General features: G+C 45.8%; 61 protein-coding genes (2 of these 61 only partly in view). All 61 read left to right on the forward strand.

Features of this window, described 5'->3' with window-relative positions:
- Positions 1-264, forward strand: partial view of a signal recognition particle-docking protein FtsY gene (gene ftsY / locus AC5W2J_RS10600; protein WP_496059426.1) — the 3' portion only. Its footprint begins 714 nt before the window's first position; only the last 264 of its 978 coding nucleotides appear in the window; the start codon falls outside the window, past its left edge; the stop codon is at positions 262-264.
- 109 nt (positions 265-373) lie between these two features.
- Positions 374-718 (forward strand): putative DNA-binding protein, encoded by a 345-nt coding sequence (locus AC5W2J_RS10605; RefSeq protein ID WP_496059427.1) that lies wholly within the window; start codon positions 374-376, stop codon positions 716-718.
- A complete protein-coding gene (gene ffh / locus AC5W2J_RS10610; RefSeq protein ID WP_496059428.1) occupies positions 700-2,049 on the forward strand; it encodes a signal recognition particle protein in 1,350 nt (449 codons plus the stop codon). Before AC5W2J_RS10605 ends, ffh begins: the two co-directional genes overlap by 19 nt.
- 83 nt (positions 2,050-2,132) lie before the next feature.
- The gene (gene rpsP, locus AC5W2J_RS10615) at positions 2,133-2,417 is read left to right on the forward strand and encodes a 30S ribosomal protein S16 (RefSeq protein WP_120192278.1); all 285 of its coding nucleotides are present in this window, start codon (positions 2,133-2,135) and stop codon (positions 2,415-2,417) included.
- A 28-nt stretch (positions 2,418-2,445) separates the two neighbouring features.
- A complete protein-coding gene (locus tag AC5W2J_RS10620) occupies positions 2,446-2,676 on the forward strand; it encodes a KH domain-containing protein (RefSeq protein WP_496059429.1) in 231 nt (76 codons plus the stop codon).
- Between the two features lie 103 nt (positions 2,677-2,779).
- Positions 2,780-3,196: a YlqD family protein gene (locus AC5W2J_RS10625; RefSeq protein WP_496059430.1), complete on the forward strand. Its 417-nt coding sequence runs from the start codon at positions 2,780-2,782 to the stop codon at positions 3,194-3,196.
- The gene (gene rimM / locus AC5W2J_RS10630) at positions 3,183-3,683 is read left to right on the forward strand and encodes a ribosome maturation factor RimM (RefSeq protein ID WP_496059431.1); all 501 of its coding nucleotides are present in this window, start codon (positions 3,183-3,185) and stop codon (positions 3,681-3,683) included. Before AC5W2J_RS10625 ends, rimM begins: the two co-directional genes overlap by 14 nt.
- Positions 3,683-4,393 carry a tRNA (guanosine(37)-N1)-methyltransferase TrmD gene (gene trmD, locus AC5W2J_RS10635; protein WP_496059432.1) on the forward strand — a complete coding sequence of 237 codons (711 nt, stop codon included), beginning with the start codon at positions 3,683-3,685 and terminating at the stop codon, positions 4,391-4,393. Before rimM ends, trmD begins: the two co-directional genes overlap by 1 nt.
- Positions 4,394-4,508: 115 nt before the next feature.
- Positions 4,509-4,853: a 50S ribosomal protein L19 gene (rplS, locus tag AC5W2J_RS10640; RefSeq protein ID WP_120192273.1), complete on the forward strand. Its 345-nt coding sequence runs from the start codon at positions 4,509-4,511 to the stop codon at positions 4,851-4,853.
- 104 nt (positions 4,854-4,957) lie between these two features.
- Entirely contained in the window at positions 4,958-5,821 is an 864-nt protein-coding gene (gene ylqF / locus AC5W2J_RS10645) for a ribosome biogenesis GTPase YlqF (protein WP_496059433.1), read from the forward strand.
- A 46-nt stretch (positions 5,822-5,867) separates the two neighbouring features.
- Positions 5,868-6,632 (forward strand): ribonuclease HII, encoded by a 765-nt coding sequence (rnhB, locus tag AC5W2J_RS10650; protein WP_496059434.1) that lies wholly within the window; start codon positions 5,868-5,870, stop codon positions 6,630-6,632.
- A gap of 21 nt (positions 6,633-6,653) precedes the next feature.
- Positions 6,654-8,360, forward strand: a complete 1,707-nt coding sequence (locus AC5W2J_RS10655) for a hypothetical protein (RefSeq protein ID WP_496059435.1) — start codon at positions 6,654-6,656, stop codon at positions 8,358-8,360.
- On the forward strand, positions 8,357-8,644 hold the full coding sequence (locus tag AC5W2J_RS10660) for an EscU/YscU/HrcU family type III secretion system export apparatus switch protein (protein WP_496059436.1): 288 nt from the start codon (positions 8,357-8,359) through the stop codon (positions 8,642-8,644). The genes AC5W2J_RS10655 and AC5W2J_RS10660 overlap by 4 nt, the downstream gene beginning before the upstream one ends.
- A 187-nt stretch (positions 8,645-8,831) precedes the next feature.
- Positions 8,832-9,992: an ADP-forming succinate--CoA ligase subunit beta gene (sucC, locus tag AC5W2J_RS10665; RefSeq protein ID WP_496059437.1), complete on the forward strand. Its 1,161-nt coding sequence runs from the start codon at positions 8,832-8,834 to the stop codon at positions 9,990-9,992.
- Between the two features lie 18 nt (positions 9,993-10,010).
- Complete coding sequence (gene sucD / locus AC5W2J_RS10670) at positions 10,011-10,928, forward strand: succinate--CoA ligase subunit alpha (RefSeq protein ID WP_496059438.1); 918 nt, start codon at positions 10,011-10,013, stop codon at positions 10,926-10,928.
- An 87-nt stretch (positions 10,929-11,015) separates the two neighbouring features.
- Entirely contained in the window at positions 11,016-11,894 is an 879-nt protein-coding gene (gene dprA / locus AC5W2J_RS10675) for a DNA-processing protein DprA (RefSeq protein ID WP_496059439.1), read from the forward strand.
- Between the two features lie 186 nt (positions 11,895-12,080).
- Positions 12,081-14,159: a type I DNA topoisomerase gene (gene topA, locus AC5W2J_RS10680; protein ID WP_496059440.1), complete on the forward strand. Its 2,079-nt coding sequence runs from the start codon at positions 12,081-12,083 to the stop codon at positions 14,157-14,159.
- Between the two features lie 124 nt (positions 14,160-14,283).
- A complete protein-coding gene (gene trmFO / locus AC5W2J_RS10685) occupies positions 14,284-15,591 on the forward strand; it encodes an FADH(2)-oxidizing methylenetetrahydrofolate--tRNA-(uracil(54)-C(5))-methyltransferase TrmFO (RefSeq protein ID WP_496059441.1) in 1,308 nt (435 codons plus the stop codon).
- 69 nt (positions 15,592-15,660) lie between these two features.
- Positions 15,661-16,584, forward strand: coding sequence for a tyrosine recombinase XerC (xerC, locus tag AC5W2J_RS10690; protein ID WP_496059442.1), 924 nt, complete (start codon positions 15,661-15,663; stop codon positions 16,582-16,584).
- 3 nt (positions 16,585-16,587) lie between these two features.
- The gene (gene hslV, locus AC5W2J_RS10695) at positions 16,588-17,145 is read left to right on the forward strand and encodes an ATP-dependent protease subunit HslV (protein WP_496059443.1); all 558 of its coding nucleotides are present in this window, start codon (positions 16,588-16,590) and stop codon (positions 17,143-17,145) included.
- A gap of 32 nt (positions 17,146-17,177) precedes the next feature.
- Positions 17,178-18,575 carry an ATP-dependent protease ATPase subunit HslU gene (hslU, locus tag AC5W2J_RS10700; RefSeq protein ID WP_496059444.1) on the forward strand — a complete coding sequence of 466 codons (1,398 nt, stop codon included), beginning with the start codon at positions 17,178-17,180 and terminating at the stop codon, positions 18,573-18,575.
- A 20-nt stretch (positions 18,576-18,595) separates the two neighbouring features.
- The gene (gene codY, locus AC5W2J_RS10705) at positions 18,596-19,378 is read left to right on the forward strand and encodes a GTP-sensing pleiotropic transcriptional regulator CodY (RefSeq protein WP_496059445.1); all 783 of its coding nucleotides are present in this window, start codon (positions 18,596-18,598) and stop codon (positions 19,376-19,378) included.
- Positions 19,379-19,655: 277 nt separating this feature from the next.
- Positions 19,656-20,054: a flagellar basal body rod protein FlgB gene (flgB, locus tag AC5W2J_RS10710; protein ID WP_496059446.1), complete on the forward strand. Its 399-nt coding sequence runs from the start codon at positions 19,656-19,658 to the stop codon at positions 20,052-20,054.
- 3 nt (positions 20,055-20,057) lie between these two features.
- Entirely contained in the window at positions 20,058-20,510 is a 453-nt protein-coding gene (gene flgC / locus AC5W2J_RS10715) for a flagellar basal body rod protein FlgC (RefSeq protein WP_496059447.1), read from the forward strand.
- An 18-nt stretch (positions 20,511-20,528) separates the two neighbouring features.
- Positions 20,529-20,831 carry a flagellar hook-basal body complex protein FliE gene (gene fliE, locus AC5W2J_RS10720; RefSeq protein ID WP_252313813.1) on the forward strand — a complete coding sequence of 101 codons (303 nt, stop codon included), beginning with the start codon at positions 20,529-20,531 and terminating at the stop codon, positions 20,829-20,831.
- Positions 20,832-20,858: 27 nt separating this feature from the next.
- Positions 20,859-22,448 (forward strand): flagellar basal-body MS-ring/collar protein FliF, encoded by a 1,590-nt coding sequence (gene fliF, locus AC5W2J_RS10725; protein WP_496059448.1) that lies wholly within the window; start codon positions 20,859-20,861, stop codon positions 22,446-22,448.
- An 18-nt stretch (positions 22,449-22,466) separates the two neighbouring features.
- Positions 22,467-23,480 (forward strand): flagellar motor switch protein FliG, encoded by a 1,014-nt coding sequence (gene fliG, locus AC5W2J_RS10730; RefSeq protein ID WP_496059449.1) that lies wholly within the window; start codon positions 22,467-22,469, stop codon positions 23,478-23,480.
- Between the two features lies 1 nt (position 23,481).
- A complete protein-coding gene (gene fliH, locus AC5W2J_RS10735) occupies positions 23,482-24,261 on the forward strand; it encodes a flagellar assembly protein FliH (protein ID WP_496059663.1) in 780 nt (259 codons plus the stop codon).
- Positions 24,236-25,555: a flagellar protein export ATPase FliI gene (gene fliI, locus AC5W2J_RS10740; protein WP_496059450.1), complete on the forward strand. Its 1,320-nt coding sequence runs from the start codon at positions 24,236-24,238 to the stop codon at positions 25,553-25,555. Before fliH ends, fliI begins: the two co-directional genes overlap by 26 nt.
- Complete coding sequence (gene fliJ / locus AC5W2J_RS10745) at positions 25,552-25,998, forward strand: flagellar export protein FliJ (RefSeq protein WP_496059451.1); 447 nt, start codon at positions 25,552-25,554, stop codon at positions 25,996-25,998. Before fliI ends, fliJ begins: the two co-directional genes overlap by 4 nt.
- A gap of 3 nt (positions 25,999-26,001) precedes the next feature.
- Complete coding sequence (locus tag AC5W2J_RS10750; protein WP_496059452.1) at positions 26,002-26,604, forward strand: MotE family protein; 603 nt, start codon at positions 26,002-26,004, stop codon at positions 26,602-26,604.
- 33 nt (positions 26,605-26,637) lie between these two features.
- Complete coding sequence (locus AC5W2J_RS10755) at positions 26,638-28,380, forward strand: flagellar hook-length control protein FliK (protein ID WP_496059453.1); 1,743 nt, start codon at positions 26,638-26,640, stop codon at positions 28,378-28,380.
- Positions 28,381-28,387: 7 nt separating this feature from the next.
- The gene (flgD, locus tag AC5W2J_RS10760) at positions 28,388-28,867 is read left to right on the forward strand and encodes a flagellar hook assembly protein FlgD (protein ID WP_496059454.1); all 480 of its coding nucleotides are present in this window, start codon (positions 28,388-28,390) and stop codon (positions 28,865-28,867) included.
- A gap of 15 nt (positions 28,868-28,882) precedes the next feature.
- Positions 28,883-29,272 carry a TIGR02530 family flagellar biosynthesis protein gene (locus AC5W2J_RS10765; RefSeq protein WP_496059455.1) on the forward strand — a complete coding sequence of 130 codons (390 nt, stop codon included), beginning with the start codon at positions 28,883-28,885 and terminating at the stop codon, positions 29,270-29,272.
- Between the two features lie 79 nt (positions 29,273-29,351).
- Positions 29,352-30,143: a flagellar basal body rod protein FlgG gene (flgG, locus tag AC5W2J_RS10770; protein WP_496059456.1), complete on the forward strand. Its 792-nt coding sequence runs from the start codon at positions 29,352-29,354 to the stop codon at positions 30,141-30,143.
- 57 nt (positions 30,144-30,200) lie between these two features.
- Positions 30,201-30,416, forward strand: a complete 216-nt coding sequence (locus tag AC5W2J_RS10775; RefSeq protein WP_496059457.1) for a flagellar FlbD family protein — start codon at positions 30,201-30,203, stop codon at positions 30,414-30,416.
- Entirely contained in the window at positions 30,417-30,860 is a 444-nt protein-coding gene (gene fliL / locus AC5W2J_RS10780) for a flagellar basal body-associated protein FliL (protein ID WP_496059458.1), read from the forward strand.
- Between the two features lie 20 nt (positions 30,861-30,880).
- Entirely contained in the window at positions 30,881-31,870 is a 990-nt protein-coding gene (gene fliM, locus AC5W2J_RS10785; RefSeq protein WP_496059459.1) for a flagellar motor switch protein FliM, read from the forward strand.
- Complete coding sequence (gene fliY / locus AC5W2J_RS10790; RefSeq protein ID WP_496059460.1) at positions 31,863-32,978, forward strand: flagellar motor switch phosphatase FliY; 1,116 nt, start codon at positions 31,863-31,865, stop codon at positions 32,976-32,978. Before fliM ends, fliY begins: the two co-directional genes overlap by 8 nt.
- Positions 32,979-33,486: 508 nt before the next feature.
- Complete coding sequence (gene fliO / locus AC5W2J_RS10795) at positions 33,487-34,077, forward strand: flagellar biosynthetic protein FliO (RefSeq protein ID WP_496059461.1); 591 nt, start codon at positions 33,487-33,489, stop codon at positions 34,075-34,077.
- On the forward strand, positions 34,074-34,754 hold the full coding sequence (fliP, locus tag AC5W2J_RS10800; RefSeq protein ID WP_496059462.1) for a flagellar type III secretion system pore protein FliP: 681 nt from the start codon (positions 34,074-34,076) through the stop codon (positions 34,752-34,754). The genes fliO and fliP overlap by 4 nt, the downstream gene beginning before the upstream one ends.
- Before the next feature lie 13 nt (positions 34,755-34,767).
- Positions 34,768-35,037: a flagellar biosynthesis protein FliQ gene (gene fliQ, locus AC5W2J_RS10805; RefSeq protein ID WP_120192242.1), complete on the forward strand. Its 270-nt coding sequence runs from the start codon at positions 34,768-34,770 to the stop codon at positions 35,035-35,037.
- Positions 35,038-35,047: 10 nt separating this feature from the next.
- Positions 35,048-35,821, forward strand: coding sequence for a flagellar biosynthetic protein FliR (fliR, locus tag AC5W2J_RS10810; protein ID WP_496059463.1), 774 nt, complete (start codon positions 35,048-35,050; stop codon positions 35,819-35,821).
- A 1-nt stretch (position 35,822) separates the two neighbouring features.
- Complete coding sequence (gene flhB / locus AC5W2J_RS10815) at positions 35,823-36,902, forward strand: flagellar biosynthesis protein FlhB (protein WP_496059464.1); 1,080 nt, start codon at positions 35,823-35,825, stop codon at positions 36,900-36,902.
- An 18-nt stretch (positions 36,903-36,920) separates the two neighbouring features.
- Positions 36,921-38,963 (forward strand): flagellar biosynthesis protein FlhA, encoded by a 2,043-nt coding sequence (gene flhA / locus AC5W2J_RS10820; protein ID WP_496059465.1) that lies wholly within the window; start codon positions 36,921-36,923, stop codon positions 38,961-38,963.
- 28 nt (positions 38,964-38,991) lie between these two features.
- On the forward strand, positions 38,992-40,035 hold the full coding sequence (locus AC5W2J_RS10825) for a protein-glutamate methylesterase/protein-glutamine glutaminase (RefSeq protein WP_496059664.1): 1,044 nt from the start codon (positions 38,992-38,994) through the stop codon (positions 40,033-40,035).
- Positions 40,036-40,061: 26 nt separating this feature from the next.
- Positions 40,062-40,691 (forward strand): chemotaxis protein CheC, encoded by a 630-nt coding sequence (locus tag AC5W2J_RS10830; RefSeq protein WP_496059466.1) that lies wholly within the window; start codon positions 40,062-40,064, stop codon positions 40,689-40,691.
- Positions 40,684-41,190: a chemotaxis protein CheD gene (locus tag AC5W2J_RS10835; protein WP_496059467.1), complete on the forward strand. Its 507-nt coding sequence runs from the start codon at positions 40,684-40,686 to the stop codon at positions 41,188-41,190. Before AC5W2J_RS10830 ends, AC5W2J_RS10835 begins: the two co-directional genes overlap by 8 nt.
- 24 nt (positions 41,191-41,214) lie before the next feature.
- On the forward strand, positions 41,215-41,994 hold the full coding sequence (locus AC5W2J_RS10840; RefSeq protein ID WP_496059468.1) for a FliA/WhiG family RNA polymerase sigma factor: 780 nt from the start codon (positions 41,215-41,217) through the stop codon (positions 41,992-41,994).
- 203 nt (positions 41,995-42,197) lie between these two features.
- Positions 42,198-42,947 (forward strand): 30S ribosomal protein S2, encoded by a 750-nt coding sequence (rpsB, locus tag AC5W2J_RS10845; protein WP_496059469.1) that lies wholly within the window; start codon positions 42,198-42,200, stop codon positions 42,945-42,947.
- Positions 42,948-43,063: 116 nt separating this feature from the next.
- Positions 43,064-43,945 (forward strand): translation elongation factor Ts, encoded by an 882-nt coding sequence (gene tsf / locus AC5W2J_RS10850; RefSeq protein WP_496059470.1) that lies wholly within the window; start codon positions 43,064-43,066, stop codon positions 43,943-43,945.
- Between the two features lie 102 nt (positions 43,946-44,047).
- On the forward strand, positions 44,048-44,764 hold the full coding sequence (gene pyrH, locus AC5W2J_RS10855) for a UMP kinase (RefSeq protein ID WP_496059471.1): 717 nt from the start codon (positions 44,048-44,050) through the stop codon (positions 44,762-44,764).
- Between the two features lie 2 nt (positions 44,765-44,766).
- Positions 44,767-45,324 (forward strand): ribosome recycling factor, encoded by a 558-nt coding sequence (gene frr / locus AC5W2J_RS10860; protein ID WP_496059472.1) that lies wholly within the window; start codon positions 44,767-44,769, stop codon positions 45,322-45,324.
- 236 nt (positions 45,325-45,560) lie between these two features.
- A complete protein-coding gene (gene uppS, locus AC5W2J_RS10865; RefSeq protein ID WP_496059473.1) occupies positions 45,561-46,325 on the forward strand; it encodes an undecaprenyl pyrophosphate synthase in 765 nt (254 codons plus the stop codon).
- Positions 46,326-46,339: 14 nt separating this feature from the next.
- On the forward strand, positions 46,340-47,140 hold the full coding sequence (locus tag AC5W2J_RS10870; protein WP_496059474.1) for a phosphatidate cytidylyltransferase: 801 nt from the start codon (positions 46,340-46,342) through the stop codon (positions 47,138-47,140).
- Between the two features lie 43 nt (positions 47,141-47,183).
- Complete coding sequence (locus AC5W2J_RS10875; RefSeq protein ID WP_496059475.1) at positions 47,184-48,329, forward strand: 1-deoxy-D-xylulose-5-phosphate reductoisomerase; 1,146 nt, start codon at positions 47,184-47,186, stop codon at positions 48,327-48,329.
- A 13-nt stretch (positions 48,330-48,342) separates the two neighbouring features.
- On the forward strand, positions 48,343-49,608 hold the full coding sequence (rseP, locus tag AC5W2J_RS10880; RefSeq protein ID WP_496059476.1) for an RIP metalloprotease RseP: 1,266 nt from the start codon (positions 48,343-48,345) through the stop codon (positions 49,606-49,608).
- Positions 49,609-49,772: 164 nt separating this feature from the next.
- Entirely contained in the window at positions 49,773-51,473 is a 1,701-nt protein-coding gene (locus AC5W2J_RS10885) for a proline--tRNA ligase (RefSeq protein WP_496059477.1), read from the forward strand.
- Between the two features lie 111 nt (positions 51,474-51,584).
- The gene (locus tag AC5W2J_RS10890) at positions 51,585-55,883 is read left to right on the forward strand and encodes a PolC-type DNA polymerase III (RefSeq protein ID WP_496059478.1); all 4,299 of its coding nucleotides are present in this window, start codon (positions 51,585-51,587) and stop codon (positions 55,881-55,883) included.
- 260 nt (positions 55,884-56,143) lie between these two features.
- Positions 56,144-56,614, forward strand: coding sequence for a ribosome maturation factor RimP (gene rimP / locus AC5W2J_RS10895; protein WP_496059479.1), 471 nt, complete (start codon positions 56,144-56,146; stop codon positions 56,612-56,614).
- A 31-nt stretch (positions 56,615-56,645) separates the two neighbouring features.
- Positions 56,646-57,671, forward strand: partial view of a transcription termination factor NusA gene (gene nusA, locus AC5W2J_RS10900; protein WP_496059480.1) — the 5' portion only. 78 nt of this gene lie beyond the right edge of the window; only the first 1,026 of its 1,104 coding nucleotides appear in the window; it begins with the start codon at positions 56,646-56,648; the stop codon falls past the right edge of the window.

Genomic DNA, 57,671 nt, shown 5'->3' on the forward strand with positions numbered 1-57,671 from the left:
CACGAAGTGCTGCTCGTGCTGGATGCAACGACAGGCCAGAACGCGCTGAGCCAGGTGAAAACATTCAAGCAGGCAACAAATATCAGCGGTATTGTGCTGACGAAACTGGACGGAACGGCAAAAGGCGGTATTGTCCTGGCTATTCGAAACGAGCTCGATGTGCCGGTGAAACTAATCGGCCTGGGAGAAAAAGTGGAGGACCTGCAGCCATTTGATGCCGAGCAGTTTGTATACGGGCTTTTCAAGGAGCTCGTTGAAGCATAGACTGTTAAGTTTTTAACTTGACGGAATATATTTGATGCGTTAAAATAAAATCGTCCTTTCCATCCAAAAGCTTAAAGTAATAGATATTTTGCAGAAGAAGGTGGAGACCATGTTAGAAAAAACGGTCCGAATTAATGCCCTGTTTGATTTTTACCAGCTTCTTTTAACCGACAAACAACAAAAATATGTAGAACTTTACTTTTTAGATGACTACTCACTAGGTGAAATTGCAGAGTGGTTCAAAGTGAGCCGCCAGGCTGTTTTTGATAATATCAAGCGCACAGAGGCAATGCTTGAAGAATACGAACAGAAGCTTGGTTTATACAGTAAGTATATAGCAAGGTCTGAACTGTATGAAAAGATCAAAACAGACAGCGCCCGCGTACTGCAGTATGTAGAACAGCTGGAAACAATGGAAGAGGGGGGAATAAGCGAATGGCATTTGAAGGATTAGCTGAACGACTCCAGGGAACCTTTGACAAAATAAAAAGCCGCGGCGTCGTCACGGAAGCAGATGTAAAAGAAATGATGCGCGAAGTAAGGCTTGCGCTGCTTGAAGCCGACGTTAACTTTAAAGTTGTTAAAAAGTTTGTCAACGACGTTAAAGAGCGGGCAACGGGCCAGGAAGTAATGAAAAGCCTGACACCCGGCCAGCAGGTTATTAAAGTAGTTAACGAAGAGCTGACCAACCTGATGGGAAAAGAACAGAGCAAAATTGCAGTTTCCTCCAAGTCACCGACCGTTGTTATGATGGTCGGCCTGCAGGGTGCAGGTAAGACAACGACGACGGCAAAGCTTGCTCAGTTTCTCCGCAAAAAAAATAATCGTAATCCGCTTATGGCAGCAGCCGACGTATATCGTCCGGCCGCCATTAAACAGCTGGAAACGCTAGGCACCCAGCTGAGCATGCCTGTGTTTTCCATGGGAGACCAGATAAGCCCGGTGGAAATTGCGAAACGATCTGTAGAACAGGCAAAAGAAGATCATCAGGATTATGTGCTGATTGATACAGCCGGCCGCCTGCATTTGGATGAAACGCTGATGGATGAGCTGGTTAATATTAAAGAAGCAGTAAATCCCGATGAAATTCTGCTCGTAGTTGACGCGATGACGGGTCAGGATGCAGTCAATGTGGCAGAAAGTTTCAATGAGCAGCTCGGTATTACGGGAGTGGTGCTGACAAAACTGGATGGCGATACACGTGGAGGCGCGGCGATATCGGTTAAGGCTGTTACAGATAAACCGATCAAGTTCGCCGGTACCGGTGAGAAAATCGATGCGCTTGAAGCGTTTCATCCGGAACGGATGGCTTCGCGGATTCTAGGAATGGGAGACGTGTTGTCACTTATTGAAAAAGCGGAGTTCTCGGTGGACGAGGAAAAAGCCAAGGAAATGGAACGAAAGATGCGCACGGCTGATCTGACGTTCGATGATTTCCTGGAACAGCTCGAACAGGTTAGAGGCATGGGGCCGCTCGATGAATTGTTAAACATGATTCCCGGCGCCGGAAAAATGAAAGGCCTTAAAAACGCCCAGGTCGATGAGAGCCAGATCGGCCGTGTGGAAGCCATTGTGCGTTCGATGACCAAAAAAGAAAAATCAGAGCCTTCCATAATCAACGCAAGCCGGAAACGGCGTATTGCAAAAGGCAGCGGTACGACAATTCAGGATGTGAACCGCCTGCTTAAACAGTTCGAAGATATGAAGAAAATGATGAAGCAGATGAGCACAATGAACAAAGGAAAGAAAAAAGGAAAAGGCAATATGTCCTTCCCATTTATGTAGTGAAAAGGAAAACCCCTTTACAGCGTTACAATTTTTTATTATAATAAGCAAATGTGCGAAAATAATCTAGGAGGTGCCTATATATGGCAGTTAAAATCAGACTTAAAAGAATGGGTTCAAAAAAGAGACCTTTTTACCGTGTAGTAGTGGCGGATTCCCGCGCTCCTCGTGATGGACGTTTTATTGAAGAAATCGGAACGTACAATCCTTTGGAGAAGCCGGCAGCTGTAAAGCTTGACGAAGACAAAGCTCTTGCATGGATGCAGGATGGTGCAAAACCTTCTGACACAGTAAGAAACTTGTTCTCCCGTGAAGGCCTTATGCAAAAGCTTCATGAAGCAAAAAGCGAAGCAAAAAAAGCGAAATAGTTTATGAAGGCAGAAAGGCGGTAACAGGATGAAAGAACTTGTGGAAACAATTGCGCGAGCTTTAGTTGACCACCCTGAACATGTAACTGTGAGCGAAGAGCAGCAGCGCCAGACCAGAGTGATTACCCTGTCTGTACACAAAGAAGATATGGGGAAAGTAATCGGAAAGCAAGGCAAAGTAGCTACCGCGATCAGGTCTGTCGTGTATGCTGCAGCGTCGCAGCAGCATCAGCATGTCCGTCTCGAAATCGCGGATTAAACAAAACGACTGGAAAAGGGCGGGGGAGACTCCGCTCTTTTTTTGTATTTACATAGAAACAAAAGGAAAAAACCTATATAATTTTAATAGAAGAGGTGAGCTAATGAATATAATAAAAAAAGTAACAGTCAAACACGTTTTAACAGAATCTCTGCGGGAAAAAATGCTTGCGGATTTTGGAAAGCAGAAAAAAAAGCTTCAGACAGAAATTGAACAGCTGCGTTTTCAGCTGCAGAAATATAAAAAATCAAACGGCCAGGCCAACCAGCAGGCGGTAGGACGCCTCGGCCAGGAAGCGAAAAAGCGGGAAGACAAAAATGATAAACTCGATAAACAGATCACAAGGCTTAAAGATCTGGCAATTGGTACAGAGATATCTTTCGGCCAGGTGGACCAGGTGAAGGATGTTCAGGTTGGAGATGCATGGATCGGCGGAAGCCGGGAGGAAATCATTGTAAAAGACCAGCGTGTGATCGAGATTAGAGCAGTGGAGGCAGAAGATACGAATGGAATGGTTTAATGTAGGCAGAATTGTTAATACACATGGCGTAAGAGGCGAAGTACGGGTAATCCCGGTAACTGATTTTGAAGAAGAGCGGTTTCGTACCGGCAATGTGCTTTACGTCGGCGACCGCCCCCTTACTATTAAAGCAGTGCGGCCCCATAAACAGTTTCAGCTGTTAACGTTTGAAGAAATCACTTCCCTGGACCAGGCCCGGGAAATAAAAGACACCGTGCTCAAAATTCCGGAAACCGAACGCGGAGAGCTGGAAGATGGAGAGTTTTACTACAGCGATATTATTGGATGCGGCGTCTGGAGTGATGAGGGGGATTATTTAGGAAAAATTAAAGAAATTCTCTCTCCAGGTGCAAATGACGTCTGGGTCATATCTGCCGGCCAGAATAAGAAGGACATTCTGCTTCCGTATATTGACGATGTAGTCAAAAAAATAGACATCGAATCGAAACGAATTGATGTTCATGTGATAGAGGGGCTGCTTTCCTGATGCGGATCGATTTTCTTACATTATTTCCGGAAATGTTCGAAGGCGTGCTGCATTCTTCCATGCTTAAAAAAGCACAGGAAAAAAACGCCGTTCAGTATGTTCTTCATAATTTCCGGGAGTACACAGAGAATAAACACAATCGCGTAGATGACTATCCATATGGAGGAGGAGCGGGAATGGTACTTGCCGCCCAGCCTGTCTACGATGCTCTGGAGGCTGTTAAAGAGGCGGCCGGGGACACAAAGCCGCGGATTGTTCTCTTATGTCCGCAGGGAGCCCGCTACACCCAGGAAAAAGCAAGAGAGCTTGCCGGGGAGCAGCACTTGATTCTCGTATGCGGACATTATGAAGGCTATGACGAGCGTATTCGGGAACATATGGTGACCGACGAAATCTCGATCGGAGATTTCGTCCTGACGGGAGGAGAACTGGGAGCGATGGTCATTGCAGACAGCGTAACCCGCCTGCTTCCTGAAGTATTAGGCAACGAGGAATCGGCACAAAAAGATTCGTTTGAAGAAAACAGGCTGGAACATCCCCACTATACGAGACCGGCGGAATTCAGGGGCTGGAAGGTCCCGGATGTACTGTTGTCCGGCCATCATAAAAATATTGAAGCGTGGCGCCGGGAAGAATCATTAAAGCGCACGCAGGAGCGGCGCCCGGATTTACTGGACGGTAAAATGGACTGCGAAAATAATAAAAAATAGCATTGAAGTGAAGCTTTCGCTGTGCTATGATGTAATTTGTGGCGAAAGCCGATTGAATACGATGTTCCGCTGCCGTTGAACGGGCAAGAGCATGGGGAAAAGGAGGCGAATACAAATGCAAGAACTTATTCGCGAAATTACAAAAGACCAAATTAAAACGGATTTACCAGAATTTCGTGCGGGTGATACGGTTGTCGTACACGTGAAAGTAGTTGAGGGAACGCGTGAGCGTATCCAGCTGTTTGAAGGTGTCGTTATCAAAAGACGCGGCGGCGGAATCAGCGAAACATTTACAGTTCGTAAGATTTCTTACGGCACTGGTGTAGAGCGTACATTCCCAGTCCATTCACCACGTATTGATAAGATTGAGCGTAAACGCCGTGGTAAGGTTCGTCAAGCGAAACTATTCTACTTGCGCAAACTACGCGGAAAAGCAGCCCGTATTAAAGAAATTCGTTAATAGGATGCATGTAAAGACTGCAGCGGTATACCGCTGCAGTCTTTTTTCCAATAGGCACATATACATAGAAAACCAAATGTAAGTTAAAGAGAGTAGGAATAGAGATGCATATTCAATGGTATCCCGGCCATATGGCGAAAGCGAAACGAGAAGTAACCGAACAACTGAAAAAAGTAGATATTATTATAGAACTGGCTGATGCGAGAATCCCATTTTCATCAAGAAACCCGATGCTGGATTCGATCACGCAGCATAAACCACGGCTTATTATTTTAACGAAAAGCGATAAGGCAGATCCCGTATTGACATCAAAATGGACGGATCTGTGGAAAAATGACCATACCGAAGTGCTGTCGATGAATGCGCTGGAACAGCGGGGAGTAAAAGAATTAACCAATGCCGCTCAGCGTCTGGCGGCGCCTATGTTTGAAAAAATGAGAAAAAAGGGAATCCGTCCCCGTGCAATCCGGGCAATGATTATCGGCATCCCTAATGTCGGGAAGTCAACGTTAATTAACAGGCTCGTGGGAAGAAAAACGGCGAAAACAGGCGACCGCCCTGGTGTTACGAAAGCACAGCAGTGGCTCAAAGTAGGCAGTGACCTGGAACTGCTTGATACCCCCGGTATCCTCTGGCCTAAATTTGATGACCAACGTGTCGGGTATCATTTGGCTGCGACAGGCGCCATTAAAGATGAACTGCTGGATTTTCAAGATATTGCCCTATTTATTATTAAAGAATTAAGAACAAAGTACCCGGATGCCCTTCAGAGACGCTACAACCTTACAGAAGAGCTTCCTGAGGAAAATACGGAGCTGTTTGAAATGATTGGCCGAAAGCGCGGCTGTCTGCTTCAGGGAGGCTTTGTAGACTATGATAAGGCTGCAGAGCTGATTATTAACGACCTGCGCAAAGACAAACTGGGCGCGATTACGCTGGAGCATCCGGAAGACCTTCCCGAGGCGTAAATAAAAGTTAAAGTTATAAAGCCGGAGCCGATATAAGGAGTAGAAGATGACAGAATCCACGATAGCCCAGATAAAAACATTACTGAAAACAAACAATGCGACAAGCGAACAGCTGGAGACCTGGAAGCACGATAAACGAGCGGGTGTCCAGCATGCATTGAAAAGCTATGAAAAAAAGCAGCAGCTCATGGAAAAAGAGCGGCAGATGTATACAGATATGAGTCAATTCGAAAAAGAATACTATCAGCAGGGCATCCGATTTATTGCCGGCGTGGATGAAGTTGGCAGAGGGCCGCTGGCCGGACCGGTTACGGCAGCCGCAGTAATCCTTCCGGAAACATTAGTTATTCCGGGTCTTACGGATTCTAAAAAATTGTCAGAGGCTAAACGAAATTATTATAGTGAGATAATAAAAGAGGCAGCGATTGCTTACTGTATCCGGAACGTGGGAGCTGCGGATATTGATAAATATAATATATATCAGGCTTCCAAAATGGCGATGACGTGGGCGGTCGAAGGACTCGATGTCAAAGCGGAAGCACTGCTCGTTGATGCGATGGAGCTGCCGGTTTCACTGCCGCAGAGGTCTTTAATCAAAGGGGACTCGAGAAGCGTATCGATTGCGGCGGCTTCCGTTATTGCCAAAGTAGAACGGGACGGGGCCATGAAAAAAATGGCAGAAGCCTATCCGGGCTATTTTTTTGAAGACCATAAGGGATACGGGACAAAGGCTCATTTAGAAGCATTAAAAGCACATGGACTGACAAGGCACCACAGAAAAAGTTTTAAACCGGTCAGCGATTTATTATAAAAAGGGGAGGGCAGGAATGGCATGGTTGTACAACATATTACAGGCAGCAGTTTCCAAAGCCGGCCTGCCGCCACAGGTCTCCCCTCTCTGCAGAAAGGGGACTTGTTTCAAGCGAAAGCGGCAAAGCTTCTTCCCAATCAGCAGGTGATTCTTCAAATTGGAAAAAATAGTATATCGGGAAAGTTATCCGCGCCTTTGAATGTGAATGTAAATTACTTGTTTCGTGTAGAAAATAATCAAGAAACACTGCATTTGAAAGTGATCGGTCCCCTGCCTGCCGAAGGCCGCGGGAAAACCCCGGAGGTAATGACGCCGCTTCTTCAGAAAGCAGGCATGACCGGTCCAAAAACAACGCAGATGCTCGTGCAGTCCCTTTTGCAAAAAAATATCCCCTTTTCCCAGGCGTTTGTCGAACAAAGCACCCGGCTTTTAAAAGAAACCGGTGGAGCAGCTGCGGACAAAAGCGTAGAAGCGTTGACCGCCATGGCCGCTAAAAAAATTATGCCGGACAGGTCGCTTCTGGCTGCCGCACTCAGCCCGAAGAATACGGCGTCCGTTTTCCGTGATACACAGCAGGCCATGCAGAACATACAAAACCAGGCGGCTCCAGACAGTCGGCCTGCCGGGGCTCTTCAGCAGCAGCTTAAAGAGGTCGAAGCCCTGCTTCAGGTAAATAAAAACCAGACCCCTGTTTCTCCCGGACTTCTCGATGCAGCAAAAGCGGTCCTTTCGAAAGAATCCGACGCAGCCCTTAAAGCAGGCGCTTTTTCTCTGCTTGTGAAAGCAGGAGCCGCTGCTCCGGGACAGACACCAGCAGGATGGACGGCTGCTTTATATCGGGCAGCGGTGCCCGAATCTTCCGCTCCGGCCCAGTCTCCCGCCATGCAGCAGCAGTTTTTACATACATTTTTAAAATCGCTCGAATCCCTGTCCGCGGAAGCGCAGGCGGCACGGGCCGGAAGGTTGTTTTCGGCTGTTACGTCCAGTGAAGCCAGGCCCCTGCAGACCCTTATTCAACCGGGAAGTCCTGCCCTGCAGCCGGTAGAACAAGAAGCAATGGCGCGGCTGTTTCATGCAAAAGCGTCAGCGGATACGTTTTGGAATCCGTCGTTTGATTCGCTTTCCAAACAGTGGCTGCAGCTGCAGCAGAAGCTGGGATTATTTCACGAATCTGTACTAACCCATACTTCTGCCCAATCCCGGGAAGGGGCTGCAGAAGGGGAAGCAAAGCAGTGGCTGCTGCAGGCCCAGGCCGAGCTGAGTTCTTCAGGCAGACAGCAGCTGGATCCTCTGCTTGGACGGATTACTTCCCAGCAGCTTCAGGCATTGGAACAACCCGGCATTCTTCAGCAGCTGCAGACACAGATTCCTTTATTTCTCGGAACTTTTGCAGCTGATTTAACTATTGACTGGGAAGCCAAAAAAACACCGGAAGGCAAACTCGATCCCGATCACTGCCGGATGCTGTTACACGTAACCTTAGAAAGACTCGGGGAAACGGCGGCGGATATTACGATTCAAAACCGAAAACTGCAGCTGACGATTTTTAACGGGCAGGCGAAGCCGGAAGGTCTGTTTGAGATGCTTAAACCTTTTCTGGAAACACAGCTTGATAATATGGACTATGAGCTGTATGCGATAAACTGGAAGCAGACTGAAGAAATAAAAAAACAAATCCAGCCTTCTGTTATGCGGCTTGATAATAAAGGGGTGGATGTTAGAGTATGAACAGCAGAAAACCGGAAGCAAAGAAAATGGCAGCCGCTTTAAAATATGATCCGGCTCTTTGGCAGTCCCCTGTTATAAAAGCAAAAGGAAAGGGGCAGACCGCGGAAGAAATTCTGGCGCTTGCCCATGCTAATGGCATTCCGATCCAAAAAGATCCGATGCTCGTTGAAATGCTGGCGCAGCTGGAGATCAATCAGACCATCCCGGGAGAGCTGTATGAAGTGGTTGCTGAGGTGTTTTCTTTTCTATACCGCCTGGACCGGCAGTCCTATACAAAAAAATGAATAAACATTCATAAAAAGAAAATAAATAAAGTTTTGACGAATTGTTGAATTTATTGCGTTTTTTTTATACGATAATACATGTGTGCGAGATATTGTTTGTATAATTCAATGTTTCCGCCCAGTCCTTGCCCACAGGATAAATGAATGTGGTACTTCGTACAGAATCGTTAAGGAGGATGGAGAATACATGAATATTCATGAGTATCAGGGAAAAGATCTCCTCAGAAAATACGGCGTCGCTGTACCTAACGGAAAAGTGGCTTTCTCAGTGGAAGAAGCTGTAGAAGCTGCAAAAGAATTAGGAACAGAAGTCAGCGTAGTGAAAGCCCAGATTCATGCGGGCGGCAGAGGAAAAGCTGGTGGAGTAAAAGTAGCAAAAAACCTGGATGAGGTTCGTGAATACGCGAATGAAATTCTTGGTAAAACACTTGTTACGCATCAGACGGGACCAGAAGGCAAAGAAGTAAAGCGCTTACTTATTGAAGAAGGCTGCGATATTAAAAAAGAATACTATGTAGGCCTTGTGCTTGACCGTGAAACGTCTAAAGTTGTCATGATGGCTTCTGAAGAAGGCGGAACGGAAATTGAAGAGGTGGCAGAAAAAACACCTGAGAAAATTTTCAAGGAATATATTGATCCTGCTGTCGGCATGCAGGCTTTTCAGGCACGCCGTTTAGCTTTTAATATTAACATTCCTAAAGAGCAGCTTGGACAGGCAGTTAAATTCATGCTCGGCCTGTATCAGGTATTTGTTGAAAAAGACTGCTCGATTGCTGAAATCAACCCTCTTGTTACCACAGGAGACGGCGGCGTCATGGCACTTGATGCAAAGCTGAACTTTGATTCCAATGCGTTATACCGTCAAAAGGATATCGTAGAATACAGAGACCTTGATGAAGAGGATTTAAAAGAAATCGAAGCATCCAAGCACGATTTAAGCTACATTGCGCTTGATGGAAACATCGGATGCATGGTAAACGGAGCCGGTCTTGCTATGGCTACAATGGATATCATCAAGCACTATCACGGTGATCCCGCCAACTTCCTTGACGTTGGGGGCGGTGCGACTGCTGAAAAAGTAACAGAAGCCTTTAAAATCATCCTTTCCGATGAGCAGGTAAAAGGTATTTATGTAAACATTTTCGGCGGCATCATGAAGTGTGACATCATTGCAGATGGTGTTGTGGAAGCAACTAAACAGATTGGACTTGAAATCCCGCTCGTTGTCCGCCTTGAAGGTACAAACGTAGAACGTGGAAAAGAAATTCTTAAAGAATCAGGTCTTAATATTACCGCGGCTGACTCCATGGCTGATGGCGCACAAAAAATTGTATCTCTAGTAAAATAGAAAGGCGGGTCAATAATCATGAGTATTTTTATCAATAAAGATACAAAGGTAATTGTTCAGGGTATTACAGGCGCAACCGGCTTGTTTCATACCAAACAGGCTGTTGAATATGGCACGCAGATCGTAGGCGGTGTAACCCCTAAAAAAGGCGGTACAGAAGTAGAAGGCATCCCTGTTTTTGATACAGTGACAGATGCTGTTAATGCTACAGGTGCTACTGCATCCGTAATATATGTTCCACCAGCTTTCGCAGCAGACGCCATTATGGAAGCTGTCGATGCAGAGCTTGATCTGGCTATCTGCATCACAGAAGGCATTCCTGTATTGGATATGACGAAAGTGAGACGTTACATGGAAGGCAAAAAAACCCGTCTCGTCGGTCCTAACTGCCCGGGTGTTATCACACCTGATGAATGTAAGATTGGTATTATGCCGGGCTACATTCATAAAAAAGGCCATGTAGGTGTTGTTTCCAGATCCGGCACCTTGACGTATGAAGCGGTTCATCAGCTTTCTACAGCAGGTGTAGGACAGTCAACTGCCGTAGGAATCGGCGGCGACCCTGTTAACGGTACGGACTTCATTGATGTTCTTAATGCGTTTAACCAAGATGATGATACAGAGGCTGTCATCATGATCGGCGAGATCGGCGGAACTGCAGAAGAAGAAGCTGCAGAGTGGATCAAAGCGAACATGAAAAAGCCTGTTGTTGGATTTATCGGCGGTGCAACAGCCCCTCCAGGCAAAAGAATGGGCCACGCAGGCGCTATTATTTCCGGAGGAAAAGGAACAGCTGAAGAAAAAATCAAAACACTTGAAGCATGCGGTGTCAGTGTAGCGGCAACGCCGTCTGATATGGGCGATACGCTTCTAAAAGCACTTAAAGAAAACAATTTGTATGATAAGTGTCTGACTCATGAACCTACAGCAAAATAAATAAAAAAAGCGGCGCTGTTTCGACAGCGCCGCCTTATTCATTATTATTCCCCGCTCGGCCACTCCCCGATAAGAAAGGAACAACCCATGACATTAACTCCTTCCGAACGACTGCTTCATTTGCATGCGGCTCCATTTATGACGTGGCACAGGCTGCGTACTTTATATTACATAGATTCATCGTTTTCGTCGGTTTATACATTCAGTCCCACCCGTCTGCAGGAAACGCTCAAGCTCTCCAGCGCACAGGCCGCGGGTCTTTTTAAGTATTTTCAGGACACAGAGCCTCACCAAATGGCAGCCTATTACGAGTCATGTAACATTCAAACTATAACCTGTCTCGATCCAACCTATCCAGAACGCCTGCTATCAATATACGATCCTCCCTGGGTGCTGTACTTTTTAGGGGACAAAGAGCTGTTTTATTCGCCTAAAATGCTGGCAATTGTTGGGTCGCGAACCCCGACGGCTTATGGGAAAGAAGTTATTTCAACGTTTATGCCCGAATTGACCAGAGACAACATCACCGTTATCAGCGGTCTCGCAGCAGGAGTCGACGGTGCTGCTCATAAAGCGTGCATCGCAAACGGCGGCCGGACAATAGCCGTTCTCGGTTCCGGATTTGAGCACATTTATCCTAAACAGCACGTTGAGCTTGCCAGGCTGATAAAAAACAGGCATTTACTTGTGAGCGAATATCCTCCGGCGGTTTCTCCGCAGAAATGGCAGTTTCCGATGAGAAACCGGATTATCAGCGCATTATCGGATGCAGTGTTTGTGGTGGAAGCAAAAGAAAGAAGCGGATCCCTAATCACTGCTTATCAGGGTCTTGAACAGGGAAAGGATATTAAAGCACTTCCTGGTTCGATTTTGTCAAAAGAAAGTGCAGGCACGAATCAGCTGATCGCAGAGGGCGCGGAACCGGTCCTGAAATATGAGGATTTAACAGCTTCCGGCTGGAAGTAATCCCAGCTGTAAATGTAAATAGCTAGACAGCTTTTAATAACTGTGCAAAAATGATGATACTTTGTAATCCTTCACTATATTAAATAGAAGAAAAACGATTTTTTTAAAAGATGTTTGACAAAGATATCTAAAGTGTTTGATAATGGTGAAGATTTTAAAAGGGAAAAGGGGGAGGAAACTCCAACTATGGCAGATTATCTAGTAATCGTTGAATCTCCCGCTAAAGCGAAAACAATCGGGAAATATCTTGGCAAAAAATATACGGTGAAAGCTTCGATGGGGCACATTCGGGATCTTCCGAAAAGTCAAATGGGAGTAGATACAGAAAACCGCTATGAGCCCAAGTATATAACGATACGCGGGAAAGGGCCTGTGTTAAAAGAATTAAAAACAGCCGCAAAGAAGGTTAAAAAAGTGTATCTCGCAGCTGACCCCGACAGAGAAGGGGAAGCGATCGCGTGGCATTTAGCGCACAGCTTGAACATTGATGAAACCTCACCTTGCCGGGTTGTTTTTAACGAAATAACAAAAACGGCCATTAAAGATGCATTTAAAGACCCAAAACCAATTAACATGGATTTAGTGGATGCGCAGCAGGCAAGACGAATTCTTGATCGACTGGTCGGGTACAATATTAGTCCCCTGTTATGGAAAAAAGTAAAAAAAGGACTCAGTGCCGGACGTGTGCAGTCCATTGCCGTCAAAATGATTATTGATAGAGAAAAAGAAATTCAGGCGTTCATTCCGGAAGAATACTGGAGTATAGAAGGAACATTCAGCACAGGAGAAGAATCTTTTGATGCCAAGTTCCATCAGCTGGATGGTAATAAAGCAACCCTTCAGACGCAGGAAGACGTTAATGAAGTAACCGGCCGGATGAAGGGCGATAATTTTACGATCCAGAAAGTAACCAAAAAGGAAAGAAAACGAAATCCCGTTCAGCCTTTTACGACTTCTTCCCTGCAGCAGGAAGCCGCAAGAAAACTTAACTTCCGTGCAAAGAAGACCATGATGATTGCCCAGCAGCTCTATGAGGGAATCGACTTGGGGAAAAAAGAAGGAACGGTTGGTTTAATTACCTATATGAGAACGGATTCAACAAGAGTTTCCGACACTGCCAAAACAGAAGTGAAGTCGTTTATTGAAGAAAAATACGGCGAGGAATACACCCGGAAAGATACGCCGCAGCCGGCGAAAAAGAAAAACAACACACAGGACGCCCATGAGGCCGTCCGTCCAACTTCTGTCACGTACGAACCTAAAAATGTAAAACCAAACTTATCAAGAGACCAGTACCGCTTGTATAAACTAATCTGGGAGCGTCTTGTAGCAAGTGAGATGGCCCCCGCTGTGATGGATACCATGAGTGTGGATCTGGAAAACAACGGCGTAATGTTTAGAGCGACTGGTTCCAAAATTAAGTTTGCCGGTTTTATGAAGGTGTATGTTGAAGGCAGAGACGATGGCAAAAAAGAAGAAGACCGGCTGCTTCCGGACTTAAAAGAAGGCCAGGAAGTACAAAAAGTCGAAATAGAAGAAAATCAGCATTTTACGCAGCCGCCTCCACGCTATACGGAAGCAAGGCTCGTAAAAACAATGGAAGAATTGGGGATAGGCCGTCCGTCCACCTATGCGCCGACCCTGGATACGATCCAGCGCAGAAATTACGTTTCCCTGCAGGACAAGCGTTTCGTTCCTACAGAACTGGGAGAAATTGTCCTGGAGCTCGTAGTGGAGTTTTTCCCAGAAATTCTGGACGTTGCTTTTACTGCCAAAATGGAAAGTGACCTGGATTTTGTGGAAGAGGGCAGTGAAAATTGGATCGAAATTATTGATGCCTTTTACCAGGGATTCGATAAGCGCTTAAAAGTAGCTGAGGAAGAAATGCGTGAAGTAGAGATAAAAGACGAACCGGCAGGTGAAGACTGCGAACTCTGCGGAAACGCGATGGTATACAAAATGGGCCGCTACGGAAAATTTATGGCCTGTTCCAATTTCCCGGACTGCCGTAATACGAAAGCAATCGTTAAAGACATCGGCGTAAAATGCCCTACGTGTAAAACAGGAAATGTGGTTGAAAGAAAAAGTAAAAAACAGCGTACATTTTATGGGTGCGACCGCTACCCTGAATGTGAATTTGTATCGTGGGACAAGCCGATTTCAAGAGAGTGCCCGAAAGGCGATCATCTGCTTGTTGAAAAGAAAACGAAAAAAGGGGTACATGTTGAATGTACCGTATGTGATTATAAAGAAGAGCCGAACTAAATCATGAAGCAGAACCACACAAGAGCAGACACCCCTTTGAAAAAAGGGGTTTTGCTATGCAGTATGTACAATGGAAGAAACACGTCGATAGTAAAAAAATGAAACGAAGAAAGGAATGGGGCGTATGAATAAAGAGCATACAGTTACGGTAATAGGGGCAGGCCTGGCAGGAAGTGAAGCAGCCTGGCAGCTGGCTAATAGAGGCATAAACGTGAAATTATATGAAATGAGACCGGTTAAACAGACGCCGGCTCACCATACAGACAAATTTGCCGAACTGGTCTGCAGCAACTCCCTGCGCGGAAACAGCCTGGCCAACGCGGTAGGCGTACTGAAAGAAGAAATGAGACAGCTTGATTCGGTTATTATTAAAGCAGCGGACTACTGCGCCGTTCCGGCAGGAGGAGCCCTTGCGGTTGACCGCCATGAATTTGCAGCTAAAGTTACGGAACTTGTCAAAGAGCACGAGCTCGTTGAAGTCCACCATGAAGAAATTACGGAAATTCCCGATGGACCTGTCATTATTGCCACAGGACCGCTCACTACCGAGAAACTGTCAAAGCAGATTCAGGAGTTAAGCGGACAGGAGCATTTGTATTTTTATGATGCAGCCGCTCCTATTATTGAAACAGACAGTATCGACATGAACAAAGCGTATTTGAAATCCCGCTACGATAAAGGGGAAGCGGCCTACATTAACTGTCCGATGACAGAAGAAGAATTCGAACGGTTTCACAAGGCACTCACCGAAGCAGAAACCGTTCCTTTAAAAGAGTTTGAAAAAGAAATTTTCTTTGAAGGATGCATGCCGGTGGAAGTGATGGCAAACCGCGGCAAAAAAACGCTTTTGTTTGGCCCGATGAAACCGGTAGGGCTTGAGCATCCGGAGACAGGGAAACGTCCGTATGCGGTTGTGCAGCTGCGCCAGGACAATCAGTCGGGTACACTTTATAACATTGTAGGCTTTCAAACCCATTTAAAGTGGGGGCCGCAAAAAGAAGTCCTGCGCCTTATACCGGGTCTTGAAAATGCAGAAGTAGTGCGCTATGGCGTAATGCACCGTAATACGTTTATTAATTCACCAAATCTAATGGAACCGACGTACCAGACGAAAGCAAGAAAAGACTTGTTTTTTGCCGGTCAGATTACAGGCGTAGAAGGATATGTGGAATCTGCAGCGGCAGGACTGGTGGCCGGTAGAAACGCAGCTCATTTAGTCAAAGGCGAAGAACCGGAAGTTCTTCCTCATGAAACGGTCATTGGCGCACTGGCTCATTATATTACGACCGCAGATCCGAAGAATTTCCAGCCGATGAATGCCAACTTTGGCCTGTTATCCCCGCTGGAGCCAAGAATCCGTAAAAAACAGGAACGAAATGAAAAGCTGGCTGATCGGGCATTGGAATCCATTCAGAATTTTATGAAAAAATAATATATTGGGTTGCGGTTACATTCTCTCCTGTGATAAGATTTAATAGCTTTTGTCAATGAGGTGACGTGAATGCAGGAATCAGCATTACACCAAGAGGTTCAATCATTTATTCGCTATTTGCAAATAGAAAAAAATGCTTCTTCTTTGACGATCAAAGCGTATAAAGAAGATATTGCGGCTTTTTTTGCATTTTTGCAGCAGGAAGGCCTTCATTATGGCGACCAGATAGATACAGCTGTTGTGAGGCAGTATTATACGCATTTGTTTTCCAAAAATTATGAAAGAGCAACGCTCGCCCGCAAAATTTCCGCTCTCCGGACATTTTATAAATATTTAAAACGTGAAGAAAAAGTAGCGGTTAACCCTTTTCAGGCAGCAGTGCTGCCAAAAAAACAGCAGAAACTGCCGCGGTTTTTGTACACAAAAGAACTGGAAAAGCTGTTTCAGTCTTTTGATACATCCAAACCTGCCGGACAAAGGGATCTGGCCTTGTTTGAACTGCTTTATTCGACGGGAATGCGTATCAGCGAGTGCACATCACTAACGGAAGCGGATGTGGATAATGCGACGCAGATGATCCTGGTGGAAGGAAAAGGCCAGAAGCAGCGCTATATACCTGTCGGCTCTTTTGCTCTTGAGGCAGTTACCAGTTACCGGGAGCAGGGCAGAAAACTGCTCGCCGCTAAAAACAACGGGGAAGATCAGGCTTTGTTCTTAAATAATAGAGGAAAAGCTTTAACAGATAGAGGCTGTCGTTACATTGTGGAGAAAAGGGTAAAAGACGTCTCAAATACTTTAAAGCTCTCTCCCCATGACCTCAGACATACATTTGCCACCCATATGCTTGATAATGGAGCAGACTTGAGAAGTGTACAGGATCTGCTTGGTCACGAACATTTATCCACCACGCAGATATATACACATGTGACGAAAGACCGTTTAAAACAGGTGTATGACAAAGCTCATCCCAGAGCGGAGAAAAGAGAGGACTGACTTATGGATCAATCTTTTCATGCAACAACTATTTTTGCAGTCAGGCATAACGGCCGCAGTGCGATGGCCGGTGACGGCCAGGTAACGTTCGGACAGGCAGTGGTCATGAAACATACGGCTAAAAAAGTAAGAAAAATTTATAACGGCCAGGTACTGGCAGGTTTTGCAGGCTCCGTTGCAGATGCATTTACTTTGTTTGATATGTTCGAAGGAAAACTCGAACAGTGGAAAGGCAACCTGCAGCGTGCAGCGGTGGAAGTTGCAAAAGAGTGGCGCAGCGATAAGGCGCTTAGAAGACTGGAAGCCATGCTGATTGTAATGGATAAAGATACGCTGCTTCTTGTAGCCGGCACCGGCGAAGTCATTGAACCGGATGACGATATGATTGCTATCGGCTCGGGCGGAAATTACGCCCTTGCAGCCGGGCGCGCCCTAAAAAATTATGCTCCGAATATGGAAGCAAAGGCTATTGCAGAGGCGGCTCTCCGGACAGCTGGAGAAATCTGCGTCTTCACAAATGACCAGCTGACAATGGAAGAAATTCACGAAGCATCTGAATAATAATGAGTTAAGGCTGGAAGGGAGAACAGAGCATGAGCATATCGCTTACCCCCAAAGAAATAGTTGAAAAACTGGATCAATATATCGTAGGACAGCACTCTGCCAAACGCTCCGTAGCGGTAGCGCTTCGTAACCGTTATCGCAGAAGCAGGCTGACTGAATCCGTCCAGGAGGAAATCACTCCAAAAAACATTCTTATGATCGGCCCCACCGGCGTTGGTAAAACCGAAATTGCCCGCAGGCTTGCTAAATTGGCCGGAGCACCGTTTGCAAAGGTGGAAGCAACAAAATTTACAGAAGTAGGCTATGTCGGCCGTGATGTGGAATCAATGATCCGTGATCTGGTGGAAACATCAGTAAGGCTTGTAAAAGAAGAAAAGATGACGAGTGTTCAGGGAGAAGCAGAGCGCGAGGCAAACAAAAGGCTCGTTAAGCTGCTCGTGCCCGAGAAAAAGAAAAACAACTCCTCTGTAAAAAACCCATTTGAAATGTTCTTTCAGCAGCAGAATGGAGAGGAGGAGGAAGAACCGGAGCAGGAAGATCAGACAATTGCGCAGCAGAGACGACAGACAGAGCATAAGCTGCGCATGGGAGAACTTGAAGACCATATCGTTGCAGTGGAAGTAGAGCAGCAGTCTTCTTCCATGGCAGATATGTTCCAGGGTGCCGGTATGGATCAAATGGGAATGAACATGCAGGAAATGATGAGCAGCATGCTTCCGAAGAAAAAGACCTCACGCAAGCTGACTGTAAGAGATGCGAGAAAAGTAATAACGGAGCAGGAAGCCCAAAAGCTTGTAGATATGGATGAAATAGGCCAGGATGCTGTATTTAAAGCAGAACAGCTCGGCATTATTTTTATAGATGAAATAGATAAAGTAGCAGGCAAGCAGCAGAGCAGCAGTGCAGATGTATCACGGGAAGGCGTGCAGCGTGATATTCTTCCCATTGTAGAAGGATCAACCGTCACGACGAAATACGGCCCTGTAAAGACCGACCACATTCTATTTATTGCAGCCGGAGCCTTTCATATGTCGAAGCCTTCCGACTTAATTCCGGAGCTCCAGGGGCGCTTTCCTATCCGTGTGGAGCTGGACAGCTTAAATATAGAAGACTTTATTAAAATTTTAAAAGAACCCGATCACGCGTTGTTGAAACAGTACCAGGCACTGCTTGCAACAGAAGGCATCAATGTGGAGTTCACCGATGCGGCCATCAGAAAGATCGCAGAGCTTGCCCTGGAAGTAAACCAGCAGACTGAAGATATAGGCGCAAGAAGGCTTCATACGCTTCTGGAGCGGCTTCTGGAGGACCTTTCCTTTGAAGCCTCGAGTATTACAATGGACAAAATAACAATAACCCCGGAATATGTAGAAGAAAAATTGGACTCAATAGCTAAAGATAGAGATATGAGCCGATATATTTTATAGGGGACAAGGAGGATGCATCAATGGATTTACTAACGAAAACCAGAAAAATTAATGAGATGCTTCAAAAAACAACAGGAGACCATGTGAATTTTAAGGATATGGCAGAGACGCTTCAGGAAGTTATCGGGGCCAACGTATTTGTAGTCAGCCGCCGCGGAAAGCTGCTCGGTTTTTCTATTAAGCAGGAAATTGAAAACGAAAGAATGAAAAAAATGCTTGAAGAAAGACAATTTCCGGAAGAATACACCACCGGCCTTTTCAAACTCGAAGAAACGTCCCCGAACCTTGATGTAGACAGTGAATACACGGCTTTTCCAGTTGAAAACAAGGAATTATTTAAATCGGGACTTACCACTGTCGTGCCAATCAGCGGCGGCGGCCAGCGTCTTGGCACACTTGTACTGGCAAGACTGAATGAGTCATTTAATGATGATGACCTGATTCTGGCTGAATACGGCGCAACCGTTGTAGGCATGGAAATTCTTCATGAAAAAACACAGGAAATCGAAGAAGAGGCAAGAAGCAAAGCGGTCGTACAAATGGCTATCAGCTCTTTGTCTTACAGTGAATTAGAAGCTGTTGAGCATATCTTTGAAGAATTGGACGGCAAAGAAGGACTGCTTGTTGCAAGTAAAATTGCAGACCGCGTCGGTATTACAAGATCGGTTATCGTTAACGCACTAAGAAAGCTGGAAAGTGCGGGAGTTATTGAATCAAGGTCGCTTGGCATGAAAGGTACGTATATTAAAGTGCTTAATGATAAATTTCTAATAGAATTAGACAAAATTAAATCCAGTAACTAAACGTTACCCCCTCCTCAACCAGGCGGGGCTTTTTTTTATGCCAAAATAGCAGTGCTTCTAAAAAACGTAGTACTAAAGGGTGGTAAATAGGACTATATATTTAAACTGGGTATTTATTAGCGACTTTATAAATAACTAAAACTCTATTAGACAAACGTCCTATTTTTTTATACAATTTGAATAGTTATCCTAGTTAAATGTAATTATTTGGAATAAATACTGTCAAAATGTCTTGATATAAAAGTTTGTTAATAACAATAAAAAAGGAGGAATGAGTATGGGATTGTTTGATTCCACCACAATTCAACAGCTGGAAAGAGGATTATCAGGAGCTGCCAATGAGCAGAAAGCTATTTCGCAAAACATAGCAAATGCTGATACACCGGGATATAAAGAGAGAAGAGCCTCATTTAAACAAAGCCTGGAACAAGCTTCCGCCGGGCAGGGTCTTCAGGCTCATAAAACAAATGCCAAACATATAAACTTTAGTAATGGGGATAAAGATTCATACATAAACGAAAAGACCCAGGAAATGTATCATGCTAATGGGAATGGTGTGGATATTGATAAAGAAATGTCCGAGCTTGCTAAAAATCAGCTTTACTTTAATGCTGTGACAGATCGTCTCAGCGGAAAATACAGCAGTTTGAAAACAGCTGTACGGGGAGGATCCTGATAAATGGGATTATTTGATGGTATTAATGCATCAGCAAGTGCATTGACGGCTCAGCGGCTGCGCATGGATGTTACTTCTGCCAACGTAGCAAACGCGGATTCCACGCGGGGCAGGCTGGTGGACGGAGAGTGGGAACCTTATAGAAGAAAAATGGTTGCTTTTGAGCCGCAGGAAAATTTTTCTTCCCACCTGTCACAGGCGATGAAAGAGGGCGGCACGGATCAGGGCGGTGTCAACGTGCGAACGATTCAGGATGACACGACGCCTTTCCGTGAAGTGTATCAGCCTGAGCATCCTGAGGCTGACGAAGAAGGATATGTGCAGCTGCCAAACGTTGACCCATTAAAAGAGATGGTAAACATGATGGGGGCCACAAGATCATATGAAGCCAACGTTACAGCAATGAATGCGACAAAAAATATGATGCTCAAAGCACTTGAGATTGGAAGAAACTAATAGAAACGAGGCAGAAAAATGAATATAGAATCCGTTATGCCTAATAGTGCCTCTGGTGCGCTGCAGCAAAAGCCGGCTGAAAATACTCCGGCGGAAGCGATGAATTCATTTAAAGACGTATTAAACGACGCCGTATCAAATGTAAATAAAGCGTCCCTGCATTCAGATGAAATGACAACAAAACTTGCAACAGGAGAAACAGACAATCTGCACGAGGTCATGGTGGCCGCAGAGAAATCAAGTGTGATGCTGCAAACGACAGTTGAAGTAAGAAACAAAGTAATTGAAGCTTATCAAGAAATTATGCGCATGCAGGTATAAGAAAGCAGGGCGAGAGCTGGGGGAGCTATGAAAGAACAATTTTCAACATTAAGAGCGAGATGGAAAGAGTACTGGTCTGCTAAAACAAAAAAGCAACGGGTAGTATTAATAAGCGGCCTTCTTGCTATTATTCTATTTTTCTTTTTGCTGCTTTTCTTCACGATGAGAACCAATTACGTTACGTTGTATACGGATCTCCCAGCCGCTGAAGCAGGGCAGATAAAAGAAAGCCTGGACGCCAAAGGCGTAAAGTCCGAGATTACAAACGATGGAACCAGCATAAGCGTGCCTAAAGAACAGGCGGATGCGCTTAAAGTAGAACTCGCCTCGGAAGGGATTCCGGAAAGCGGCGCGATCGATTATACCTTCATTGAAGACCAGATGGGCTTTGGTATGACAGATAATGAATTTTCCGTCATGGAACGGGCTGCTATGCAGACAGAGCTTCAGGGACTCATTCAAAACATAAACGGCGTGGAAGCGGCGAGCGTGATGATCACGCTGCCGGAAGAGTCAACCTGGCTTGCCGATGAAGCCGGAACAGCCACGGCTTCTATTGTTGTGGAAATGGGAACGGCAACGCTTGAAGAAGCAGAAATCAAAGCACTTTATCACCTGGTCTCCAAAAGTGTACCGAACCTCCCCGTGGAAAATGTAGTCATTATGAACCAAAATTCAGAGCAGTTTGATTATGACGGCGGCGGTTCCGGAGGAACAATGAGTGCCTTTGAAGAACAAAACGAGATCCAGAAGCAAATTGAAAAGGATCTTCAGCAGCAGCTGCACCAGATGCTGGGTACGATGATGGGAAATGATAAAGTGGTCGTTTCCGTGACCACCGATATTGACTTCACCCAGGAAAACCGGGAAGAAGCACTCGTAGAACCTGTTGATGAAGAAAATATGGAAGGGCTGGAAGTAAGTGCAGAACGAATCACCGAGACGTTTGAAGGCGCCGATCTTGAAGAAGGCGGCGTCGTTGGAGCCGGTGAAGAAGACATTGCTAATTATCCTGCAGGAGCTTTCGGCGCAGCCGGAGATTCCGAACGCACGGAAGAAAGAATTAATACAGAAGTAAACCGGATTCATAAAGAAATTGCAGAAAGTCCTTATAAAATAAGGGATCTGGGGATACAGGTAATGGTGGAACCGCCGGATCCGGAAGATCCCAACTCGCTGCCGGCTGAAAGCATAGCCGATATTGAGGATATTCTTACAACCGCCGTAAGTACGAGCATCGATGAAGAATTCCTGAATGAAGAAAATGCCGGAGATGTTGAAGACAAAATCTTTGTGTCTTCCCAGGTATTTAATGGAAAAGCAGAAGTAGAAGAAGCTGGAAACGGCCTGCCATGGTGGGTTTATGTAGTAGGAGGGGTTCTTGCTGCAGCAGTAGTTGTTCTTGTCATTATTCTCGTCCGCCGCAGAAAAGTGGAAGAAGAAGAGGAAGCAGACATTGATGAACTGGAAGCGGCCGCAGGACCTGAAGCTGTTCTGCCGCTTGAAGAACCACAGGAGTCGCCGGAGAAGGCTAAAAGAAAACAGCTGGAAAAGCTCGCTAAAGAAAACCCGGATGAATTCACAAAGTTATTAAGAACGTGGCTTTCTGATGATTAAAAGAGAGGAGGCAGTGCAGTGGTGAAAACAAAAGACAAATTAAACGGCCGGCAAAAAGCGGCCATTCTTCTTATCTCTATGGGACCGGATGTCAGTGCCGGCGTGTATAAGCACTTAACAGAACAGGAAATAGAAAAATTAACGCTTGAAATTGCAAACGTGCGCCGGGTGGAAAATGATGTGAAAGATACCATAATGGACGAATTCCATCACATTGCCATGGCCCAGGAGTACATTACGCAGGGTGGTATCGGATACGCCAAAAATGTTCTTGAAAAAGCACTTGGAGAAGATCACGCGATGAAGATGATTGAAAGGCTTACTTCGACACTGCACGTCAAACCATTTGACTTCGCCAGAAAAGCAGATGCGGGCCAGATTCTTAACTTTATTCAAAATGAACACCCCCAGACCATTGCGCTCATTCTTTCTTATCTTCAGTCCGAGCAGGCCGGGCAGGTTTTATCGGCACTGCCCGAAAAACTGCAGGCAGATGTAGCAAAACGTATTGCGACAATGGACAGTACATCCCCTGAGATTGTAAGCCAAGTGGAACACATTCTGGAACAGAAGCTTTCTGCGACCGTAACGCAGGACTATACGGAAGCCGGCGGCATTGAGTCAGTGGTGGAAGTATTAAACAGCGTAGACAGGGCAACCGAACGAACGATACTGGAAGCACTGGAAGCAGAAGATTCTGAACTGGCTGAAGAAATTAAAAAACGGATGTTTGTATTCGAAGATATAGTAACGCTTGATAAACGTTCCATCCAGCGTGTAATAAGGGATGTAGAAAATGAAGACCTGCAGCTCAGCCTGAAAGTTGCAAGCGAAGAAGTAAAGGCGATTATATTTCAGAACATGTCAGATCGTATGGCAGACTCCTTTAAAGAAGAAATGGAATTTATGGGCCCTGTTCGTGTGAAAAGCGTGGAAGAAGCGCAGACGCGTATTGTTAATACGGTACGCCGCCTGGAAGAAAGTGGAGAGATTGTTATTACAAGAGGGGGAGGAGACGATATCGTTGTCTAGAGTGATTAAAGAAACACACGCGCTTTATGAGACATCTGAACGATCTATCGCTATTCACGCCTCTTTTATCCCTGAGAAACAAGTAGAACAGGGCTCGGCGATGCCGGACATTCACCGGAAAAGACTACGCGCGCGCCAGGTAGAAGCGGACGCCCGCGCCAAACTGGAACAGGCAGAGCGGGAACTCGAGCAGGTACGTTTTCAGATAAGCCGGGAAGAAGAGGATTCTAAAGCCAGAATCCAGCAGGCATTTGAAGAAGCGAAACAGGCCGGTACGGCAGAAGGCTTTGCAGAAGGCTACGAAGCTGGAAAAAAAAGCTGGAACGAAGAGATAGAAAAAGCAGAGCGTGTTGTTCATTCCTCCCGTCAGGAGAAAGAAGCCTATCTGGAAGCGTCGGAAGGGACGATCCTTACACTTGCCATGGCCGTAGCGGAACGGATGCTCGGCCGCTCTATTCTGCAGGAGGAAACGCTGTGGGTGGACCTGGTAAAGCAGGCGCTCGTGGAAGTAAAAGAGGAAAAAGAAATAACCATTTATGTAGCGCCTGATCAATATGATATTACGATCAGCCGCAAAGAAGAAATAGAAACTCTGCTTTATCAAAACCAGCAGCTCTGGATTGTACCGAGCCACCAACTTGAACAGAATCAATGTTCCATCGAAACGCCATTTGGAAGAGTAAATGCCTCTGTTGATACGCAGCTTGCCGAAATAAAACAGCAGCTGGAGCAGCTTCTGGCAGAAGGGGCTGCTGATGAAAGCCATTCAACTGCTTCCTAGCATCGAAAAGATCAACCCATACCTCCGTTATGGAAAAGTCACGAAAGTTGTCGGTTTAACGATTGAATCAAAAGGACCAAAAACATCGATAGGTGATCTCTGCTACATTCATCATGCTGATCATTCAACACCGATTACAGCAGAGGTGGTCGGATTTAAAGAAGAAAACGTGCTGTTGATGCCTTTGAAAAAAGGAACAGATATCAGTCCGGGAAGCCTCGTGGAAACGACGCGCAAACCGCTGCAGATATTAGCAGGACAGGGCCTTGTAGGCAGAGTGATTGACGGAATGGGTCAGCCCATGGACGGCAGGCCGCTTCCGTCAGGCCTGATGAAAGTAAATACGTCAAAAGAACCACCGAATCCCTTGTCGAGGCCCAGAATTACAGCACCAATGTCGCTTGGCATTAAAGTAATAGACGGGCTGCTGACAGTAGGGGAAGGACAGCGCGTAGGAATATTTGCAGGAAGCGGAGTCGGGAAGAGCACGCTCCTTTCCATGATTACGCGTTATTCGGAAGCCGATATTAATGTTATTGCGCTTATAGGAGAACGCGGACGCGAAGTGAAGGATTTTATTGAAAGAGATCTTGGAGAAGAAGGAATGAAGAAATCGATTGTCGTAGCTGCTACTTCTGACCAAACGGCTTTGATGAGAATAAAAGGGGCGATGACCGCCACGGCTGTTGCTGAATATTTCAGGGATCAAGGAAAAAAGGTAAATTTAATGATGGATTCGGTGACCCGTTTTGCAATGGCTCAGCGGGAAATAGGGCTCGCCGTAGGAGAACCGCCGACAACAAAGGGCTATACGCCTTCTGTATTCGCTATGCTGCCAAGTTTATTGGAACGGTCCGGGACAAGCAGAGAAGGATCGATTACCGCCTTTTACACCGTTTTGGTTGATGGAGACGATTTTAATGAACCTATTGCAGATGCAGTACGAGGTATACTGGACGGTCACTTTGTACTCGACCGCAGCCTTGCTGATAAAGCCCACTATCCATCCATCAATGTATTAAAAAGTGTCAGCCGGGTGATGAATGAGGTCGTTTCGCCCAGTCATGCAAAAGCTGCCAGGAAACTAAGAGAAATGCTGGCAACCTACACAGAAGCAGAAGATTTAATTCAAATTGGTGCCTACAAAAGAGGTTCTTCGCAGAAAATTGATGAAGCTGTTGCCATGAGAGAGCAAACATTAAAGTTTGTTCAGCAGGGGGAAACAGAACGTTTCAGCCTATTGGATGCAGAAGAGCAGTTATTAAAAGACTTTGGTGAAGGAGAGCAGCAATGAGTAAAACAAGAGATGTCTTTGAAAAAATGCTGAAGTGGCATGAGCAGGAAAAGCAGGCAAAAACAAAAGAATATCAGCAGGCGCTTACTTTTTTTGAAGAAACAGCTACAAAATTGTACGATCTTCTCCGAAAGAAAGAAGAGCAGGAAGGAAAAGATACGGAAGCGCTGAGAGCGGGAGTGCCGGTCCGCCACCTACAACATCATGGAAAAATAATGAAGTTTATGCATCAGGATATACATACACTCACGTTGGAAACAAACAAAGCGCGGTTTAAAATGGATACTGCCAAAGATGAACTGGCTGCGTCATTTCAGGAGTTCAAGAAATATGAAAAGCTGCTGGAAAAAAAGAAAGAAGAGGAAACGAAGCTTATAAAACAAGCCGATGCAAAATTAATGGATGAACTTTCTGCACGGGCCTTTGCTTTTAATGGGAGTTAACCCATGGCTAAAAATAAAAAACCACCCGTGGAAGAAAAAGAGAAAGAAAAAAAAGGCGGCATGCTGCAATGGTTCATACTGATTGTACTCGTGCCGGTTACCTTTGCAATCATTATCGGCGTCGTGATTTTATCAATGATGGGTGTTCCTCTTGCGGATATGGGTAAAAATGCCGCTGCCGGGATACCTGGGATTTCCACACTGATAGAAAATGAGCCGGAAGAAACGGCTGGAGGTTCGCCGGAAGATGCAGAGACGATCGCAGCGCTGGAAGAAGAAATACAATCGATGGAACAGCAGCTGATTGAAAAAGACGATGAACTCATTTCCCTGCAGGAAGAAGCGGAGGCCGCAGGAGAAGAAACGGATGCAGAAGAGGAAGAAATGGAAGCAAACCCTGAACTCGCTGAACTGGCTTCGATGTATGAAGAAATGTCCGCCAAAAATGCAGCAGCGATTTTAAATGAAATGGAAGATGCTCAAGTGATTCGTCATATGCAGGAAATGAATACAGAAAACCGCTCCGCTATATTAGAAAAAATGGAAGTGGAAAAAGCAGCAATAATCATGGGCGCCTTTGAAGAGCCGGCTGCAGAAACCGGATGACCATCATCGGCTCCCGGGAAAGGAGGTGAAATAGTGCAGGCGATTCAACAATTGCTCAACAATTCTGCTGTTAAATCAACAGGGCTCCCGCTGCAGCCGAAAGGAACCGGTACAGGTTTCATGGAAATGCTGGGAAAAGCGGGGAAAAATTATAATGAACTGCAGACAGCCGATCAGGATAATGTAAAAGAAGAATCAAAAAACAACACCGAAGAAGCGGAAGCGTCGTTGGAAAACATTCTGGATAAGCTCAAAAAGGTGTTCGCATCAAATCCGGAAGCTTCTGTTTCTTCATCTGCGGCTTTGGAACTGCAGGCACGCCTGGAAGAACTTTCGTCTCCTCATTCCGGCATGTCAGATAAAGAGCGTATGGAGGAAATAATTACCCTTTTTCAGACATATGATGCCGAGCTTCTTGAAAACGAGCTCCATGTGTTCTTTGAACACAAGGAAATGCAGATGGAATTAACAGAGGTGGAGTGGGAAAAAGCTGAAGCTGAAGCTTTTCAGAAACAAGAAGCACATATAGAAGCAGCGGCAAGAACGCTGGAGCTTAATAAACAAGCTAAAGAAGAACTGGTTGTCTCAGCTGTGACAGCTCTTATTACTCTAAATAATGCCACAGAAAAAACTGCTTCTCTTTCAAAAGAAGACCTTTTGAAGCAGATGAATGTTCTGCAGCTAAAGATAGAAGCAGCGGCTGCCGGAAGTGAAGCAACAGCTGAGCACGATGGCCGGAAGATGCTGGAATATATATCTACAAAAGTGCCTCTGCTTAAAGAGCAGCCTGGGGTAAAAGAAGCCGTTTCAAATTTGGAGAAAGCAGTGCAATCCGGCACTGAACCTTCTGTTATAAAAAAAGCATTATCCGTTCTGGCTTCAGCATTGGACACATTAAAAGCATCTTTAAGTGATACACCGGCAAAGGAGTTTGGCAGCCCTGCTCTACAGGGGCTGTCCAGAAATATCGCAGCACGACCGCCTGAATGGTTGAAAACAACGCCGACAGGCAGCTCTTTTATACCTGCAGAAGAAAAGCAGACGGATACAGTAAAAGTACCGCCACTGTTCCTGAAAGATCAGGGGACGGCAGGCAATAGAAAAACGACAGAAGGTTATAAAGTGATTACAGATCCTGTCCGATTCGTACAGCTTTTATCCGATAAAAACGGAAGTACCTCCACCCAGCCTGGAAAGCTGGAAGGAATACAGGTTGAAATGAGCACTATCCCGGTGTCGAGAATGGAAATGGGCACGGAACTAAATCAGCTTTTGGCAAAACCTGTATTGGAAACGGGGCCGCTTCCTCAGGTGCAGCAGGCGTTAATCCAGCTTGGGGAAGCAAAAACCGCTCATGGACGCCAACAGGAATTTATTAAACAGTTTCAAGACATATTGAATAGATCCTCTCTTCAGGCATTTAAGAACGGTACCCAGCAGCTTACTCTCATATTAAGACCTGCCCATTTGGGACGTATTGATATGAAAATCAGTTTAAAAGACGGCCTGATGACAGCTCAGCTTACTGCTTCTTCCAAAGGAGCAAGAGAAGTAATGGAACAGAACCTTCCTTCGTTAAGACAGAGCTTCGCCTCCCAGCAGCTGCAGGTGGAACGCATTGAAATCACCGAGCAGCAGGAGAGCCTCTTAAAAGAAAAAGAGGAACAGCAGGAACAGAGACGACGGATAATGGAACAGGCCGAGCCTGAATCTGATCTTGAAGAAGCGGCTTTTTCGGATGTTCTGGAAAACATAATCTTTAACGAGAAAGTGTAGGGATAAAATGAATAATGTAGACATGAATCATCTGCTTCCTCAGGACAATAAAGTGGCAGTTAAAAATGCAAAAGACGGTGCGCTTGGTAAAGACGAATTTTTGAAAATACTCATCGCCCAGCTGCAGAATCAGGATCCAATGAATCCAATGGAAGACAAAGAATTTATTGCGCAGATGGCTTCTTTTTCATCGCTCGAGCAAATGACAAACATGAATCAGTCACTGCAGAAGTTTACAGAGGCACAGGAAAGCGGATCGCTTGTACAGCACAGTCAGCTGATTAACAAAGAAATAACCTGGCAGTCTAAAGGAGACGAAGTGAACGGTTTTGCAGAAACGAAAGATCATCAAAACACGGTAACATCCGTTCAAAAAGACAGCAAAGGTTCCATCCGTTACCTGCTTGACAATAACAGCTGGATTGACAGTTCCCAGCTTGTACAGGTAAGAGCAGACAAAGAAACGGAAGAATCCCCAACTTTATAGAGAGGATCCTATCATATGATTCAGGATATTGGAAAGCAGAGCTGGAACCGGCTTCCGCATCCGGCAGGAGCGGCCGGGCAGTCCACGGACAAAGTGCGTACAGCTTCATTTGCTGATCTGCTCCACTCCCAGCAGGCAGAACCTCTGAAAATCAGTCGTCATGCTGAGAAAAGAATAATGGAGCGGGACGTGAGGGTATCAGATGGCGAATGGAAGGCAATAGAAGAAAAAATGCCGGAAGCCAAGCGGCAGGGCGTTAAAGATTCTGTCGTGTGGACAAGTCGGGCAGCGCTCGTCGTAAGCGCTGAAAACCATACCGTTATTACGGCTATGACTCATAAAGAAGCAAGCAATCACGTGTTCACCAATATTAACGGCACAATGTTCGTTAATGATGAAGCCTGACCTTACGAGGAAGCTTCAAGCATCAGGCCGACGCTTCTGATGCTCCCAAACTAAAACAAAAAAACCAGGAGGAATTATTATGATTAAATCCATGTATTCAAGTATTGCAGGTATGAAGAACTTTCAACAGAAGCTGGACGTAACGAGTAACAACATCGCCAACGTCAACACGTTTGGGTTCAAAAAAGGCAGAGCGACATTTCAGGATATGGTCAGCCAGCAGATGGGAGCAGCACAGGGCGCAGGAAACGGCCAGGGCGGGATTAACGGTAAACAGGTAGGTTCCGGTTCGAAAGTGGGAAGCATTGATACGGTTCATACGCAGGGAAGCCTGCAGAATACAGGGCGCCAGCTTGATCTCGGTATTTCCGGAGAAGGATTTTTCCAGGTGAACAACGGGCAGGAAGATTTGTATACTAGATCAGGTAACTTCTATCTGGACGAAGGCGGCACGATTGTAAACGCCGAGGGCATGATTCTTCAGGCTGAAGGAGGCGGACCGATTAATATTCCTGCGGATGCCCAGAGCTTCAGCATCAGCACAAATGGAACAGTAAATATTACAAATGCCGGCGGCCAGCAGGAAGAAGTCGGGCAAATAGCGCTTACTACGTTCAATAACCCGGAAGGCTTGGAAAAAGCCGGGGGCAGTACGTATAGAGCAACTGATAACTCCGGAGCAGGAGCCCAGGATATTCCTGGAGCAGACGGCAGAGGGGACCTTATTTCCGGCACGCTTGAAATGTCCAACGTGGACCTGGCAGATGAATTTACCGAAATGATCGTAGCACAGCGTGGTTTCCAGGCAAATACACGTGGTATTACTACAGCAGATGAGATACTGCAGGAACTGATGAGCCTGAAGCGTTAATTCTAAGAAAAGGAGAGCAGGCCGGATCAATCAGGTTTTCGGCCTGTTATATTACATATGATCACATTAACCAGGTTAACCGGCGACACGTTTTTATTAAACGTGCCCTTTATTGAACAGATTGAAGCCCGGCCCGACACAACGATTACGTTGTGGAGCGGGAAGAAAATTTTTGTGAAAGAGTCCCTGACAGAGGTGAAACTGCTCTGCGAAGAAGCATACCGTAAGATTGGCCTGGTGGGATCGATTATAAACCCGGAAAGGGAGAGCTAAGTGAAGAACAAAAAAGTGATGGGAATGCTGCTGATTTTTATAGTGACCGTTGGAGTGATTGGAGCTGGAGCGTTTTACTTTATAGATAATATGAGTTCAACAGCGGAAGCAGATGAGACCGAAGCAGAAGCCCTGTCTGCAGAAGAAATGGCGGAGAATTCCTGGGAATTGGAAGAATTAACAACAAACCTTGCGGATGATCATTTTATTAAAGCCTCTTTTAAAATTCAGCTGGACTCAGAAAAAGGCAGAGAAGAGCTGGAAAAAAGAGACTATCAAGTAAAAAATGCGATCATTATGGATTTATCCTCGCGTTCTGCAGAATCCCTGCAGACGACGGACGGACTTAAAGAAATGGAGCAGGCGCTTCAGGAAACCATTAACAAAGAAATGACAAAAGGCAAAGTGGTCAAAGTATACATCACCCAGCGCTTAATTCAATAGAAATAAAAGGAGGGGAGCAAGTGGCTGATGTATTATCCCAGGGAGAGATAGATGCCCTGATGTCTGCCCTTTCCACAGGAGAAATGAGTGCAGATCAACTAAAGCAGGAAGAACACGATAAAAAAGTGCGCACGTATGATTTTAAGCGGGCCCTTCGATTTTCTAAAGATCAAATACGAAGTCTTTCCAGGATTCATGAAAACTTTGCCCGGCTGCTGACGACGACTCTGTCCGCCCAGCTGCGGACGTTCGTTCAGATTTCTGTTTCTACGGTAGACCAGCTGCCCTACGATGAATTTATTATTTCCATACCGAAAATGACATTGTTGAACGTATTTGAAGCCCGGCCCATGGAAGGCCGTCTGCTGATGGAAGTCAATCCCAACATTGCCTATGCTATGATGGACCGCCTGCTCGGCGGACGCGGCAGCAGTGTGAACAAAATCGATAACCTCACTGAAATTGAAACGATCATAATGACGAGGCTTTTTCAGACAATGCTCGATTCATTTCAAGGGGCATGGGAGTCGGTTATGGAAATTGACCCGGTAGCAGAAGAAATGGAAGTAAATCCACAGTTTCTGCAGATGGTATCTCCTAATGAAACCGTCGTTGTGATTTCATTGTCAACGACGATAGGGGAAACAACAGGCATGATTAATATCTGTCTGCCCCACGTAGTCATGGAAGAAATACTTCCCGATATTTCCGGGCATTACTGGATGCAGACAGCTAAAAAAGAGACTAATCAAGATGAATACCTTAAGCTCTCCAATCAAATAAAAACAGCTCCGCTCAGCCTTCAGGCGGTACTCGGTCATTCGAGTATTACGATTGAAGAATTTCTACAGCTGTATGAAGGAGATGTTATTGAGCTTGACCAGAAGATTACGGATCCGCTCACTGTATTAACAGAAGGTGTACCAAAATATAAAGCCCAGCCGGGACGGCGCGGAAAGAAGCTGGCCGTGCAGATTATAGAAGACATAAAGGAGGACAAAAATGAGTGATGAGATGCTTTCCCAGGACGAAATTAATAAACTGCTGAAACGTGTGGCAGAAGAAGAGAGCAGCAGCGAAGAAGAAGAGCAGGAAACGCTGCAGCTGGATTCTATTGAAAAAGATGCGCTCGGGGAAATTGGAAATATTTCTTTTGGCAGTGCGGCGACCGCCCTATCAACATTGTTAAATCAAAAAGTGGAAATTACTACACCGGAAATTTCTGTCATTGACAGCTCGGAGCTGAATGAAGAATTTCCGGTTCCGCACGTCGCGGTAAACGTGGATTATACAGTAGGCTTTGAAGGCACCAACTTATTAGTCATTAATTCAACAGATGCAGCAATTATTGCAGACCTGATGATGGGCAACGACGGGACGTCTCCAGAAGCGATATTAAGTGACATGTATTTGAGTGCCATGCAGGAAGCGATGAATCAAATGATGGGTTCGGCCTCTACTTCGATGTCGACTATTTTTAATAAAAAAGTAGACATTTCCCCACCCGGCATTGAAGTCATGGACGTAGGAAATCAAAAAGGCACAAGTCATATTCCGACAGATAAAAAATTAGTGAAAATTGCTTTTAATATGAAAATCGGTACGTTGATAGATTCATATTTAATGCAGATTGTAACGATCCCATTTGCCAAGAAAATGGTGGAAGAATTAATGGGAAGCCCTGAAGACGATAAAACGGTGGAAGAGCGGGTCCCGGAAAGCAAGGCACCGCCTGCTGCCCCTGTGAGGGAGAACACGTCCAGACCTGTTTCTGAGCCAAAAGCACAACCGGTTTCCAACCGGGTTGAAAATGCAGCCTTTTCTTCATTTGAAGAAATAGAGCGCGACACATCGGAGCCGAAGAATCTTGATATGCTTCTGGATATTCCACTCGAGGTTACCGTAGAGCTCGGGCGGACCAAAAAGTCGATCAAAGATATTCTTCATTTTTCACAGGGGTCTATTATAGAACTGGATAAGCTGGCCGGAGAACCGGTGGATATTTTAGTGAACCAAAAACTGGTGGCACGTGGAGAAGTAGTTGTGATTGATGAAAATTTCGGCGTGCGTGTAACAGATATTGCAAGCCGGGAAGACCGTATCCGTCATATTCAATAAAATAGTTACCTGTCAGAGCGCGTTATCTCTATATAGAGATAACGTGTTTTTGGTATGGAGAAAAGCCGGGGATTTAAACTAGTTCTTTATCCCCTCCCCAGAGAAACGTCTTTTGGGGGGTTTTAAACAGCCGTTCTAGTGCATGATGTGTGCAAGCCCTGCTGGGGGTAGTTATATAAAGAACTATAAAATTAAACTGGGCATTTATTACTAACATATTCAAAAACAAAAAGACTGTTAGACAAACGTCCTAAATTTTTGTACAATTTTATTAGTTGTCCTGATACTTTGTCATAAAATGGAATAAAAATTGTTAAAAAGTCATAAATAACCCGTAAAAAGAAGGAGGTTTTAAAAAATAGAGGAGCCTTCGACCCAGATATAAAAAATACTTGGATATAAATGCCTATGCTGTGAATCTGAGTCCACATGTTCTATTTGCAGCCATTCTGCATAACACACAAAACCTGCACACTATTTTACATACATAAAGATAAGAGGCGAAGCAATGATTAAAAAAACATGCAGCGTATGGCTTGTCGTTCTACTGTTTTTTCTTGGCATGGCCACAGTTGTTCAGGCGGAGGAAAATCGAACGTTAAACGATGCGCTTGAAGAAGGAACACCGCCCGCTGAAGAAACAGATGCTGCAGAAGAGGAAATTACTCTTGTAGAAGAAAGAAGCGCGGTTATGATCTTCGGTCAGATGATTCTGGCACTGGCTGCTGTTATTACAATTATGTACCTGCTGCTGAAGTTCATTAATAAACGAACAAAAAAATACTCCGCCACCCAGACGATGCAGAATCTCGGCGGCGTTCCTCTCGGCCAGAACAAATCCGTTCAGCTTGTGAAAGTAGGGGACAGACTTCTAGTCGTCGGAGTCGGGGAATCCATTCAGCTTTTAAAAGAAATAGAAGATGAAGAAGAGAAAGAAAACTTATTGGAACAGCCGGATCCCGAACCATCCTTTTTCTTCAAGAAGAAAAAGAACAAGGAAGACCATGAAGGATTTCAATTTAAATCCATTTTGGATAAAAGACTGGAAGAAATAGAAAAAAACCGTAAGCCGGGAAGCGGAAGGGACGAAGGCTCATGATACTGATGTTTCCAAGTATTGATTTTGGTGCCTTTACAAGTGACGACCCGGAAAACATGGCAACGACGCTGCAGCTTGTAGCGCTTATGACGGTCTTATCTTTAGCACCCGCTATTCTTATTCTAATGACGAGCTTCACCCGAATTGTGATTGTACTCAGCTTTGTACGAATGGGACTGGCTACCCAGCAGATGCCGCCGAACCAGGTTCTTATCAGCCTGGCATTATTTATGACTTTCTTCATCATGGCCCCGGTGTTCTCGGATATAAACGAATCAGCGCTGACGCCGATGCTGGATGGAGAAATGACCCAGGAAGAAGCCTTTACTGAAGGAACGGAACCGTTAAAAGAATTCATGTCCCAGCATACAAGGGAAAAAGACCTGGCATTGTTTATGGGATATGCCGGACTGGAACGGCCGGAAACGCTTGAAGATGTTCCTCTGTCGGCTCTGATTCCCGCTTTTGCAATCAGTGAGCTGAAAACAGCATTCCAGATAGGGTTTCTTATATTTATCCCGTTTTTAGTTATCGATATGATTGTCGCGAGTATTCTCATGTCCATGGGTATGATGATGCTGCCGCCGGTTATGATTTCCCTGCCGTTTAAAATTCTGTTGTTTGTGCTCGTGGATGGCTGGTATTTAATTGTAGAATCGCTTTTATTAAGTTATTAGAGGGTGGAACGTTATGACGCCGGAGACGGTCATTAATATAGCAGAAAGCGGTGTCTGGATGGTATTCATTATTGCCGGTCCGCTGTTGGTTGTGGCTTTAGTACTTGGATTTGGTGTAGCAATTTTTCAGGCTACGACACAGATCCAGGAACAGACGCTGGCATTTATACCGAAGATTTTTGGAGTACTGATCTGCCTGATATTGTTCGGGCCGTGGATGCTTTCCCAGATGGTGCATTTTACGTACCAGCTGCTTAGTAATTTAAACGACTTTATTGGATAGGGAGAACTATATGGAATGGATAGAGCAGCTGCCTGCATACTTATTGGTCCTGGCCAGAGTCCTGGCTTTTTTTACAACGATGCCTCTATTCTCTTATCGGAATGTTCCTTCCTACTTTAAAGTTGGACTGGGTATTTTCTTTGCTTTTTTTATCTTGTTCAGCATCGACGCGCCGGTAATGGAAGTAGACAGTACCTTCATACTTATTCTGTTTAAGGAGATACTCGTAGGCTTGAGTATCGGTCTGCTGGCGGGCATGCTTTTATACGCTGTTCAGACGGCAGGAATGTTTCTGGACACGTCACTTGGGTTTTTAATGGCCAATGTGATTGATCCGCAGACCGGCGCCCAGACGCCGCTGACAGGAGGGTATCTTTATACGTTTACGCTTCTGCTGCTTCTTGCACTCGACGGCCATCATATGATGCTCGATGGGATGTTTTACAGCTATAACTTTATTCCGATGGAGCAGGTGACGCTTCCTTTCGGGGATGAAGAAGTCGTGCGGCATGTAGCGAAATCATTTGCGCTGATGTTTATGATCGCCTTCCAAATGGCGTTTCCTGTCATGGGGGCTCTGTTTTTAGTGGATATAGCGCTGGGCATGATGGCGCGGGCGGTTCCGCAGATGAACGTATTTGTTGTAGGACTGCCGCTTAAAATATTTGCAGGGATGCCGCTTCTGGCTATCGGCCTGCCCAGCTTTTACTTAGTAGTGGAAAATCTTTTTGACCACACATATGAGGCGATGCGTGTGTTAATGACTTTGCTGGGGAGTGCATAATATGAAGCTTCGTCTGGATCTGCAGTTTTTTTCGGGAGAAAAAACGGAAAAAGCCACCCCGAAGAAAAAAGAAGAGTCAAGAAACAAAGGCCAGGTGGCCAAAAGTAATGATGTTAATACGGCGCTCATGATGCTCGGTTTTTTCCTGTTTTTGTTCTTTTATGCCGGAACGGTAGGAGAATACCTTATGGACATGATGCGCCACGTTTTTACAGAATACCTGCTTCGGGACATTACAATTGCAAGCGTAGAGGACATCATGTTTGAAATGACGGTGGAATCGTCCATCGTGCTGCTGCCGCTGATGGCCGTGGCGGTCATGATCGGCACCGCCGCCGCTGCGATGCAGGTCGGGCTGAAGTATACACCGGAAGCGATAAAAATGAAGCTGGAGAAAATTGATCCGCTGAAAGGCTTCAAACGGATATTTTCCGCCCGGGCAATAGTTGAACTGTTCAAGTCCCTGTTTAAGATTACGCTCGTTGGGGCCGTCGTGTTTACTATCATTTATATTCACCTGGACGAGCTGCTGATGATGTACCAAAAGCATCCGCTGGACGGGTTTTACTTAATAGCCAGGCTCACCGGCCTGATTGGGGTCGCAAGTGCCATTCTGCTCGTTATTCTGTCAGTACCGGACTATATATACCAGCGTTATGATCACGAAAAACAGATGAGAATGTCCAAGCACGATGTAAAAGAAGAACACAAAAAGATGGAAGGGGATCCGCGCATTAAGTCGAAAAGGCGCCAAAAGCAGATGGACATGGCGATGAACCGGATGATGCAGGAAGTACCGAAAGCGGATGTTGTTATCACAAACCCGACCCACTTTGCAATTGTGCTCAAATATGAAGAAGGCTCGATGGCAGCTCCGATAATTACAGCTAAGGGAGCGGATTTTGTCGCTAAAAAGATTAAAGAGCTGGCCCGTGACAACCATATTCCAACGGTGGAAAACAAACCGCTCGCCCGGGCATTGTTCAGCCAGGCGGAAATCGGGGACGAAGTACCGGAAGATTTATTCAAAGCAGTGGCAGAAGTGCTCGCGTATATTTACCGGCTTAAACACAAAATATAAAAGGAGAGGAGGAAGTAAATGAAGATTAGAGAGTTTTCCGTATTGTTCGGCGTCATCATGATTGTTGTCATGCTGATTATTCCTCTTCCTACCCTGATATTGGATTTATTGATCATTTTAAATATTTCCCTGGCCCTTCTCATTATTCTTGTTGCAATGAATACAAAAGAGCCTCTGGAATTTTCTATATTTCCTACCCTTCTTTTGCTCGTCACGTTGTTCAGGCTGGGACTGAACGTTTCCACCACCCGTTCAATACTAAGCAATGCCGACGCCGGCAACGTTATTGAAACATTTGGAAACTTCGTAATATCGGGAAGTGCGTTGGTCGGATTTGTAGTATTTCTTATTTTGATTATCATTCAGTTTGTCGTAATCGTAAAAGGGGCCGAGCGGGTCTCGGAAGTAGGTGCCAGATTTACGCTTGATGCGATGCCGGGCAAGCAGATGAGTATTGATGCCGATTTAAATGCAGGCATGATTTCCGATCTGGAAGCCAAGCAGCGCCGTGAAAAAATTGAACGTGAAGCCGACTTTTACGGCTCCATGGACGGGGCGAGCAAATTTGTAAAAGGGGATGCCATTGCAGGTATCGTCATCGTCATCATTAATATGATCTTTGGTATCGTGATCGGCATGACCGAGCATAGTATGGATGTGGGTACCGCAGCGAATACGTTTACGCTTCTTACCGTAGGAGACGGGCTTGTCAGTCAAATACCCGCCCTGCTTATCTCGACGGCCACCGGTATTATCGTTACGAGAGCCGTATCAGAAGGAAATCTTGGATCCGACGTTACCCGTCAGCTGCTTGCTTTTCCTACGATGCTCTATATTGCAGCGGCCTCCATTTTTTCCCTGGGAGTATTTACGCCGATTAACTTCTTTTTAACGTTTTCCATTGCTTCGCTGCTCTTTGTGTTAGCCTGGTTTGCCAATAAGACGCTTAAATCGGAAGCTCTCGAAGCAGAAGAGGCGGCGGCCGCAGGCCAGAAGGAAGAGGAAGTGGACATGAAATCTCCGGAAAATGTGGTCCATTTACTTACGGTTGATCCGATTGAATTTGAGTTTGGGTACGGACTGATTCCATTGGCCGACACGAACCAGGGAGGCGACCTGCTTGACCGGATTGTAATGATCCGCCGCCAGCTGGCGCTCGAAATGGGAATGATTGTGCCGGTTATCCGTATTAGGGACAATATCCAGCTGCAGCCCAACGAATACGTAATAAAAATGAAAGGCAATGAAGTAGCAGGAGGAGAAATGCTTCTCGACCACTACCTGGCAATGAGTCCCGGAATTGAAGACCCTGCCGTGCAGGGAATTGATACGGTGGAGCCTGCATTCGGCCTGGCGGCACTCTGGATAACAGAGGATATGAAAGACACAGCGGAAGGTTCCGGCTACACAGTTGTTGATCCGCCTTCAGTTGTATCCACTCATTTAACAGAAGTTGTAAAGGCGCACGCCCATGAACTGCTTGGACGTGAAGAAACGAAACAATTAGTGGACCATCTAAAAGAAACCTACCCAACGCTCGTGGAAGAAGTAACGCCTTCTCCGCTCCAGCTTGGGGAAATTCAAAAAGTCCTTTCCAATCTGCTGAAAGAAAAGATATCAATTCGCAACCTGCCGACTATCTTTGAGATTCTCGCTGAATACGGGCAGATGACAAAAGATATGGACCTCATTACAGAATACGTGCGGCAGGGCCTCTCCAGACAGATAACCAAACAGTTTGCCCAGGAAGGAAGCGCCATGCAGGTAATTACGATCAGCGGGGGCATTGAAAAACAGATTGCGGACAATATTCAGCAGACCGAACACGGAAATTATCTGGCAATGGATCCGGCAGTAAGCCAGCAGATATTAGAATCTATCAGCCGGGAAACAGAACGGGCGGCTGCGGGAGGCCATCAGACCGTGCTGCTTTGTTCTCCAGCGGTTCGTATGCACCTGCGCCAGCTGATTGAGCGCTACCTGCCCCAGGTGCCGGTTCTTTCCTACAATGAATTGGAACCAAGCCAAGAAGTCCAAAGTATTGGCATCGTTCAACTATAGAAAAAAAGGGGGCCGTTCATTGATCAATGTGCTGGTAGTAGATGATTCAGCGTTTATGAGAAAAATGCTTACAGAATTTATAAACAGCCAGGCGGACATGACAACAAAAGCGGTCGCAAGGAATGGGAGCGATGCTTTGGAAAAAGTTGCTTCCGGTCACTATGATGTCATGACCCTTGATGTGGAAATGCCGGTGATGACAGGAATAGATGTATTAAAAAAACTTCCTTCGGAACGGCCTGCAGTCATTATGGTGAGTTCAAAGACGCAGCGCGGGTCCGATATGGCCGTTCAGGCATTTGAACTGGGTGCGGTAGAAGTCGTCGCAAAGCCCTCGGGGTCCATATCGCTGGATATAGAAAAAATAAAAGAAGAATTTCTGTCCAAAGTCCGAATAGCGGCTGCGGCAGGAGCAGGGAAGCTGCTGCAAAATAGAAAGAGTTTCCGTGCAGCAGTTCCGCTGCCATCCGTCGCGCCTGAACGATTGATTGCTTCAGGTTCGAGAAGCGTACTGGCAATTGGCACATCGACGGGGGGGCCGAAAGCTCTTCAGACGGTTGTACCGGCGCTGCCGGCCTCTCTTGGCGCTCCAGTCTTTATTGTTCAGCATATGCCGCCATCTTTTACAGAATCGCTTGCTAAACGGCTCAATCAGCTTTCTGCTCTGCAGGTAAAAGAAGCCGTACATAATGAAACAGCAGAAAACGGCGTGGTTTATATTGCGCCGGGAGGCAGGCAGATGCGTGTGGGAAGAAAAGAAGGAAGGTTGTTTCTTTCGGTTACAGACGAAGAAGCTAACGAAGGACACCGTCCTTCTGTAGATGTTCTTTTTAAATCTTTAGCCGCGTTAAATCATGTATCTGTTAGTGCGGCGGTACTTACCGGAATGGGGAAAGATGGAATGGAAGGCGTAAAGCGCCTGCTTGAAAACAATACCGGCCGGATTGCCGCTGAATCAGAGGAGACTGCCGTTATCTACGGTATGCCAAAAGCAGCGGCACAGCTGGATGGGGTGGAGAGTCTGCCGCTCGGGCACATATCAGCGTTTCTTACACGTTCAGCCGCCCATTAAGGGTTACTACAGAAAGGATGCAGAGAATGAACCAGTTACTGGATGAGAAATTTGCGGACATGCTCAAAGAAGCGGCCAATATTGGTTCCGGCCACGCTGTAAGATCGTTGTCGATTCTGCTTGGAGAACCAGTTACAATGCAGCCGGTCCATTTGAAAGTGGTTTCTTTTCAGGAGCTTATGTCTGAGTACGGAGAGAAAGAAGAAGTGATGGCTGCTTCTCTGCTTCCTTTTTACGGCGATATGGCGGGCATTGTGTATCTGCTTTTTTCACAGGAAGATATTAATGCTTTAGCCGGTTCACTCGTAGGACGGCCGGTAACAATGAAAGAACTAAAAACAGATCCCTACCTGCATTCAATGCTGATGGAGCTTGGTAATATTTTGTCGGGAGCGTATATTTCCGCTATTGCCGATTTCACCTCTTTAAACATGCAGACCGCTTCGCCATCTGCTGCAGTCGATATGGCCGTATCCTTATGGAATGAAGGATTGAGCTACATGCAGGAAGCCCGGAACGAGGTGCTGTTTCTGGAATCAGAATGGAAAAGCGCATCTATTCCCGGGGGATCGGCTTCAGGACGGTTTTTATTCCTCCCGGATGCTGCTTCCTACCAAGTACTGCTGCGCAGGCTGGAGGAGAAACTATATGAATAACATGTCAACACCATTCTATATCCGTGTTGGCATGTCCGATTGGAAAGCATCAGCAGATAAAGAACTTCTCCGCACCTCGGGACTTGGTTCCTGCATCGGTGTCGTCATTTACTCTCCTTCCGAGCCGCTGGCAGTGATGGCTCATATTCTTCTGCCCGGCTGCCCGGAGGAGCAGTGGGAGAACAAACAGCTCAGAACGAAATTTGCGGATACTTCTATAGAAGATATTGTTTATTTTTTCAGACAGCACCATATTTCCCCCCGGAAACTGGCCGCAAAAATGGCAGGAGGAGCGCAGATGTTTGCCATGTCTCCTGCCAAAGAAAACAAAAGTATCGGTTTCCGCAATGCAGAAGCGGTAAAAGAAGCGCTGCAGCACTACTCTGTACCTCTGCTTGCGGAAGATACCGGCGGGGACAAAGGAAGAACGATAACATTCGATCCGGTCTCGGCCGGCCTGTACATACGAAAAGCCTATGGAGAAGAAAAAGTAATTTAAAACACTAAAAAAGGGGGAACTACAATGGCAAGAACAACCTTTCATGAACATCAGGAACTTTGGGAAAAATGGATTGAGCATAAAGACATGGATGCCTGCAATCAGCTCATGCACGAATACCAGCCGCTCGTTCATTACCACGTCCAGCGGATCGGCGCCGGTCTGCCAAAAAGTGTGCGGCGGGATGATCTGTGGAGCCACGCGATGGCAGGTCTCTATGATGCAATGAAAAAGTTCGACTTCAGCCGCGATTTGAAATTTGACACCTACGCATCTTTTCGTATTAAAGGCTCTATTCTGGACGGCCTCCGGCAGCAGGATTGGATGCCGAGATCCTTAAGGGAAAAATCAAAAAAACTGGAAGAGACGACGGAAATGCTTGAGCAGAAACACGGCAGATACGTGACCGAAGAAGAAGTTGCCCAGCAGATGAATGTAACAACGGCGGAAGTTCGTAAAGTAAGCGCAGAAAGCTTTTTTGCGAACGTTCTGTCTATGGATGAAGAGAGTGCAGAGGGGGATAAGTCAGAAACATTTAAAGTCGCGATACGTGACGAGAAAACCCTCAGCCCGGAAGATGTAATGATGAAGGATGCTTCCATCCAGGAGCTTGCCGAAGTCATTCAGTCTCTCACCGATAAAGAGAAAATGGTCGTCGGCCTTTTTTACACGGAAGAAATGACGCTCACTGAAATCGGGGAAATTATGAGCCTGTCCACGTCCCGGATTTCCCAGATCCATTCCAAAGCGCTTTTTAAATTAAAGCAGGCGCTGGAAAAAAGAAAACTGCAGAACAACGGATAAACACCGGCTTCGCCGCTGCGGGCCAAATAAATAATTTACAAATAAATAAAGTCCATTATCTTGATTTGCCTATACGCATATGATATATTAATTGACGGTGTTAAATACACACGCCCGGCTGATCTGCAACAAGGTGGCTGCATATTGCAGCTCAATTGCAGAGAAGATGCAGGCGGAGGAAAAAACCTAAGGAGGAATAAATCATGGCAGTTATTTCCATGAAACAATTACTAGAAGCAGGGGTACACTTCGGTCATCAGACTAGACGCTGGAACCCAAAAATGAGCCGTTACATTTTCACTGAAAGAAATGGTATCTATATCATCGACCTTCAGAAGACGGTTAAAAAAGTAGAAGAAGCATACAACTACGTACGCGACATTGCTGCAGACGGAGGAAAAATTCTTTTCGTTGGAACGAAAAAGCAGGCACAGGATTCCGTCCGTGACGAAGCTATTCGTTCAGGCCAGTTTTATATCAATCAGCGCTGGCTCGGAGGAACTCTTACAAACTTTGCAACGATCCGTAAGCGTATTGCCCGCCTAAAAGAAATCGAAAAAATGCAGGAAAATGGAACATTCGAAGTCCTGCCTAAAAAAGAAGTAATGCTGCTAGTTAAAGAAATGGACCGTTTGGAAAAATTTCTTGGTGGAATTAAAGAAATGAAGAAGCTGCCTGCAGCCATCTTTATTATTGACCCGCGCAAGGAAAGAATTGCTGTTGCAGAAGCGCACAAGCTTAACATTCCAATCGTTTCTATTGTAGATACAAACTGCGACCCGGATGAAATTGACAAAGTAATTCCTGGTAACGATGACGCGATCCGCGCTGTACGCCTTTTGACTTCAAAAATGGCAGATGCTGTTATTGAAGCAAACAGAGCACAGGAGCAGGCTGAACTGGAGAAAGAAACAGAAGAAGAAGCTGCTGAAAATCAGGAAACAATTTCATAATCACAGCATTATAACAACGAGTGCTGTACACAAAAGGGTGGTATAAGGGGATTGCCCTTTATCATCCTTTTGTTATAGAAAAGAAACAGGCATTTATTCAGAGGAGGAATATAACAATGGCAATTACAGCTGGTATGGTAAAAGAGCTCCGCGCAAAAACAGGAGCCGGAATGATGGACTGCAAAAAGGCACTTACAGAAACAGACGGAGACATGGATCAGGCAGTTGATTATCTTCGCGAAAAAGGTATTTCCAAAGCGGCAAAGAAAGCAGACCGTGTAGCAGCAGAAGGACTTTCCTCAGTACTGATCGAAGGAAACAAAGCTGTTATTCTTGAAATCAATGCAGAAACAGACTTCGTTGCTAAAAACGAAAACTTCCAGAATCTAGTAAAAGACGTAGCGTCCTATCTTCTTTCCGAAGAGCCGGCAGACGTTGATACGGCGCTTGCTGCTGCTTTCAAAGAAGGAGTAACGCTTCAGGATTACCTGAATGACCAAATCGCAAAGATCGGTGAAAAGATTTCTCTCCGCCGTTTTGAAATTGTGAAGAAGAGCGATAACGACTCTTTCGGATCTTACCTTCATATGGGAGGACGCATCGGCGTGCTTACGCTTCTTGAAGGAACAACAGATGATCAGGCAGCTAAAGATGTAGCCATGCACATTGCCGCTATCAACCCAAGCTATACGTCCCGTGATCAGGTACCGCAGGAAGAAGCGGATCGTGAAAGAGAAGTTCTTAAGCAGCAGGCTCTTAACGAAGGCAAGCCGGAAAACATCGTTGAAAAAATGGTTGAAGGCCGCATTAACAAATATTTCGAGCAGATCTGCCTGCTGGATCAGGAATTCGTAAAGGATCCGGATCAGAAAGTCGGCAAGTTTGTAAAAAGCTTCGGTGCTGAAGTAAAAGGCTTCGTACGCTATGAAGTTGGAGAAGGCATGGAAAAACGTGAAGATAACTTTGCTGAAGAAGTTATGTCCCAAGTGAAAAAATAATGGTGCAAGCGGGTATGCTCCCTGGATATATCCAGTGGGGCAGGCCCTCTTTCCATGTTATAGAAGAATTGCACAATAATGCCTGACAATCGGGGGTAAATGATGGAAAAGTATAATAGAGTTGTACTGAAATTAAGCGGTGAAGCTCTTGCAGGAAAATTAGGGTATGGAATTGACCCGGAGGTTATCCAGTCGATAGCCATGCAGATCAAAGAGATTGTTGTTTATGATATAGAAATAGCTATCGTAGTCGGCGGCGGTAATATCTGGCGCGGGATGGCAGGAAGCGCTAAAGGAATGGACCGTGCCACAGCTGATTATATGGGAATGCTTGCTACCGTTATGAACTCGCTGGCCCTTCAGGACAGCCTGGAAGACAACGGCGTTCAGTCCAGAGTACAGACCTCAATCGAAATGAGACAGGTGGCTGAACCATACATAAGACGCAAAGCGATCCGTCATTTAGAGAAAAAACGTGTTGTTATTTTTGCAGCAGGTACCGGAAATCCTTATTTCTCTACGGATACAACAGCTGCTCTTCGCGCTGCTGAAATCGAAGCAGAAGTGATTCTTATGGCTAAAAATAAAGTAGACGGCGTATATGACGCAGATCCGTTTATTTATCCGGAAGCGAAAAAGTATCAGGAGCTTACCTACCTTGATCTGTTAAACGGCAACCTTGGCGTTATGGATTCGACGGCTTCTACGCTGTGTATGGACAATGATATACCACTTCTGGTATTTTCTATTATGGAAGAGGGCAATATTAAAAAAGCTGTATTAAAAGAAAAAATTGGTACAGTAATCAGGGGGAAATAAACATGGCAGAGAACGCAAAACAAGAAGCATCCGCGAAAATGAAAAAATCGATCGAATCCTTTCACCGGGAGCTTGCAACATTAAGAGCGGGAAGAGCAAACCCTTCTATGCTTGATAAGGTTATCGTCAGCTACTACGGAGCAGAAACGCCGCTTAACCAGCTGGCTTCTATTTCTGTTCCGGAAGCACGCCTGCTTGTCGTAGCGCCTTATGATAAATCCTCCATCAACGATATGGAAAAAGGAATCCAAAAAGCAAACCTCGGCCTTACGCCAAGCAACGACGGCGAAGTGATTCGTATTGCCATTCCTGCTCTTACAGAAGAACGCCGTAAAGATTTATCCAAACTAATCGGAAAATACGCAGAAGAGGCTAAGGTGGCTATCCGTAACCTCCGCCGCGATGCAAATGATTCTCTTAAAAAGCAGCAGAAAGATGGAGATATTACAGAAGACGATCTCCGTCGCCAGCAGGATGACATTCAAAAGGTAACAGACCAGCACATTGCTGAAATTGATAAAGCAGCAGCGGATAAAGAGAAAGAAATAATGGAAGTTTAACCGTTCAGTAGATACAATAGAAAGAATGTAAAACCCTCTTCTTGCAGGAGGGTTTTTCCTTTTATAAAGCGAAGTAAAGAAAAGGGACGATGTCTTCGGAGGAAAAGTTTCCCTCATCTCTTGTGTTTGAGAGCACTAATGCTTTAAGATGAAAAAGGACTGCATAACTCTGCCGGCATAGAAGACAGGCAGAAAAATAATAGGTTACATATTAAAAGAAGGCTGGTGCCCCAACCATGATTGATAGATTTTTAAAAAATCCAGAAGAACGCTCGCATCAAAAGGCCGACGCTGCTAAATCAGGGAATATACCGGCTCACGTTGCTATCATAATGGATGGAAATGGGCGCTGGGCTAAGGAAAGAGGCATGCCTCGCGTAGCTGGACACCGGGAAGGCATGAAAACCATTAATCGTATTGTCGAAAAAGCCCATGTAATGGGAATAAAATATATTACCCTGTACGCTTTTTCAACTGAAAACTGGAAGCGCCCGAAATCAGAAGTGGAGTTTTTGATGAGAATGCCGGAAAAGTTCATTACAAAGGAACTACCGGCGCTTATGAAAAACAATGTCAAAGTACAAATGATGGGAAGTACGGAGCTGCTCCCGGCCCATACGCTGAAAGCTGTAAAAAAAGCGATCGATGATACAGCTGCCAATACAGGTATTGTCATGAATATTGCGATGAACTACGGTGGACGGGATGAATTGGTACGAGCTGTAAAAGCGCTTGGAGAAGAAGTGCAGAACGGCTCCATCCGTGCAGAAGATATAGCAGAAAAAGATATTAATGCCAGGCTTTTCAGCAGTGACCTGCCGGATCCGGATCTGCTTATCCGCACGAGCGGAGAGATCCGCCTGAGCAACTTTATGCTGTGGCAGCTTGCCTACAGCGAGTTTTGGTTTACAGATGTTCTCTGGCCGGACTTTAATGGGGAGCACCTCGAAGAGGCTATTAAGGTGTTTCAGGAAAGGAAGCGGCGGTACGGGGGCGTTTAGATGGGGGAGACACGATGAGACAACGAATAGTAACAGCAGTAATTGGAGGTATTATTCTACTTGGCGCTGTTATTGCAGGCGGAGTGTTTTTTACTGCCTTTGTAGCACTTATCGCTTCAGCTGCGATGTATGAGCTGATTCGAATGAAACATATTAAAGCCAGATCTTTTATGGGTCTGGTCAGTATGCTGTTTATGTGGACACTCCTCATTCCCGCAGAGTGGCTGGACGTTGTCTTTTTAGATCACGTATCCAAATCAGAACTCTTCTTCGTTATGGTATTGTTTCTGCTCGCATGGACGGTGGTAACCAAAAATTCCTTTACGTTTGACGAAGCTGGTTTTGTGATTTTGTCAGCGGTATACGTCGGTTATGGATTTTATCACCTGATTATTACCCGTCATATAGACGACATCGGGCTGCTTGTTGTATTTTTCACCCTATTTATTATTTGGGCCACCGATTCCGGTGCTTACTTTATCGGGCGGAAATGGGGAAAACATAAGCTGTGGCCGGACATCAGCCCCAAAAAAACAATTGAAGGATTTATAGGAGGAATTGGTGCCGCGCTTATCGTAGGGTGGGTATTTCACATGTTCTTTCCTATCTACTCTTCCGCATGGATTGTCACGGCATTTATTTTAACCGCGTCTGTTTTTGGACAGCTCGGGGATCTGGTGGAATCGGCACTGAAACGTCATTACGCCGTGAAAGATTCCGGAACGCTTCTGCCGGGACACGGTGGTGTGCTGGACCGCTTTGACAGCTTGATTTTTGTCATGCCGCTGCTGCACTTTTTCTATTTTTTATCGTAGGTTATACATACTACAGACAGGCTGATCAATAAAGGAGACTATTATGAAAAAAATCTCACTGCTTGGGTCCACTGGATCTATCGGTACGCAAACGTTGGACGTTATAAAAGGCCATCCGGAAGAATTTTCGCTCGTGGCAATGACAGCCGGCAAAAATATCACTCTTGCGGCAGAACAGATAGCACTATTTAAGCCGTCGCTTGTTAGCGTAGCGCGAAAAGAAGATGCAGAGTGGCTGCAAAAAGAATTCCCGAAGGTGCGCATTCTTTTTGGCAGAGACGGATTAATTGAAGCCGCTTCCTGCAGCGAAGCGGATTTTCTCATGAACGCAGTCATGGGGAGTGTCGGGCTCGAGCCGACACTTGCAGCAATTAAAGCAGGAAAAGACATCGGGATTGCCAATAAAGAAACGCTCGTGACAGCTGGACATATTGTGACACAGGCAGCGAAAGAGCATCAGGTTCTTCTCCTGCCGGTCGACAGCGAACACTCGGCTATTTATCAATGTCTGCTGGGCAATCGAAGAGAAGACGTAGACCGTTTAATTATTACAGCTTCCGGGGGGAGTTTTCGTGATTTAAATCGGGACCAGCTGCATAATGTAACAAAAGAGGATGCGTTGAATCATCCCAATTGGTCAATGGGTGCCAAGATTACGATCGATTCAGCCACCATGATGAACAAAGGGTTTGAAGTCATAGAAGCCCACTGGCTTTTTGATATGCCGTATGAAGATATTGAAGTCGTTATCCACCGGGAAAGTATCGTGCATTCCCTCGTGGAATACAAGGATAAAAGTGTGATAGCCCACCTTGGATCCCCTGATATGAAAGTTCCTATTCAGTTTGCCCTGTCCCAGCCTAAAAGGCTTGAATTAAAAGATACAAACAGGTTAAACTTATGGGAAGCAGGAGCGCTTCATTTTTCAAAGCCCGATTTTGACCGGTACCGCTGTCTGCAGTATGCTTATGATGCAGGGAAAACCGGAGGTACCATGACAACTGTTTTAAACGCGGCAAATGAAATTGCGGTGGCCGAATTTCTGGCAGGCCGGATCTCATTTACAGCAATCGAAGACTATATAGAAAAAGCAATGCATCGGCACTCGTCCCAGCGTGCTCCTGATTTACAGACCATTCTTGAAGTGGATAAAGAAACAAGGGAATATGTGGCCTCTTTAATAGGGTAAAGGTGGGAAAAAATTGGATACATTAATTGCAATAATTATTATTTTTGGAGTGCTGGTGGCAGTCCATGAATGGGGGCATCTTTACTTTGCCAAAAAAGCCGGTATTTTATGCCGGGAATTTGCAATAGGCTTCGGCCCGAAAATATTTTCAACAAAGCGTAACGAAACACTGTATACAGTCAGGCTGCTTCCGCTTGGAGGCTATGTGCGCATGGCCGGTGAAGAACCGGAGCAGGTGCAGATTAAGCCTGGATATGAAGTAGGGCTGGTCTGGAATGACGCCGGCAAAGTTAAAGAAATCATCGTTAACAATAAATCAAAGCATCCTGAAGCAAAAGTAGTGTCTGTCGAGCGTATAGACCTGGATAAACAGTTGTTTATAGAAGCCTACACAGATGACGAAGAAGAGCTGCAGCGTTTTGAGGTAGATGATGCCTGCAATATGATCGTAGATGAAAAGCCGGAACAGATTGCCCCGTACCACAGACAGTTCGGCTCCAAAAAGCCGGGTCCCAAGTTTCTTACCATATTTGCTGGACCTGCGATGAACTTTATTTTAGCCTTTGTGCTGTTTATGACGTTTGCGCTTATAAACGGCGTGCCGACTGAAGAAGCTTCCATGGGAGAACTCGTTGATGGAAGTCCCGCAGAGGAAGCCGGACTGGTAGAAGGCGATGAAGTAAACGCCGTGGACGGCCAGCAGGTCGACACATGGCAGGAAATGACGGCAGTCATTCAGCAGAATCCAGGCGAGGCTGTTCCATTTGAGATCGTACGTGACGGACAAGAACAGACCATCACGGTGGAACCGGACAGCGTGTATGATGAAATGGCAGAACAGGAAATCGGTCAGATCGGCGTCAACGCGCCGGCTCCTGAACATTCTTTCCTTGGCTCGATAGAATACGGTGCAACTAGCGTATACAACGTAGCCACACTGATTTTTCAGGTGCTGAGCACAATCTTAACCGGACAATTTTCACTTGATGATCTGGCCGGCCCTGTAGGTATCTATAACGCCACAGGCGAGGTTGCCTCACTCGGTATTCTTGTGCTCGTTCAGTGGGCGGCGATGCTGAGTGTAAACCTCGGTATTGTCAATCTACTGCCGCTTCCGGCATTGGATGGTGGAAGGCTGATCTTTATCGGGCTGGAAGCGATCCGCCGTAAGCCGATCGATCCGCAGAAAGAAGGCCTGGTTCACTTACTCGGATTTGCGCTGTTAATTCTGCTGATGCTTGCTGTGACGTGGAATGATATAAACCGTTTCTTTTTATAATAATGCTGCAAGGCTTCAGTGCCCGAGCTTTCTCGATGGAGATAACGACTCAAAAGGTAAGCCTTTTGTCGGGAGCGGGTACTGGTGCCTTTGTTTTATCCAAAAACGATACCGGCAGAACAACATCTGTCTGTTTAACTTGAAGAAAGAGGGTTCCTACTACTATGAGACAACAAGCATTTTTCAGCCCCACAATGCGGGATGTACCGCAGGGAGCAGATATAACAAGCCATCAGCTGATGCTGCGGGCCGGTCTTATCCGCCAGACGGCTTCCGGCATATACAGCTACCTTCCGCTTGGTTACAAAGTACTTAGAAAAATTGAAAATATCGTAAGAGAAGAAATGAACAATGCCGGCGCACAGGAAATTCTAATGCCGGCTGTGCAGCCCGCAGAAATATGGGAAGAGTCAGGACGGATCGATGATTACGGACCGGAACTGATGCGCTTAAAAGACCGCCATAACCGCGATTTTGTTCTTGGTGCTACGCATGAAGAAGTGATTACCTCACTCGTGCGCGATGAGTTGAATTCCTATAAAAAACTGCCGGTGAACCTGTACCAGATTCAAAACAAGTACCGGGATGAAAGAAGGCCGCGTTTTGGCGTCCTGCGCTCCCGTGAGTTTTTGATGAAAGACGCGTATTCTTTTGACAGCAGTGAAGAAGGACTTGAAGAGAGCTATTGGAATATGTTTCGTGCCTATCAATCGGTGTTTAAGCGCTGCGGCCTTGACTTCCGTGCGGTGGAAGCAGATGCCGGCGCGATTGGCGGCAAAGGCGGCACCCATGAATTTATGGCTCTTTCCGACGTTGGCGAAGATACAATTGCTTATTCGGACGCCTCGGATTTTGCAGCAAATATCGAAGTGGCAAAGATTGCCGACGGCTATGAAAAGCCGGCAAAGCCGGAAGCTTCGATGGCGCCGGTTGATACACCGGAAATGAAAACGATTGACGAGCTGATGAAAGGTCTTTCAATAGAAAGCACTTCCATCATTAAATCTGTCCTATTCATGACGGAAGAAGAGCCTGTGCTTGTGCTGGTCAGGGGAGATCACGAAGTAAATGAGATTAAAGTAGCCAACCTGCTGGATACCTCAGAAGTCAGACTGGCAGAAGATGCCGAAGTTGAGCAGGTGATGGGATGCAGAACAGGCTTTATCGGCCCGGTCCGTGCCCCGGAAAACGTAAAGATCCTGGCTGATTTTGCTGTGCGCGGCATAGCGGAAGCGGTAACCGGAGCAAATGAAGCAGATAAACACTTTATGAGCGTGCACCCGGACCGTGATTTTAAAGTCAGCTCTTATGAAGATCTGCGCTTTATTAAAGAAGGAGATCCTGCTCCGGACGGAAAAGGAACGATCCGTTTTGCTAAAGGGATTGAAGTCGGCCAGGTATTTAAACTGGGAACCAAATATTCCAAAGCATTAAAAGCGGACTTCCTGGATGAACAGGGAAAAGCCCAGCCTTTAATTATGGGATGCTATGGAATTGGAGTAAGCCGGACAATTGCTGCAATTGTCGAACAGCACCATGATGAATCGGGTATTATCTGGCCGAAGAATGTGGCTCCATTTGATGTGCACCTGCTTGCCCTGAACGTAAAACAGGAAGACCAGGCCGCGCTCGGAGAGTCCGTATACAAGGAGCTCCGCGAAGCCGGCTTTGATGTGTTATACGATGACCGCAAAGAACGCGCGGGTGTAAAGTTTAAAGACGCTGATTTATACGGTATTCCGGTTAGAATAGCCTGCGGTAAAAAAGCAGCTGAAGGCATTGTTGAAGTGAAACTAAGAGAAGGCGGAGAAGCAGTGGAAGTGGCGGCATCCGGCCTTATGAACTATTTAAACGAACACGCATAATCAAAGAATCACGCTATTATCCCATGGGCCTTTGTTAGAAATGACACTTTCTAATCGAAGAAAACCATGGGATAATTTTATGAAGAAAGTAATGAAAAGGGGTGCTCTGCAGTGAGTTCAGACAACCGTATCAGAGAAGAAAGATTCCAGCTGCTGATGGAGCAGCTGGATGTCCCCTCTGACATAAAAGAAAGATATCTGCAGGAGGGGCGAATAGAGAAGCTTGAGATCAGCAAGCAGGAGAAAAAATGGCATTTTTATTTCTACCTTCCTGTGCCGCTTCCCTATGACATATTTGAACTAATTGAAACGAAAATGAATGCAGCATTTACTCATGTAGCATCCACTGCTTTTTCGATTCAATATAAAGAAGAACAGCCATTTGACCGCCTGCCTTCCTATTGGCCGGCCGTAATTAACCGAATCGATGGCATGGCTCCTCATTTACGCCAGCGCTTGAACGGCGGCAGTCCGGTGATTGAAAACAACACCATTACGCTTGCCTGTAAAAATGAAGCGGAAGCGTCCATGATGGAGCGTAAGCTCTCGGATTCCCTTCAGGAAATTATGCCGGGGCTTGGATTTGGCAAGTGCATAGTTAAAGGAGAAGTCAAGAATTCAGAGGAAGAACGGGAAGCATTTGAGGAAAAAAAGAAAGAAGAAGATCACTCCAAAGTAGTAGAAGCCATGATGGAGCGTAAAAAACAAGAAGACCGTTCTAAAAAAGCCGGCGATTCCGGTTCACTGCGTATCGGCTATCCTATTAAAGAAGAGCCCGTGCCGATTGAAACAATCCAGGATGAAGAACGACGGATTGCGATTCAGGGGTATATTTTCGAAGCGGAAACAAGGGAGCTGCGGAGCGGACGGACGCTTTTAACATTTAAAATTACCGATTATACCGATTCCATCAGCGTGAAAATGTTTTCCAGAGACAAAGAGGATCTGCCGATGTACATGGCTCTCAAAAAAGGAATGTGGGTAAAAGTAAGAGGCGGCGTGCAGAACGATACATTTGTACGCGACCTTGTAATGATCGGAAACGATGTCACACAGATTCAGCCGGCAGTAAGAACGGATAAAGCAGATCCTGAAGAAACAAGAGTCGAGCTTCATGCCCACACCAATATGAGCCAGATGGATGCGACAACTACGGCCTCCGCCTATGTAGCAAAAGCAGCCGAATGGGGACATAAGGCTGTGGCTATTACGGATCACGGTGTAGCTCAGTCCTTTCCGGATGCCTACAACGCTTCGAAAAAACATGGTGTTAAAATTCTTTACGGACTCGAAGCCAACCTGGTGGATGACGGAGTGCCCATTGCGTACAACGAAGCAGACCGGGATCTGGCTTCCGGCACGTATATCGTGTTTGACGTTGAAACCACAGGGCTCAGCGTTGTATACGACACGATTATTGAACTGGCTGCCGTGAAAATTATTGACGGAGAAATTGTCGACCGGTTTGAGCGCTTTGCCAACCCGCACCAGAAGCTCTCCGACACGATTATTGATTTAACCGGTATTACAGACGATATGCTTGAAGGCGCACCGGAATTAAGGGACGTGCTTACGGATTTTGAAACATTCATGGGGGACAATATTCTTGTTGCCCATAATGCAAGCTTTGATATGGGATTTTTAAATGAAGGCTACCGGAAAATGGAGCAGGGCAAAGTAGGAAACCCTGTAATAGATACGCTGGAGCTGGGACGTTTTTTATACCCGCATTTGAAAAATCACCGCCTGAACTCATTATGTAAGGCATTCGATATTGAATTAGTCAGCCATCACCGGGCGATTTATGATGCGGAAGCCACGGGGTATCTGTTGTGGAAAATGCTCAAAGATGCCATGAATAAAGACATTGCCAACCATAATCAGCTGAACCAGAACATGGGCCAGGGTGACTTTTACCGGCTTCGTCCTTCGCACTGCACGCTGATTGCCCAGACCCAGGAAGGGCTGAAAAATCTCTATACGCTCATTTCCAAGTCCCATCTGGAGTATTTCTTCCGCAACCCGCGGATTCCAAGATCGGTCCTGGAGAAGCACCGGACCGGGCTGATTGTCGGTTCCGGCTGTGACAAAGGGGAAGTATTTGAAACGATGATGCAGAAGTCGGCGGAAGAAGCGAAAGCGGCCGCAGAATTTTATGACTATCTTGAAATACAGCCGCCCGGAAACTACGCGCACCTCGTGGAAAAAGAGCTGCTGAAAGACCAGAATGCGATCTATGACATCACCAAAAAAATAGCCGCTCTCGGTGAAGAACTAGGGAAGCCTGTTATTGCTACGGGAAATGCCCATTATATTGAGCCGGAAGACAGCGTGTACCGGAAAATACTTGTAGCCTCCCAGGGAGGTGCGAATCCTTTGAACCGCCAGACGCTGCCTGCCGTGCATTTCCGGACGACCGATGAAATGCTGGAGGAGTTTTCGTTTCTTGGGGAAGACCTGGCAAAGAAAGTAGTCGTGACGGAATCAAGAGCCCTTGCCGATTCAGTGGAGGAAATCCATCCGATTCCCGACAAGCTGTATACGCCGACGATTGAAGGCTCGGATAAAGAAATCAGGGATATGTGCTATACGAAAGCATCGGAGCTTTACGGCTCGCCGCTTCCTGAAATTGTCGAAAGCAGATTGGAAAAAGAGTTGGCCAGTATTATCGGGCACGGGTTTGATGTTATTTATCTTATCTCCCAGAAGCTTGTTAAAAAATCACTGGATGACGGTTACCTCGTCGGTTCCAGAGGATCGGTCGGCTCTTCGTTTGTAGCCACGATGACCGAAATCACGGAAGTGAATCCGCTGCCGCCCCACTATGTATGTCCATCCTGCAAGCATTCTTATTTCTTTAACGACGGCTCCGTGATGTCGGGCTATGACCTGCCTGACAAAGCGTGTGAAAAGTGCGGGAGCACGTACATTAAAGAAGGGCAGGATATTCCCTTTGAAACGTTTCTGGGATTTAAAGGGGATAAGGTTCCTGATATTGACTTGAATTTCTCCGGTGACTATCAACCGAGAGCCCACCACTACACGAAAGAACTCTTCGGCGAAAAGAATGTCTACCGGGCGGGAACGATAGGAACCGTTGCTGATAAGACGGCCTACGGGTATGTAAAAGGCTACCAAAGCGATCATGACATGCACCTGCGCGGAGCGGAAATTGACCGGCTTGTGTCCGGATGCACCGGTGTCAAGCGGACAACAGGCCAGCACCCGGGAGGTATTATTGTTGTACCAGAGGAATATGATATTCACGATTTCAGCCCGGTGCAGTTTCCAGCGGATGATAAAACGTCGGAGTGGCGCACGACTCACTTTGACTTCCATTCTATTCATGATAATCTGCTGAAACTTGATATTCTGGGACACGATGACCCTACTGTGATCCGTATGCTCCAGGATCTAAGCGGTATTGATCCGAAGACGATTCCGGTGGATGACAAAGAAGTAATGAAAATATTCAGTTCGCCGGAAGTTCTCGGCGTGACGCCGGAGCAGATTATGTGTAAAACCGGCACTTATGGCATTCCTGAATTCGGTACAAGGTTCGTCCGGCAGATGCTTGAGGAAACGAACCCAACTACGTTTTCAGAGCTGCTGCAGATTTCCGGACTTTCCCATGGCGCGGACGTATGGCTTGGAAATGCACAGGAACTGATTCAAAGCGGCACGTGCCAGCTAAAAGATGTAATCGGCTGTCGGGATGATATTATGGTTTACCTGATTTACAAAGGGGTGGACGATGCCCTGGCATTTAAAATTATGGAGTTTGTCCGTAAAGGGAAAGGCCTGCAGGAAGAATGGGTCGAGGAAATGAAAAAGCATGGCGTGCCGGACTGGTATGTGGAATCATGCTTGAAAATTAAATATATGTTCCCGAAAGCCCACGCTTCTGCTTATGTATTGATGGCAGTGCGGATAGCTTATTTTAAAGTGCATCACCCAATGTTTTTCTATGCTGCCTATTTCACTGTCCGGGCCGATGACTTTGATTTGAATACGATGATCAAAGGCGGTACGTCCATTAAAAGCCGGATTCAGGAAATACAGGCAAAGGGGTTTGATGCCACGCCAAAAGAAAAAAACATCGTCACCGTGCTCGAACTTGCCCTTGAGATGGTGGAACGGGGTTATTCCTTCCAGAAAGCCGACCTGTACCGCTCCAAGGCATCAGAGTTTATCGTGGAAGGAGATACGCTGATCCCTCCGTTCAACGCATTGGACGGCGTCGGCACAAACGCCGCAGCCAGCATTGTAAAAGCGAGAGAAGGCGGTGAATTCCTTTCCAAGGAAGACCTGCAGCAGCGCAGTAAAGCAACCAAGACGGTGATTGAAAATCTCGATCTGCACGGCTGCCTCCAGGGGCTTCCGGATTCCAACCAGCTGTCTTTATTTTAAAAACAAGCCTGAACGAACAACAGCCGGGTGATAAAACGAACAATAGAAGCCTGTAAGTCGCATGAAAACAAGCTTTGGTTGCATTTCCAGCTGTTTTATGGTAATCTTTTATTCGAAAGCAATGGATATGAAGCGTCGGGAGAAGAGTGGGTAAATACCCACTCTTTCGTTTGTAAAAAAGGGTATTTTGCACTTATTTCATACATGAACAGGCGTAGCGTAAAATAAACAGCTTATCATATAAATCAAGGAGGATGGTTATGAGCGAGCGGGTCAAAGATACCGCCAAACGACTTGTTCAGCCCATCTTGGAAGATTTAGGGCTAGAACTAGTTGAAGTGGAATATAAAAAAGAAGGAAAAAATTGGTTTCTGCGAGTGTATATAGATAGTCCAAAAGGAATAGCTATTGAAGACTGTGGGACCGTAAGTGAAAAACTGAGTGAAAAACTTGATGAACAGGATCCAGTAAACGAAAATTATTACCTTGAAGTATCTTCGCCGGGTGCCGAGCGTCCGCTTAAATCGGAAGAAGATATTAAGCGTGCAGTAGGGAAGTATATTAACATTACGACCTACAAGCCTTTAAATGGTGATAAAGTCTTCGAAGGAACGCTTCTCTCTTTTCAGGATGGCATTCTTGAAATCAGCCAGAAAGAAAAGCAGAAGAAAGTCCGAATGGAAGTTCCTTATAAAAAAGTAGCAAAAGCAAGACTGGCCATCGAATTTTAAGAGGTACCGATAACAAGGGGGAGGATAATTCGTGAATACAGATTTTATGGATGCACTAAATTCACTGGAAAAAGATAAAGGTATTGAAAAAGAAATCATTCTGGAAGCGATTGAAGCTGCATTAATTTCAGCGTATAAGCGTAACTTTAACCAGGCCCAGAATGTACGGGTGGATGTAAGCCGTGATAACGGAAGCATCCGCGTGTTCGCAAGAAAAGAAATAGTCGAAGAGGTATTTGATCCAAGACTGGAGATTTCGCTTGCAGAGGCCCGGGAAATGTACTCGGAATATGAGCTGGACGACGTCGTAGAACTTGAAGTGACACCAAAAAACTTCGGTCGTATCGCGGCGCAGACAGCAAAACAGGTCGTGACCCAGCGGGTACGTGAGGCAGAAAGAAGCATTATTTATTCTGATTTCATCGACCGTGAAGAAGACATCATGACAGGTATCGTTCAGCGTCAGGATCACCGGTTTATTTACGTGGACCTTGGAAAAGTAGAGGCGCTTCTTCCCCAGGGAGAGCAGATGCCCAATGAAAATTATAAGCACAACGACCGGATTAAAGCATATATTACGAAAGTGGAAAAAACGACAAAAGGTCCGCAGATCGTTATATCCAGAACCCATCCCGGTTTGTTAAAAAGACTATTTGAATTAGAAGTGCCGGAAATATATGATGGTACTGTAGAGATCATTTCGGTTGCACGAGAAGCTGGAGACCGTTCGAAAATATCGGTTCATGCAGAAGACCCGGAAGTAGATCCGGTAGGTTCCTGTGTCGGCCAGCGCGGCCAGCGTGTGCAGGCTATTGTTGATGAATTAAAAGGCGAAAAAATTGATATTGTCGAATGGTCCACGGATCCATTTGAATATGTAGCAAACGCCTTGAGTCCTTCTAAAGTTCTTGATGTGCAGGTGGATGATGATAACAAAAGCACGCTCGTTATTGTGCCTGATTATCAATTATCGCTTGCGATCGGCAAAAGAGGACAGAACGCCCGTCTTGCTGCAAAGCTGACTGGATGGAAAATAGATATTAAAAGCCAGACAGAA

It is taken from the genome of Sinobaca sp. SA16-1, assembly GCF_059510515.1.

Excerpts from the sequence above, each read along its gene's own strand:
- frr (WP_496059472.1), top strand. The coding sequence starts at position 44,767 with ATGGCAGAGAACGCAAAACAAGAAGCATCCGCGAAAATGAAAAAATCG.
- rimM (WP_496059431.1), top strand. The coding sequence starts at position 3,183 with ATGGAATGGTTTAATGTAGGCAGAATTGTTAATACACATGGCGTAAGA.
- rplS (WP_120192273.1), top strand. The coding sequence starts at position 4,509 with ATGCAAGAACTTATTCGCGAAATTACAAAAGACCAAATTAAAACGGAT.
- codY (WP_496059445.1), top strand. The coding sequence starts at position 18,596 with ATGGATTTACTAACGAAAACCAGAAAAATTAATGAGATGCTTCAAAAA.
- xerC (WP_496059442.1), top strand. The coding sequence starts at position 15,661 with ATGCAGGAATCAGCATTACACCAAGAGGTTCAATCATTTATTCGCTAT.
- flgC (WP_496059447.1), top strand. The coding sequence starts at position 20,058 with ATGGGATTATTTGATGGTATTAATGCATCAGCAAGTGCATTGACGGCT.
- dprA (WP_496059439.1), top strand. The coding sequence starts at position 11,016 with ATGACATTAACTCCTTCCGAACGACTGCTTCATTTGCATGCGGCTCCA.
- fliO (WP_496059461.1), top strand. The coding sequence starts at position 33,487 with ATGATTAAAAAAACATGCAGCGTATGGCTTGTCGTTCTACTGTTTTTT.
- AC5W2J_RS10625 (WP_496059430.1), top strand. The coding sequence starts at position 2,780 with ATGAATATAATAAAAAAAGTAACAGTCAAACACGTTTTAACAGAATCT.
- flgD (WP_496059454.1), top strand. The coding sequence starts at position 28,388 with ATGAATAATGTAGACATGAATCATCTGCTTCCTCAGGACAATAAAGTG.
- pyrH (WP_496059471.1), top strand. The coding sequence starts at position 44,048 with ATGGAAAAGTATAATAGAGTTGTACTGAAATTAAGCGGTGAAGCTCTT.
- fliQ (WP_120192242.1), top strand. The coding sequence starts at position 34,768 with ATGACGCCGGAGACGGTCATTAATATAGCAGAAAGCGGTGTCTGGATG.
- AC5W2J_RS10765 (WP_496059455.1), top strand. The coding sequence starts at position 28,883 with ATGATTCAGGATATTGGAAAGCAGAGCTGGAACCGGCTTCCGCATCCG.
- trmFO (WP_496059441.1), top strand. The coding sequence starts at position 14,284 with ATGAATAAAGAGCATACAGTTACGGTAATAGGGGCAGGCCTGGCAGGA.
- flhB (WP_496059464.1), top strand. The coding sequence starts at position 35,823 with ATGAAGCTTCGTCTGGATCTGCAGTTTTTTTCGGGAGAAAAAACGGAA.
- AC5W2J_RS10875 (WP_496059475.1), top strand. The coding sequence starts at position 47,184 with ATGAAAAAAATCTCACTGCTTGGGTCCACTGGATCTATCGGTACGCAA.
- AC5W2J_RS10835 (WP_496059467.1), top strand. The coding sequence starts at position 40,684 with ATGAATAACATGTCAACACCATTCTATATCCGTGTTGGCATGTCCGAT.
- trmD (WP_496059432.1), top strand. The coding sequence starts at position 3,683 with ATGCGGATCGATTTTCTTACATTATTTCCGGAAATGTTCGAAGGCGTG.
- fliJ (WP_496059451.1), top strand. The coding sequence starts at position 25,552 with ATGAGTAAAACAAGAGATGTCTTTGAAAAAATGCTGAAGTGGCATGAG.
- AC5W2J_RS10885 (WP_496059477.1), top strand. The coding sequence starts at position 49,773 with ATGAGACAACAAGCATTTTTCAGCCCCACAATGCGGGATGTACCGCAG.
- fliY (WP_496059460.1), top strand. The coding sequence starts at position 31,863 with ATGAGTGATGAGATGCTTTCCCAGGACGAAATTAATAAACTGCTGAAA.
- hslU (WP_496059444.1), top strand. The coding sequence starts at position 17,178 with ATGAGCATATCGCTTACCCCCAAAGAAATAGTTGAAAAACTGGATCAA.
- flgB (WP_496059446.1), top strand. The coding sequence starts at position 19,656 with ATGGGATTGTTTGATTCCACCACAATTCAACAGCTGGAAAGAGGATTA.
- fliP (WP_496059462.1), top strand. The coding sequence starts at position 34,074 with ATGATACTGATGTTTCCAAGTATTGATTTTGGTGCCTTTACAAGTGAC.
- AC5W2J_RS10750 (WP_496059452.1), top strand. The coding sequence starts at position 26,002 with ATGGCTAAAAATAAAAAACCACCCGTGGAAGAAAAAGAGAAAGAAAAA.
- AC5W2J_RS10660 (WP_496059436.1), top strand. The coding sequence starts at position 8,357 with ATGAACAGCAGAAAACCGGAAGCAAAGAAAATGGCAGCCGCTTTAAAA.
- rpsP (WP_120192278.1), top strand. The coding sequence starts at position 2,133 with ATGGCAGTTAAAATCAGACTTAAAAGAATGGGTTCAAAAAAGAGACCT.
- topA (WP_496059440.1), top strand. The coding sequence starts at position 12,081 with ATGGCAGATTATCTAGTAATCGTTGAATCTCCCGCTAAAGCGAAAACA.
- rpsB (WP_496059469.1), top strand. The coding sequence starts at position 42,198 with ATGGCAGTTATTTCCATGAAACAATTACTAGAAGCAGGGGTACACTTC.
- rnhB (WP_496059434.1), top strand. The coding sequence starts at position 5,868 with ATGACAGAATCCACGATAGCCCAGATAAAAACATTACTGAAAACAAAC.
- hslV (WP_496059443.1), top strand. The coding sequence starts at position 16,588 with ATGGATCAATCTTTTCATGCAACAACTATTTTTGCAGTCAGGCATAAC.
- uppS (WP_496059473.1), top strand. The coding sequence starts at position 45,561 with ATGATTGATAGATTTTTAAAAAATCCAGAAGAACGCTCGCATCAAAAG.
- ffh (WP_496059428.1), top strand. The coding sequence starts at position 700 with ATGGCATTTGAAGGATTAGCTGAACGACTCCAGGGAACCTTTGACAAA.
- ylqF (WP_496059433.1), top strand. The coding sequence starts at position 4,958 with ATGCATATTCAATGGTATCCCGGCCATATGGCGAAAGCGAAACGAGAA.
- sucC (WP_496059437.1), top strand. The coding sequence starts at position 8,832 with ATGAATATTCATGAGTATCAGGGAAAAGATCTCCTCAGAAAATACGGC.
- fliR (WP_496059463.1), top strand. The coding sequence starts at position 35,048 with ATGGAATGGATAGAGCAGCTGCCTGCATACTTATTGGTCCTGGCCAGA.
- flgG (WP_496059456.1), top strand. The coding sequence starts at position 29,352 with ATGATTAAATCCATGTATTCAAGTATTGCAGGTATGAAGAACTTTCAA.
- fliF (WP_496059448.1), top strand. The coding sequence starts at position 20,859 with ATGAAAGAACAATTTTCAACATTAAGAGCGAGATGGAAAGAGTACTGG.
- AC5W2J_RS10620 (WP_496059429.1), top strand. The coding sequence starts at position 2,446 with ATGAAAGAACTTGTGGAAACAATTGCGCGAGCTTTAGTTGACCACCCT.
- fliE (WP_252313813.1), top strand. The coding sequence starts at position 20,529 with ATGAATATAGAATCCGTTATGCCTAATAGTGCCTCTGGTGCGCTGCAG.
- AC5W2J_RS10655 (WP_496059435.1), top strand. The coding sequence starts at position 6,654 with ATGGTTGTACAACATATTACAGGCAGCAGTTTCCAAAGCCGGCCTGCC.
- fliI (WP_496059450.1), top strand. The coding sequence starts at position 24,236 with ATGAAAGCCATTCAACTGCTTCCTAGCATCGAAAAGATCAACCCATAC.
- sucD (WP_496059438.1), top strand. The coding sequence starts at position 10,011 with ATGAGTATTTTTATCAATAAAGATACAAAGGTAATTGTTCAGGGTATT.
- AC5W2J_RS10605 (WP_496059427.1), top strand. The coding sequence starts at position 374 with ATGTTAGAAAAAACGGTCCGAATTAATGCCCTGTTTGATTTTTACCAG.
- rimP (WP_496059479.1), top strand. The coding sequence starts at position 56,144 with ATGAGCGAGCGGGTCAAAGATACCGCCAAACGACTTGTTCAGCCCATC.
- tsf (WP_496059470.1), top strand. The coding sequence starts at position 43,064 with ATGGCAATTACAGCTGGTATGGTAAAAGAGCTCCGCGCAAAAACAGGA.
- AC5W2J_RS10870 (WP_496059474.1), top strand. The coding sequence starts at position 46,340 with ATGAGACAACGAATAGTAACAGCAGTAATTGGAGGTATTATTCTACTT.
- AC5W2J_RS10840 (WP_496059468.1), top strand. The coding sequence starts at position 41,215 with ATGGCAAGAACAACCTTTCATGAACATCAGGAACTTTGGGAAAAATGG.
- AC5W2J_RS10830 (WP_496059466.1), top strand. The coding sequence starts at position 40,062 with ATGAACCAGTTACTGGATGAGAAATTTGCGGACATGCTCAAAGAAGCG.
- flhA (WP_496059465.1), top strand. The coding sequence starts at position 36,921 with ATGAAGATTAGAGAGTTTTCCGTATTGTTCGGCGTCATCATGATTGTT.
- AC5W2J_RS10775 (WP_496059457.1), top strand. The coding sequence starts at position 30,201 with ATGATCACATTAACCAGGTTAACCGGCGACACGTTTTTATTAAACGTG.